The organism is Pseudomonas sp. S1(2024), from assembly GCF_046557535.1.
The window spans coordinates 1-55,763 of the sequence record NZ_JBKGFP010000103.1 but is presented as its reverse complement, the minus strand read 5'-3'; the positions used below and the strand labels follow the sequence as shown (position 1 = coordinate 55,763).

General features: G+C 59.8%; 57 protein-coding genes and 1 tRNA gene (1 of these 58 running past the window's edge). 51 read left to right on the top strand and 7 right to left on the bottom strand.

All coding sequences use genetic code 11. The features are described from left to right. From rpoB to bfr, 36 genes are all read left to right on the top strand, one after another. Positions 1-3,274 carry the 3' portion of a DNA-directed RNA polymerase subunit beta gene (rpoB, locus tag ACLCGK_RS28255; RefSeq protein WP_013970631.1) on the top strand. It extends 800 nt beyond the left edge of the window, so only the last 3,274 of its 4,074 coding nucleotides appear in the window; its start codon lies off the left edge, out of view; it ends in the stop codon at positions 3,272-3,274. Between the two features lie 64 nt (positions 3,275-3,338). Next, positions 3,339-7,538: a DNA-directed RNA polymerase subunit beta' gene (rpoC, locus tag ACLCGK_RS28250; RefSeq protein ID WP_410953387.1), complete on the top strand. Its 4,200-nt coding sequence runs from the start codon at positions 3,339-3,341 to the stop codon at positions 7,536-7,538. Positions 7,539-7,749: 211 nt separating this feature from the next. After that, complete coding sequence (gene rpsL / locus ACLCGK_RS28245; protein ID WP_003257088.1) at positions 7,750-8,121, top strand: 30S ribosomal protein S12; 372 nt, start codon at positions 7,750-7,752, stop codon at positions 8,119-8,121. 106 nt (positions 8,122-8,227) lie between these two features. After that, entirely contained in the window at positions 8,228-8,698 is a 471-nt protein-coding gene (gene rpsG / locus ACLCGK_RS28240; RefSeq protein ID WP_003246741.1) for a 30S ribosomal protein S7, read from the top strand. Positions 8,699-8,728: 30 nt separating this feature from the next. After that, positions 8,729-10,876, top strand: coding sequence for an elongation factor G (gene fusA / locus ACLCGK_RS28235; RefSeq protein ID WP_410953386.1), 2,148 nt, complete (start codon positions 8,729-8,731; stop codon positions 10,874-10,876). Between the two features lie 27 nt (positions 10,877-10,903). Further along, positions 10,904-12,097, top strand: a complete 1,194-nt coding sequence (tuf, locus tag ACLCGK_RS28230) for an elongation factor Tu (protein ID WP_013970626.1) — start codon at positions 10,904-10,906, stop codon at positions 12,095-12,097. Positions 12,098-12,238: 141 nt separating this feature from the next. Beyond that, the gene (gene rpsJ / locus ACLCGK_RS28225) at positions 12,239-12,550 is read left to right on the top strand and encodes a 30S ribosomal protein S10 (RefSeq protein WP_003186070.1); all 312 of its coding nucleotides are present in this window, start codon (positions 12,239-12,241) and stop codon (positions 12,548-12,550) included. 80 nt (positions 12,551-12,630) lie between these two features. After that, positions 12,631-13,266 (top strand): 50S ribosomal protein L3, encoded by a 636-nt coding sequence (gene rplC / locus ACLCGK_RS28220; protein WP_003257089.1) that lies wholly within the window; start codon positions 12,631-12,633, stop codon positions 13,264-13,266. Between the two features lie 12 nt (positions 13,267-13,278). Next, positions 13,279-13,881, top strand: coding sequence for a 50S ribosomal protein L4 (gene rplD, locus ACLCGK_RS28215; protein WP_008089819.1), 603 nt, complete (start codon positions 13,279-13,281; stop codon positions 13,879-13,881). Further along, the gene (gene rplW / locus ACLCGK_RS28210) at positions 13,878-14,177 is read left to right on the top strand and encodes a 50S ribosomal protein L23 (protein WP_003255484.1); all 300 of its coding nucleotides are present in this window, start codon (positions 13,878-13,880) and stop codon (positions 14,175-14,177) included. The genes rplD and rplW overlap by 4 nt, the downstream gene beginning before the upstream one ends. A gap of 14 nt (positions 14,178-14,191) precedes the next feature. Further along, positions 14,192-15,016 (top strand): 50S ribosomal protein L2, encoded by an 825-nt coding sequence (rplB, locus tag ACLCGK_RS28205; protein ID WP_015268750.1) that lies wholly within the window; start codon positions 14,192-14,194, stop codon positions 15,014-15,016. 16 nt (positions 15,017-15,032) lie between these two features. Then, a complete protein-coding gene (gene rpsS, locus ACLCGK_RS28200; protein ID WP_003255482.1) occupies positions 15,033-15,308 on the top strand; it encodes a 30S ribosomal protein S19 in 276 nt (91 codons plus the stop codon). A gap of 11 nt (positions 15,309-15,319) precedes the next feature. Next, positions 15,320-15,652, top strand: a complete 333-nt coding sequence (rplV, locus tag ACLCGK_RS28195; RefSeq protein WP_003103908.1) for a 50S ribosomal protein L22 — start codon at positions 15,320-15,322, stop codon at positions 15,650-15,652. Between the two features lie 13 nt (positions 15,653-15,665). After that, positions 15,666-16,352, top strand: coding sequence for a 30S ribosomal protein S3 (rpsC, locus tag ACLCGK_RS28190; RefSeq protein WP_003255481.1), 687 nt, complete (start codon positions 15,666-15,668; stop codon positions 16,350-16,352). Between the two features lie 12 nt (positions 16,353-16,364). Beyond that, a complete protein-coding gene (rplP, locus tag ACLCGK_RS28185) occupies positions 16,365-16,778 on the top strand; it encodes a 50S ribosomal protein L16 (RefSeq protein WP_003255479.1) in 414 nt (137 codons plus the stop codon). Next, positions 16,778-16,969, top strand: a complete 192-nt coding sequence (rpmC, locus tag ACLCGK_RS28180; RefSeq protein WP_002555481.1) for a 50S ribosomal protein L29 — start codon at positions 16,778-16,780, stop codon at positions 16,967-16,969. The genes rplP and rpmC overlap by 1 nt, the downstream gene beginning before the upstream one ends. Before the next feature lie 2 nt (positions 16,970-16,971). Then, entirely contained in the window at positions 16,972-17,238 is a 267-nt protein-coding gene (gene rpsQ, locus ACLCGK_RS28175; protein WP_003255478.1) for a 30S ribosomal protein S17, read from the top strand. 23 nt (positions 17,239-17,261) lie between these two features. Further along, on the top strand, positions 17,262-17,630 hold the full coding sequence (rplN, locus tag ACLCGK_RS28170) for a 50S ribosomal protein L14 (protein ID WP_002555479.1): 369 nt from the start codon (positions 17,262-17,264) through the stop codon (positions 17,628-17,630). An 11-nt stretch (positions 17,631-17,641) separates the two neighbouring features. Beyond that, positions 17,642-17,956, top strand: coding sequence for a 50S ribosomal protein L24 (rplX, locus tag ACLCGK_RS28165; RefSeq protein ID WP_013970637.1), 315 nt, complete (start codon positions 17,642-17,644; stop codon positions 17,954-17,956). 20 nt (positions 17,957-17,976) lie between these two features. Continuing rightward, positions 17,977-18,516: a 50S ribosomal protein L5 gene (gene rplE / locus ACLCGK_RS28160; protein ID WP_003257095.1), complete on the top strand. Its 540-nt coding sequence runs from the start codon at positions 17,977-17,979 to the stop codon at positions 18,514-18,516. A 13-nt stretch (positions 18,517-18,529) separates the two neighbouring features. Then, positions 18,530-18,835, top strand: a complete 306-nt coding sequence (rpsN, locus tag ACLCGK_RS28155; RefSeq protein ID WP_013970638.1) for a 30S ribosomal protein S14 — start codon at positions 18,530-18,532, stop codon at positions 18,833-18,835. Between the two features lie 209 nt (positions 18,836-19,044). Further along, positions 19,045-19,437: a 30S ribosomal protein S8 gene (rpsH, locus tag ACLCGK_RS28150; protein WP_009681971.1), complete on the top strand. Its 393-nt coding sequence runs from the start codon at positions 19,045-19,047 to the stop codon at positions 19,435-19,437. Positions 19,438-19,449: 12 nt separating this feature from the next. Continuing rightward, the gene (rplF, locus tag ACLCGK_RS28145) at positions 19,450-19,983 is read left to right on the top strand and encodes a 50S ribosomal protein L6 (protein WP_009681972.1); all 534 of its coding nucleotides are present in this window, start codon (positions 19,450-19,452) and stop codon (positions 19,981-19,983) included. 10 nt (positions 19,984-19,993) lie between these two features. Next, positions 19,994-20,344 (top strand): 50S ribosomal protein L18, encoded by a 351-nt coding sequence (rplR, locus tag ACLCGK_RS28140; protein WP_009397496.1) that lies wholly within the window; start codon positions 19,994-19,996, stop codon positions 20,342-20,344. Positions 20,345-20,347: 3 nt separating this feature from the next. After that, a complete protein-coding gene (gene rpsE, locus ACLCGK_RS28135) occupies positions 20,348-20,848 on the top strand; it encodes a 30S ribosomal protein S5 (RefSeq protein WP_003255465.1) in 501 nt (166 codons plus the stop codon). A gap of 2 nt (positions 20,849-20,850) precedes the next feature. Beyond that, entirely contained in the window at positions 20,851-21,027 is a 177-nt protein-coding gene (rpmD, locus tag ACLCGK_RS28130) for a 50S ribosomal protein L30 (protein WP_003255463.1), read from the top strand. Between the two features lie 3 nt (positions 21,028-21,030). Then, positions 21,031-21,465 (top strand): 50S ribosomal protein L15, encoded by a 435-nt coding sequence (rplO, locus tag ACLCGK_RS28125; protein WP_003257107.1) that lies wholly within the window; start codon positions 21,031-21,033, stop codon positions 21,463-21,465. Continuing rightward, complete coding sequence (gene secY, locus ACLCGK_RS28120) at positions 21,466-22,797, top strand: preprotein translocase subunit SecY (RefSeq protein WP_003257108.1); 1,332 nt, start codon at positions 21,466-21,468, stop codon at positions 22,795-22,797. Between the two features lie 28 nt (positions 22,798-22,825). Further along, complete coding sequence (gene rpmJ, locus ACLCGK_RS28115) at positions 22,826-22,942, top strand: 50S ribosomal protein L36 (protein WP_002555468.1); 117 nt, start codon at positions 22,826-22,828, stop codon at positions 22,940-22,942. A 131-nt stretch (positions 22,943-23,073) separates the two neighbouring features. After that, the gene (gene rpsM, locus ACLCGK_RS28110) at positions 23,074-23,430 is read left to right on the top strand and encodes a 30S ribosomal protein S13 (RefSeq protein WP_003257112.1); all 357 of its coding nucleotides are present in this window, start codon (positions 23,074-23,076) and stop codon (positions 23,428-23,430) included. Between the two features lie 18 nt (positions 23,431-23,448). Further along, positions 23,449-23,838 carry a 30S ribosomal protein S11 gene (gene rpsK, locus ACLCGK_RS28105; protein ID WP_003255454.1) on the top strand — a complete coding sequence of 130 codons (390 nt, stop codon included), beginning with the start codon at positions 23,449-23,451 and terminating at the stop codon, positions 23,836-23,838. Between the two features lie 15 nt (positions 23,839-23,853). Further along, positions 23,854-24,474, top strand: coding sequence for a 30S ribosomal protein S4 (gene rpsD, locus ACLCGK_RS28100; protein ID WP_003257114.1), 621 nt, complete (start codon positions 23,854-23,856; stop codon positions 24,472-24,474). 22 nt (positions 24,475-24,496) lie between these two features. Continuing rightward, entirely contained in the window at positions 24,497-25,498 is a 1,002-nt protein-coding gene (locus tag ACLCGK_RS28095) for a DNA-directed RNA polymerase subunit alpha (RefSeq protein WP_003255452.1), read from the top strand. 42 nt (positions 25,499-25,540) lie between these two features. Beyond that, a complete protein-coding gene (gene rplQ / locus ACLCGK_RS28090; RefSeq protein ID WP_003255451.1) occupies positions 25,541-25,927 on the top strand; it encodes a 50S ribosomal protein L17 in 387 nt (128 codons plus the stop codon). 172 nt (positions 25,928-26,099) lie between these two features. Beyond that, positions 26,100-27,539 carry a catalase gene (locus tag ACLCGK_RS28085; RefSeq protein ID WP_410953385.1) on the top strand — a complete coding sequence of 480 codons (1,440 nt, stop codon included), beginning with the start codon at positions 26,100-26,102 and terminating at the stop codon, positions 27,537-27,539. A 163-nt stretch (positions 27,540-27,702) separates the two neighbouring features. After that, positions 27,703-28,167, top strand: a complete 465-nt coding sequence (gene bfr / locus ACLCGK_RS28080) for a bacterioferritin (RefSeq protein ID WP_003257116.1) — start codon at positions 27,703-27,705, stop codon at positions 28,165-28,167. A gap of 136 nt (positions 28,168-28,303) precedes the next feature. On the opposite strand, the gene uvrA is transcribed toward bfr, so the two are convergent. Then, positions 28,304-31,138, bottom strand: coding sequence for an excinuclease ABC subunit UvrA (gene uvrA, locus ACLCGK_RS28075; RefSeq protein WP_410953384.1), 2,835 nt, complete (start codon positions 31,136-31,138; stop codon positions 28,304-28,306). A gap of 129 nt (positions 31,139-31,267) precedes the next feature. Between uvrA and ACLCGK_RS28070 the strand changes: the two genes are divergently transcribed. From ACLCGK_RS28070 to ACLCGK_RS28060, 3 genes are all read left to right on the top strand, one after another. Further along, positions 31,268-32,662 (top strand): MFS transporter, encoded by a 1,395-nt coding sequence (locus tag ACLCGK_RS28070; RefSeq protein WP_061551338.1) that lies wholly within the window; start codon positions 31,268-31,270, stop codon positions 32,660-32,662. Between the two features lie 9 nt (positions 32,663-32,671). Further along, entirely contained in the window at positions 32,672-33,214 is a 543-nt protein-coding gene (locus ACLCGK_RS28065; RefSeq protein ID WP_013970644.1) for a single-stranded DNA-binding protein, read from the top strand. 311 nt (positions 33,215-33,525) lie between these two features. Beyond that, on the top strand, positions 33,526-33,984 hold the full coding sequence (locus tag ACLCGK_RS28060) for a hypothetical protein (protein WP_039614600.1): 459 nt from the start codon (positions 33,526-33,528) through the stop codon (positions 33,982-33,984). A gap of 232 nt (positions 33,985-34,216) precedes the next feature. On the opposite strand, the gene ACLCGK_RS28055 is transcribed toward ACLCGK_RS28060, so the two are convergent. Next, positions 34,217-35,599 carry a PLP-dependent aminotransferase family protein gene (locus tag ACLCGK_RS28055; RefSeq protein WP_061551339.1) on the bottom strand — a complete coding sequence of 461 codons (1,383 nt, stop codon included), beginning with the start codon at positions 35,597-35,599 and terminating at the stop codon, positions 34,217-34,219. 199 nt (positions 35,600-35,798) lie between these two features. On the opposite strand from ACLCGK_RS28055, the gene ACLCGK_RS28050 reads away from it, so the two are divergent. The 9 genes from ACLCGK_RS28050 to ACLCGK_RS28010 all read left to right on the top strand — a co-directional run bounded on the left by ACLCGK_RS28050 (position 35,799) and on the right by ACLCGK_RS28010 (position 46,843). Beyond that, entirely contained in the window at positions 35,799-36,584 is a 786-nt protein-coding gene (locus ACLCGK_RS28050) for a TSUP family transporter (RefSeq protein ID WP_367245341.1), read from the top strand. A 21-nt stretch (positions 36,585-36,605) separates the two neighbouring features. After that, positions 36,606-37,367 (top strand): SDR family NAD(P)-dependent oxidoreductase, encoded by a 762-nt coding sequence (locus tag ACLCGK_RS28045; protein WP_015268755.1) that lies wholly within the window; start codon positions 36,606-36,608, stop codon positions 37,365-37,367. A 271-nt stretch (positions 37,368-37,638) separates the two neighbouring features. Continuing rightward, on the top strand, positions 37,639-40,707 hold the full coding sequence (fdnG, locus tag ACLCGK_RS28040; RefSeq protein ID WP_137108957.1) for a formate dehydrogenase-N subunit alpha: 3,069 nt from the start codon (positions 37,639-37,641) through the stop codon (positions 40,705-40,707). Beyond that, positions 40,707-41,657: a formate dehydrogenase subunit beta gene (gene fdxH, locus ACLCGK_RS28035; RefSeq protein ID WP_039614605.1), complete on the top strand. Its 951-nt coding sequence runs from the start codon at positions 40,707-40,709 to the stop codon at positions 41,655-41,657. The genes fdnG and fdxH overlap by 1 nt, the downstream gene beginning before the upstream one ends. Beyond that, complete coding sequence (locus tag ACLCGK_RS28030) at positions 41,654-42,310, top strand: formate dehydrogenase subunit gamma (RefSeq protein WP_013970651.1); 657 nt, start codon at positions 41,654-41,656, stop codon at positions 42,308-42,310. The genes fdxH and ACLCGK_RS28030 overlap by 4 nt, the downstream gene beginning before the upstream one ends. A gap of 4 nt (positions 42,311-42,314) precedes the next feature. Then, positions 42,315-43,235 carry a formate dehydrogenase accessory protein FdhE gene (fdhE, locus tag ACLCGK_RS28025; RefSeq protein ID WP_410953383.1) on the top strand — a complete coding sequence of 307 codons (921 nt, stop codon included), beginning with the start codon at positions 42,315-42,317 and terminating at the stop codon, positions 43,233-43,235. 159 nt (positions 43,236-43,394) lie between these two features. After that, positions 43,395-44,822: an L-seryl-tRNA(Sec) selenium transferase gene (gene selA, locus ACLCGK_RS28020; RefSeq protein WP_410953382.1), complete on the top strand. Its 1,428-nt coding sequence runs from the start codon at positions 43,395-43,397 to the stop codon at positions 44,820-44,822. Beyond that, complete coding sequence (selB, locus tag ACLCGK_RS28015; RefSeq protein ID WP_410953381.1) at positions 44,819-46,741, top strand: selenocysteine-specific translation elongation factor; 1,923 nt, start codon at positions 44,819-44,821, stop codon at positions 46,739-46,741. Before selA ends, selB begins: the two co-directional genes overlap by 4 nt. A 6-nt stretch (positions 46,742-46,747) precedes the next feature. Beyond that, a tRNA-Sec gene (locus ACLCGK_RS28010) sits at positions 46,748-46,843 on the top strand. Between the two features lie 126 nt (positions 46,844-46,969). Here the strand turns inward: ACLCGK_RS28010 and ACLCGK_RS28005 are convergent. Together ACLCGK_RS28005 and ACLCGK_RS28000 are read right to left on the bottom strand one after the other, a co-directional pair. Beyond that, a complete protein-coding gene (locus tag ACLCGK_RS28005) occupies positions 46,970-47,959 on the bottom strand; it encodes an asparaginase (protein ID WP_410953380.1) in 990 nt (329 codons plus the stop codon). Positions 47,960-48,030: 71 nt separating this feature from the next. Further along, a complete protein-coding gene (locus ACLCGK_RS28000) occupies positions 48,031-49,473 on the bottom strand; it encodes an alanine/glycine:cation symporter family protein (RefSeq protein ID WP_013970656.1) in 1,443 nt (480 codons plus the stop codon). Between the two features lie 178 nt (positions 49,474-49,651). Between ACLCGK_RS28000 and ACLCGK_RS27995 the strand changes: the two genes are divergently transcribed. After that, positions 49,652-50,461: a helix-turn-helix domain-containing protein gene (locus ACLCGK_RS27995; RefSeq protein ID WP_025337507.1), complete on the top strand. Its 810-nt coding sequence runs from the start codon at positions 49,652-49,654 to the stop codon at positions 50,459-50,461. A 7-nt stretch (positions 50,462-50,468) separates the two neighbouring features. On the opposite strand, the gene ACLCGK_RS27990 is transcribed toward ACLCGK_RS27995, so the two are convergent. After that, entirely contained in the window at positions 50,469-51,263 is a 795-nt protein-coding gene (locus ACLCGK_RS27990) for a TSUP family transporter (protein WP_410953379.1), read from the bottom strand. 17 nt (positions 51,264-51,280) lie between these two features. Next, the gene (locus ACLCGK_RS27985; protein WP_322265204.1) at positions 51,281-52,321 is read right to left on the bottom strand and encodes a hypothetical protein; all 1,041 of its coding nucleotides are present in this window, start codon (positions 52,319-52,321) and stop codon (positions 51,281-51,283) included. 264 nt (positions 52,322-52,585) lie between these two features. Here ACLCGK_RS27985 and ACLCGK_RS27980 point away from each other — a divergent pair, with 264 nt between their 5' ends. Both ACLCGK_RS27980 and ACLCGK_RS27975 read left to right on the top strand, forming a co-directional pair. Next, the gene (locus ACLCGK_RS27980; protein WP_024086179.1) at positions 52,586-53,470 is read left to right on the top strand and encodes a sugar nucleotide-binding protein; all 885 of its coding nucleotides are present in this window, start codon (positions 52,586-52,588) and stop codon (positions 53,468-53,470) included. Further along, the gene (locus tag ACLCGK_RS27975) at positions 53,463-54,395 is read left to right on the top strand and encodes an NAD-dependent epimerase/dehydratase family protein (protein WP_410953378.1); all 933 of its coding nucleotides are present in this window, start codon (positions 53,463-53,465) and stop codon (positions 54,393-54,395) included. Before ACLCGK_RS27980 ends, ACLCGK_RS27975 begins: the two co-directional genes overlap by 8 nt. Positions 54,396-54,588: 193 nt before the next feature. Here ACLCGK_RS27975 and ACLCGK_RS27970 read toward each other — a convergent pair whose 3' ends face one another. Further along, positions 54,589-55,539, bottom strand: a complete 951-nt coding sequence (locus tag ACLCGK_RS27970) for an IS110 family transposase (protein WP_410951390.1) — start codon at positions 55,537-55,539, stop codon at positions 54,589-54,591. Positions 55,540-55,763 lie beyond the last annotated feature (224 nt).

The window sequence follows — 55,763 nt, the reverse complement described above, 5'->3', positions numbered from 1 at the left end:
CGTCGAGCAGGGCCGCCGTATTACCGCGCGCCACATCAACCAGCTCGAGAAGGCCGGCGTCAAGCAGCTGGACGTTCCTATGGAATACGTCCTGGGCCGCACTACCGCCAAGGCCATCGTGCATCCGGCTACCGGCGAGATCCTGGCCGAATGCAACACCGAGATGACCACCGAACTGCTGATCAAGGTCGCCAAGGCACAGGTCGTCCGTATCGAGACCCTGTACACCAACGACATCGATTGCGGTCCGTTCATCTCCGATACCCTGAAGATCGACACCACCAGCAACCAGCTGGAAGCCCTGGTCGAGATCTACCGCATGATGCGTCCTGGCGAGCCGCCAACCAAGGATGCTGCCGAGACCCTGTTCAACAACCTGTTCTTCAGCGCCGAGCGTTACGACCTGTCCGCCGTTGGCCGCATGAAGTTCAACCGTCGTATCGGTCGTACCGAGATCGAAGGTTCGGGCGTGCTGAGCAAGGAAGATATCGTCGAGGTTCTGAAGACCCTGGTCGACATCCGTAACGGCAAAGGCATCGTCGACGACATCGACCACCTGGGTAACCGTCGTGTACGTTGCGTTGGTGAGATGGCCGAGAACCAGTTCCGCGTTGGCCTGGTGCGTGTTGAGCGCGCGGTCAAGGAACGCCTGTCGATGGCGGAAAGCGAAGGCTTGATGCCGCAAGACCTGATCAACGCCAAGCCGGTTGCGGCAGCGGTGAAAGAGTTCTTCGGTTCCAGCCAGCTGTCCCAGTTCATGGACCAGAACAACCCGCTCTCCGAGATCACCCACAAGCGCCGCGTCTCCGCACTCGGCCCAGGCGGTCTGACCCGTGAGCGTGCCGGCTTCGAAGTCCGTGACGTACACCCGACCCACTACGGCCGTGTGTGCCCGATCGAGACCCCAGAAGGTCCGAACATCGGTCTGATCAACTCCCTGGCAGCCTATGCCCGCACCAACCAGTACGGCTTCCTGGAAAGCCCGTACCGCGTGGTGAAGGAAGGCGTGGTCAGCGACGACATCGTGTTCCTGTCGGCCATTGAAGAAGCGGATCACGTCATCGCCCAGGCTTCGGCCGCGATGAACGAGAAGAAGCAACTGATCGATGAGCTGGTAGCTGTTCGTCACCTGAACGAATTCACCGTCAAGGCACCGGAAGACGTCACCCTGATGGACGTTTCGCCGAAGCAGGTTGTTTCCGTCGCTGCGTCGTTGATTCCGTTCCTCGAGCACGACGACGCCAACCGTGCATTGATGGGTTCCAACATGCAGCGTCAGGCTGTACCGACCCTGCGCGCCGACAAGCCGCTGGTAGGTACCGGCATGGAGCGCAACGTTGCCCGTGACTCCGGTGTCTGCGTGGTTGCTCGCCGCGGTGGTGTGATCGACTCGGTCGACGCCAGCCGTATCGTTGTTCGCGTTGCCGACGACGAAGTGGAAACCGGCGAAGCAGGTGTGGATATCTACAACCTGACCAAGTACACCCGTTCGAACCAGAACACCTGCATCAACCAGCGTCCGCTGGTGAGCAAGGGTGACAAGGTTCAGCGTGGCGACATCATGGCCGACGGCCCGTCCACCGACATGGGTGAACTGGCACTGGGTCAGAACATGCGCATCGCGTTCATGGCGTGGAACGGCTTCAACTTCGAAGACTCCATCTGCCTGTCCGAGCGTGTGGTTCAGGAAGACCGCTTCACCACCATCCACATCCAGGAACTGACCTGTGTGGCGCGTGACACCAAGCTTGGCCCAGAGGAAATCACTGCGGACATCCCGAACGTGGGTGAAGCCGCACTGAACAAGCTGGACGAAGCCGGTATCGTCTACGTGGGTGCCGAAGTCGGCGCTGGCGACATCCTGGTCGGCAAGGTAACGCCAAAAGGCGAAACCCAGCTGACTCCGGAAGAAAAACTGCTGCGCGCAATCTTCGGTGAGAAGGCCAGCGACGTTAAGGACACCTCCCTGCGCGTGCCAACCGGCACCAAGGGTACCGTCATCGACGTACAGGTCTTCACCCGTGATGGCGTCGAGCGCGACAGTCGCGCCCTGGCCATCGAGAAGATGCAGCTGGACGAGATCCGCAAGGACCTCAATGAAGAGTTCCGCATCGTCGAAGGTGCAACCTTCGAGCGTCTGCGTTCTGCTCTGAACGGCCAGGTGGTCGACGGTGGCGCGGGCCTGAAGAAAGGCACCGTGATCACTGACGAAGTGCTGGATGGTCTGGAGCACGGGCAGTGGTTCAAACTGCGCATGGCCGAAGATGCACTGAACGAGCAGCTGGAAAAGGCTCAGCAGTACATCGTCGATCGTCGCCGTCTGCTGGACGACAAGTTCGAAGACAAGAAGCGCAAGCTGCAGCAGGGTGATGACCTGGCACCGGGCGTACTGAAGATCGTTAAGGTTTACCTGGCAATCCGCCGTCGCATCCAGCCGGGTGACAAGATGGCCGGTCGTCACGGTAACAAGGGTGTGGTCTCGGTAATCATGCCGGTCGAAGACATGCCGCACGACGCCAACGGTACTCCGGTCGATGTCGTACTGAACCCGCTGGGTGTACCTTCGCGTATGAACGTCGGTCAGATCCTCGAAACCCACCTGGGCCTGGCGGCCAAGGGTCTGGGCGAGAAGATCGACCGCATGATCGAAGAGCAGCGCAAGGCCGCTGAACTGCGCGTGTTCCTGACCGAGGTCTACAACGAGATCGGCGGTCGCCAGGAAAACCTGGACGAGTTCACCGACGAAGAGATCCTGGCCCTGGCCCACAACCTGAAGAAGGGCGTGCCAATGGCTACCCCGGTCTTCGATGGTGCCAAGGAGCGCGAGATCAAGGCCATGCTGAAGCTGGCCGACCTGCCAGAGAGCGGCCAGATGGTGCTGTTCGATGGCCGTACCGGCAACAAGTTCGAGCGTCCTGTGACCGTTGGTTACATGTACATGCTCAAGCTGAACCACTTGGTGGACGACAAGATGCACGCGCGTTCCACTGGTTCCTACAGCCTGGTTACCCAGCAGCCGCTGGGTGGTAAGGCGCAGTTCGGTGGTCAGCGTTTCGGGGAGATGGAAGTGTGGGCGCTGGAAGCATACGGCGCGGCATACACCCTGCAAGAAATGCTCACAGTGAAGTCGGACGACGTGAACGGCCGTACCAAGATGTACAAGAACATCGTGGATGGCGATCACCGTATGGAGCCGGGCATGCCCGAGTCCTTCAACGTGTTGATCAAAGAGATCCGTTCGCTCGGTATCGATATCGATCTGGAAACCGAATAACACGTGACGCGAAGGGGAGTGGGGCAGGTAATGCCCGCTCCCTGCTCCGCCAGGAGGAAAGGCCTTGAAAGACCTACTGAATTTGCTGAAAAACCAGGGTCAAGTCGAAGAGTTCGACGCCATCCGCATCGGTCTGGCGTCGCCTGAAATGATCCGTTCGTGGTCGTTCGGTGAAGTTAAGAAGCCGGAAACCATCAACTACCGTACGTTCAAACCTGAGCGTGACGGCCTGTTCTGCGCCAAGATCTTTGGCCCAGTCAAGGACTACGAGTGCCTGTGCGGCAAGTACAAGCGCCTCAAGCATCGCGGCGTGATCTGCGAGAAGTGCGGCGTTGAAGTTGCCCTGGCAAAAGTTCGTCGTGAGCGCATGGCGCACATCGAACTGGCCTCTCCGGTTGCCCACATCTGGTTCCTGAAGTCGCTGCCGTCCCGTATCGGCCTGCTGATGGACATGACCCTGCGTGACATCGAGCGCGTGCTCTACTTCGAGAGCTACGTCGTTATCGACCCGGGCATGACCACCCTGGAAAAAGGCCAGCTGCTGAACGACGAGCAGTACTTCGAAGCGCTGGAAGAGTTCGGTGATGACTTCGACGCCCGCATGGGTGCCGAGGCTGTCCGCGAGCTGCTGCACGCTATCGACCTGGAGCACGAGATCGGTCGCCTGCGCGAAGAGATTCCGCAGACCAACTCGGAAACCAAGATCAAGAAGCTGTCCAAGCGCCTGAAGCTGATGGAAGCGTTCCAGGGTTCGGGCAACCTGCCTGAGTGGATGGTCCTGACCGTCCTGCCAGTGCTGCCGCCGGATCTGCGTCCGCTGGTACCGCTGGATGGCGGCCGCTTCGCGACCTCCGACCTGAACGACCTGTATCGTCGGGTGATCAACCGTAACAACCGTCTGAAGCGCCTGCTGGATCTGTCGGCGCCGGACATCATCGTGCGCAACGAAAAGCGCATGCTGCAGGAAGCGGTCGACGCCCTGCTGGACAACGGCCGTCGCGGTCGCGCCATCACTGGCTCGAACAAGCGTCCGCTGAAGTCCCTGGCCGACATGATCAAAGGTAAGCAAGGTCGCTTCCGTCAGAACCTGCTCGGTAAGCGTGTGGACTACTCTGGCCGTTCGGTAATTACCGTAGGCCCGACCCTGCGTCTGCACCAGTGCGGTCTGCCGAAGAAGATGGCCCTCGAGCTGTTCAAACCGTTCATTTTCGGCAAGCTGGAAATGCGTGGTCTGGCGACCACCATCAAGGCTGCCAAGAAGATGGTCGAGCGCGAGCTGCCAGAGGTGTGGGACGTACTCGCCGAGGTGATCCGCGAACACCCCGTGCTGCTCAACCGTGCACCGACCCTGCACCGTCTGGGTATCCAGGCATTTGAACCGGTTCTGATCGAAGGTAAGGCTATCCAGCTGCACCCGCTGGTCTGCGCCGCGTACAACGCCGACTTCGACGGTGACCAGATGGCCGTTCACGTGCCGCTGACCCTGGAAGCCCAGCTCGAAGCGCGCGCGCTGATGATGTCGACCAACAACATCCTGTCGCCAGCCAACGGTGAGCCAATCATCGTTCCGTCGCAGGACGTGGTACTGGGTCTGTACTACATGACCCGTGAGGCCATCAACGCCAAGGGCGAAGGTCGCGTGTTCGCCGACCTGCAGGAAGTCGACCGCGTATTCCGCGCCGGCGAGGCTGCCCTGCACGCGAAAATCAAGGTTCGTATCAACGAAACCGTGAAAGAGCGTGACGGTTCCGTGGTCAAGAACACCCGCATCGTCGACACCACCGTCGGCCGTGCGCTGCTGTTCCAGGTTGTACCGGCAGGTCTGCCCTACGACGTGGTCAACCAGCCGATGAAGAAGAAGGCGATCTCCAAGCTGATCAACCAGTGCTACCGCGTGGTTGGTCTGAAAGAGACCGTAATCTTTGCTGACCAGCTGATGTACACCGGTTTCGCTTACTCGACCATTTCCGGCGTTTCGATTGGTGTTAACGACTTCGTTATCCCGGACGAGAAAGCTCGCATCATCGGTACCGCTACCGACGAAGTGAAGGAAATCGAGAGCCAGTACGCCTCCGGCCTGGTAACCCAGGGCGAGAAGTACAACAAGGTCATCGACTTGTGGTCGAAGGCGAACGACGAAGTGTCCAAGGCGATGATGGCCAACCTCTCGAAAGAGAAGGTCATCGATCGCGAAGGCAAGGAAGTCGAGCAAGAGTCCTTCAACTCGATGTACATGATGGCTGACTCCGGTGCGCGGGGTTCCGCAGCCCAGATCCGTCAGCTGGCCGGTATGCGTGGCCTGATGGCCAAGCCGGACGGCTCCATCATCGAGACGCCGATCACTGCGAACTTCCGTGAAGGTCTGAGCGTTTTGCAGTACTTCATTTCGACCCACGGTGCTCGTAAGGGTCTGGCGGATACCGCACTGAAGACTGCGAACTCCGGTTACCTGACTCGTCGTCTGGTAGACGTTGCCCAGGATCTGGTGGTTACCGAGATCGACTGCGGTACCGACCAGGGTCTGCTGATGACTCCGCACATCGAAGGCGGCGACGTTGTAGAGCCGCTGGGTGAGCGCGTACTGGGTCGTGTGATCGCCCGTGACGTGTTCAAGCCAGGCACCGAGGACGTCATCGTTCCGGCCGGTACCTTGGTCGACGAGAAGTGGGTCGAGTTCATCGAGCTGAACAGCATCGACGAAGTGATCGTGCGTTCGCCGATCAACTGCGAAACCCGCTACGGCATTTGCGCCAAGTGCTACGGCCGTGACCTGGCTCGCGGTCACCAGGTGAACATCGGTGAAGCTGTCGGCGTTATCGCCGCCCAGTCGATCGGTGAGCCGGGTACCCAGCTGACCATGCGTACGTTCCACATCGGTGGTGCTGCAAGCCGTACCTCGGCTGCCGACAGCGTCCAGGTGAAGAACGGCGGTATGGTGCGTCTGCACAACCTGAAGCAGGTAGAACGTGCCGATGGCAACCTGGTTGCCGTATCGCGTTCGGGCGAGTTGGCCATTGCCGACGAGTTCGGTCGTGAGCGTGAGCGCTACAAGCTGCCTTATGGTGCGGTAATTTCGGTCAAGGAAGGTGAAAAGGTCGAAGCTGGCGCCATCGTCGCCAAGTGGGACCCGCACACCCACCCGATCGTTACCGAGCTGAAAGGTACCGTGACCTTCGTGGGCATGGAAGAAAACATCACCATCAAGCGTCAGACCGATGAGCTGACCGGCTTGACCAACATTGAAGTACTGGACGTCAAGGATCGCCCTGCGGCAGGCAAGGAAATCCGTCCGGCAATCAAGATGGTCGACGCCGCTGGCAAGGACCTGTACCTGCCAGGTACCGACGTACCTGCCCAGTACTTCCTGCCGGCCAACGCCCTCGTCGGCGTGGCTGACGGTGCCCAGATCGGTGTTGGTGACGTTATCGCGCGTATCCCGCAAGAAACGTCGAAGACCCGTGACATCACCGGTGGTCTGCCGCGCGTTGCCGACCTGTTCGAAGCGCGCCGTCCGAAAGAGGCCTCGATTCTGGCTGAAGTCAGTGGCACCATCGCGTTCGGCAAGGAGACCAAGGGCAAGCGTCGTCTGGTCATCACCCCGACCGACGGTAGCGATCCGTACGAAGAGCTGATTCCGAAGTGGCGCCACCTGAACGTCTTCGAAGGCGAACAGGTAAACCGCGGCGAAGTTATCTCCGACGGCCCGAGCGATCCGCACGACATCCTGCGTCTGCTGGGTGTGAGCGCGCTGGCTAAGTACATCGTCAACGAGATCCAGGACGTTTACCGTCTGCAAGGCGTTAAGATCAACGACAAGCACATCGAGACCATCCTGCGTCAGATGCTGCGCAAGGTCGAGATCACCGAGTCGGGTGACTCCAGCTTCATCAAGGGCGACCAGATGGAACTGACCCAGGTACTGGTAGAGAACGAGCGTCTCGCCAGCGAGGACAAGTTCATCTCCAAGTTCTCCCGCGTGCTGCTGGGTATCACCAAGGCCTCGCTGTCGACCGAGTCGTTCATCTCCGCGGCTTCCTTCCAGGAAACCACCCGCGTACTGACCGAAGCGGCGGTAACCGGCAAGCGCGACTATCTGCGCGGCCTGAAAGAGAACGTGGTCGTGGGTCGTCTGATTCCGGCCGGTACTGGTCTGGCCTACCACAGCGAACGTAAGCGTCGCCGTGATGCCGACAAGCCGCTGCGTGTGAGCGCTAGTGAGGTGGAAGCCGCACTGACCGAAGCGCTGAACTCCAGCGGTAACTAAGTACAGGGCAGGGCCCCGGCAAGCCCCGAGCGATCATCGGCGACATGAAATGTTGCCGATGATCGGGCGGGGAGGGCCGGGGCCTCGTCTTGACTGGGTGCAAGATCCTCTTTAGACTTTTGTACCCTTAAATTTGGTGAGGCTCCGTCTCGCCAATTTTTGGCTTTCTTGCAAGACAATAGCGTCGCAAGACAATCAGTGGAGCTAGTAGATGGCAACTATCAACCAGCTGGTACGTCAGCCGCGTAAGCGTACCGTCGAGAAATCCGACGTACCTGCGCTGCAGAACTGCCCGCAGCGTCGTGGCGTGTGCACCCGCGTGTACACCACCACGCCGAAAAAACCTAACTCGGCACTGCGTAAAGTATGCCGTGTGCGTCTGACCAACGGTTTCGAGGTTTCCTCGTACATCGGTGGTGAAGGCCACAACCTGCAAGAGCACAGCGTCGTCCTGATCCGTGGCGGCCGTGTAAAAGACTTGCCAGGTGTTCGTTACCACACCGTTCGCGGCTCTCTGGATACTTCGGGCGTTAAAGGCCGTAACCAGGGTCGTTCGAAGTACGGTACCAAGCGTCCGAAGTAATCGGCCGTTTGCAGACATCCATTTATTTGAGTCGATAAGAGTAAGGTCGGGCAGGGGTCGAAAGACCTGGTCCCGGGCTAACCTGAAGACCGTTTGAGGGCTTATCATGCCAAGACGTCGTGTAGCAGCAAAACGTGAGATCCTTGACGATCCGAAGTACGGATCCCAGATTCTCGCCAAGTTCATGAACCACGTGATGGAAAGCGGCAAGAAGGCCGTAGCCGAGCGCATCGTTTACGGTGCCCTGGATACCGTCAAAGCACGCAAGAACAGCGACCCCCTGGAAATCTTCGAGAAAGCTCTCGACGCCATCGCTCCGCTGGTCGAAGTTAAGTCCCGCCGTGTTGGCGGTGCCACTTACCAGGTTCCGGTTGAAGTTCGTCCGTCCCGTCGTAACGCTCTGGCAATGCGCTGGCTCGTAGACTACGCCCGCAAGCGCGGCGAGAAGTCGATGGCCCTGCGCCTGGCCGGCGAACTGCTGGATGCTGCTGAAGGCAAGGGTGCTGCAGTCAAGAAGCGTGAAGACGTGCACCGTATGGCCGAGGCCAACAAAGCGTTCTCGCACTACCGCTTCTAATTCAAGCATCAATCATTTTGCGAGGGCTTTATGGCTCGTACTACAGCAATTAACCGCTACCGTAACATCGGTATCTGCGCCCACGTTGACGCGGGCAAGACTACCACTACCGAGCGGATCCTGTTCTACACAGGTCTGAGCCACAAAATGGGCGAGGTGCACGACGGCGCCGCGACCACCGACTGGATGGTGCAGGAGCAGGAGCGCGGTATCACCATTACCTCCGCTGCCGTTACCACCTTCTGGAAAGGTTCCCGTGGTCAGTACGACAACTACCGCGTAAACGTCATCGATACCCCCGGCCACGTTGACTTCACCATTGAAGTAGAGCGTTCGCTGCGTGTACTCGACGGCGCGGTCGTTGTGTTCTGCGGTACCTCCGGCGTTGAGCCACAGTCCGAAACCGTATGGCGTCAGGCCAACAAGTACGGCGTTCCACGTGTTGTCTACGTGAACAAGATGGACCGTGCTGGTGCCAACTTCCTGCGCGTTGTCGGTCAGATCAAGAACCGCCTGGGTCACACCCCGGTTCCGGTCCAGCTGGCTATCGGTGCAGAAGACGACTTCCAGGGTCAGGTCGACCTGATCAAGATGAAAGCCATCTACTGGAACGAAGACGACAAGGGCACCACCTACCGCGAAGAAGAAATTCCAGCGGACATGGTCGACCTGGCTAACGAATGGCGCAACAACATGGTTGAAGCCGCCGCCGAAGCCAGCGAAGAGCTGATGAACAAGTACCTTGAAGAAGGTGAGCTGACCGTCGAAGAAATCAAGGCAGGCCTGCGCGCGCGCACCCTGGCCAGCGAGATCGTTCCGGCTGTCTGCGGTTCGTCGTTCAAGAACAAGGGCGTTCCCCTGGTTCTCGACGCCGTTATCGACTACCTGCCTGCTCCGACCGAAATTCCTGCGATCAAGGGTATCCACCCTGATCTGGCCGAAGTGCCGAAGGATGAAGTCACCCCAGAGCAGTACGACGAGCGTCATGCTGACGACGATGAGCCGTTCTCGGCTCTGGCGTTCAAGATTGCCACCGACCCGTTCGTTGGTACTCTGACCTTCGTTCGCGTTTACTCGGGCTTCCTGACCTCCGGTGACTCCGTCATCAACTCGGTCAAGGGCAAGAAAGAGCGCGTTGGTCGTATGGTGCAGATGCACGCCAACCAGCGTGAAGAGATCAAGGAAGTGCGTGCGGGCGATATCGCCGCTCTGATCGGCATGAAGGACGTCACCACTGGTGACACCCTGTGCAACGCCGACAAGCCGATCATCCTCGAGCGTATGGACTTCCCGGAGCCTGTGATTTCGCTCTCCGTAGAGCCGAAAACCAAGGCTGACCAGGAGAAGATGGGTATCGCACTGGGCAAGCTGGCCCAGGAAGACCCGTCGTTCCGCGTCAAGACCGACGAAGAAACTGGTCAGACCATCATCTCCGGTATGGGTGAGCTGCACCTGGACATCCTCGTTGACCGCATGAAGCGCGAGTTCAACGTCGAAGCCAACATCGGCAAGCCGCAGGTTTCGTACCGCGAGAAGATCACCAAGTCCAACGTCGAGATCGAAGGCAAGTTCGTTCGTCAGTCGGGCGGTCGTGGTCAGTTCGGTCACTGCTGGATCCGTTTCTCGGAGCCGGATCAGGACGAGAAGGGCAACATCACCGAAGGTCTGGTGTTTGCCAACGAAGTCGTTGGTGGTGTGATTCCTAAGGAATACATCCCTGCGATCCAGAAGGGTATCGAAGAGCAGATGAAGAACGGCGTTGTTGCCGGCTATCCTCTGATCGGCCTGAAGGCCGCGGTATTTGACGGTTCGTACCACGACGTCGACTCCAACGAAATGGCGTTCAAGATCGCTGCTTCGATGGCAACCAAGCAACTGGCCCAGAAGGGCGGTGGCGTGGTTCTCGAGCCGATCATGAAGGTCGAAGTTGTAACCCCGGAAGACTACCTGGGTGACGTGATGGGTGACCTGAACCGTCGTCGTGGTCTGGTCCAGGGTATGGATGAGTCGGTCTCTGGCCGTGTCGTCCGCGCTGAAGTTCCGCTCGGAGAAATGTTCGGTTACGCAACCGACGTTCGTTCCATGTCTCAGGGTCGCGCAAGCTACTCCATGGAATTCTCCAAATACGCCGAAGCTCCGTCGAACATCGTCGAAGCACTCGTTAAAAAACAAGGCTAATCCCCTTTAGGCAAGAGGTTCACTGTCGTGGCTAAAGAAAAATTTGATCGTTCCCTTCCCCACGTTAACGTCGGCACCATCGGCCACGTTGACCACGGTAAGACCACTCTGACCGCAGCTCTGACTCGCGTCTGCTCCGAAGTTTTCGGTTCGGCAGTCGTTGAGTTCGACAAGATCGACTCGGCTCCGGAAGAAAAAGCGCGCGGTATCACCATCAACACCGCTCACGTCGAGTACAACTCGAACATTCGTCACTACGCTCACGTTGACTGCCCAGGTCACGCTGACTACGTGAAGAACATGATCACCGGTGCTGCCCAGATGGATGGCGCGATCCTGGTTTGCTCGGCCGCCGATGGTCCGATGCCACAAACCCGTGAGCACATCCTGCTGTCCCGTCAGGTAGGCGTACCTTACATCGTGGTCTTCCTGAACAAGGCTGACCTGGTAGACGACGCCGAGCTGCTGGAACTGGTCGAGATGGAAGTTCGCGACCTGCTGTCCACCTACGACTTCCCAGGCGACGATACCCCGATCATCATCGGTTCGGCTCGTATGGCCCTGGAAGGTAAAGACGACAACGAAATGGGTACTACCGCTGTCAAGAAGCTGGTAGAAACTCTGGATGCCTACATCCCTGAGCCAGTTCGTGCCGTTGACCAGCCGTTCCTGATGCCGATCGAAGACGTATTCTCGATCTCGGGTCGTGGTACCGTTGTTACCGGTCGTATCGAGCGTGGTATCGTCCGCGTTCAGGATCCGCTGGAAATCGTTGGTCTGCGTGACACCACCACCACCACCTGCACCGGTGTTGAGATGTTCCGCAAGCTGCTGGACGAAGGCCGTGCTGGCGAGAACTGCGGCGTTCTGCTGCGTGGTACCAAGCGTGACGACGTTGAGCGTGGCCAGGTTCTGGTCAAGCCAGGTTCGGTCAAGCCGCACACCAAGTTCACCGCAGAAGTCTACGTTCTGTCGAAGGAAGAAGGCGGTCGTCACACTCCGTTCTTCAAAGGCTACCGTCCTCAGTTCTACTTCCGTACCACTGACGTGACCGGTAACTGCGAACTGCCGGAAGGCGTTGAAATGGTAATGCCAGGTGACAACATTCAGATGACTGTCACCCTGATCAAGACCATCGCAATGGAAGACGGTCTGCGCTTCGCTATCCGTGAAGGCGGTCGTACCGTCGGCGCCGGCGTCGTAGCAAAAATCATCGAGTAATCACTCGACCGATTGAAAAAACCCCCGCTCAGCGGGGGTTTTTTTTATTGGGTTGACACTAAATGGGGGCGTCTATAGAATCACGCCTCCTTTTAGCGGGCGTAGTGCGCCCGTTGGGAACAGCCTGGAGTCTGAAATCCAATGCAAAATCAGCAAATCCGTATCAGGTTGAAGGCTTTCGACCATCGCCTGATCGACCAATCCACCCAGGAAATCGTGGAAACCGCGAAACGTACTGGTGCACAAGTGCGTGGTCCAATTCCACTGCCTACCCGCAAAGAGCGTTTCACCGTTCTGGTTTCCCCGCACGTCAACAAAGACGCGCGTGACCAGTACGAGATCCGCACTCATAAGCGTGTTCTGGACATCGTCCAGCCAACGGATAAAACCGTTGATGCGCTGATGAAGCTTGATCTGGCGGCAGGTGTGGAAGTACAGATCAGCCTCGGCTAAGACTTCGGTCTGGTCGTGTAACGCTCTGAAATGGGCGGCCATAGCGGGTGAAAGCCCCGTACACTCATGAGGTTTACAACATGACTATTGGTGTAATCGGTCGCAAGTGCGGTATGACCCGCATTTTCACCGAAGAAGGTGTCTCCATTCCGGTCACGGTCATCGAGATCGAGCCGAATCGCGTCACCCAGTTCAAAACTGAAGAAACCGATGGCTACCGTGCAGTGCAAGTCACTGTCGGCGAGCGTCGTGCTTCGCGCGTGACTGCCGCTCAGGCAGGCCACTTCGCCAAGGCCAACGTTGCCGCTGGTCGCGGTGTCTGGGAGTTCCGTCTTGAAGAAGGCGATTTCCAGGCTGGCGATCTGATCAAAGCTGAACTCTTCACTGCAGGCCAGCTGGTAGACGTTACTGGTCAGTCCAAAGGTAAAGGCTTCGCCGGTACCATCAAGCGCTGGAACTTCCGTGGCCAGGACAACACCCACGGTAACTCCGTGTCGCACCGTGTCCCAGGTTCCATCGGCCAGTGCCAGACTCCTGGTCGTGTGTTCAAGGGCAAGAAAATGTCCGGTCACATGGGCGCCGAGCGCGTGACTGTTCAGTCCCTGGAAGTAGTTCGCGTAGACGCTGAACGCAACCTGCTGCTGGTCAAGGGTGCCGTTCCAGGCGCTACTGGCGGCGACGTGGTTGTACGTCCAGCTGTCAAGGCTCGCGGTTAAGGGGAAACTGACATGCAACTCAATGTAAATGACGCTCAGGCGATCGAAGTTTCCGAACTGACTTTCGGTGGCGAATTCAACGAGACGCTGGTACACCAAGCAGTCGTGGCCTACATGGCCGGCGGCCGTCAGGGCACCAAGCAGCAGAAGACCCGTTCCGACGTGGCTGGTGGCGGTAAGCGCCCATGGCGTCAGAAGGGTACTGGCCGTGCTCGTGCTGGTACCACTCGTGGTCCGATCTGGCGTGGCGGTGGTGTAACCTTCGCAGCTCGCCCTCAAGATCACTCGCAGAAGCTCAACAAGAAGATGTACCGCGCAGCCCTGCGCTCCATCCTCGCTGAGCTGGTGCGTAGCGACCGTCTGGTCGTGGTTCAGGACTTTGCTGTTGAAGCACCGAAAACCAAAGATCTGCTGAACAAGCTGAACGGCATGGGTCTGAACGACGTACTGATCGTTTCCGACGCTGTTGATCAGAACCTGTACCTGGCTGCTCGCAACCTGCCGCACGTCGATGTACGTGACGTACAAGGTTCCGACCCGGTCAGTCTGATCGCATACGAGAAAGTGTTGATCACTGTCTCGGCCGTGAAGAAATTCGAGGAGCTGCTGGGATGAACCAGGAACGCGTATTCAAAGTCCTCCTTGGCCCGCACGTTTCCGAGAAGGCTACCGTTCTGGCTGAGAAAAAAGGCCAGTTCGTATTCAAGGTTGCTACTGACGCAACCAAGCTGGAAATCAAGAAAGCTGTCGAAGGCCTGTTCAACGTAAAAGTTGAAAACGTGTCGACTGTTAACGTTCTGGGTAAAACCAAGCGTACCGCACGTGGTCTGGGCAAGCGTAATGACTGGAAGAAGGCGATCGTCTCCCTTCAGCCAGGCCAAGATCTCGATTTCAGCAGCAGTGCTGAGTAAGGAAGGGGTGCATCATGGCAATCGTTAAATGCAAACCGACTTCCCCTGGCCGCCGTTTCGTGGTCAAGGTGGTCAACCAGGAGCTGCACAAAGGCGCTCCTCACGCACCGCTGATCGAGAAAAAATCGAAGTCTGGTGGTCGTAACAACAATGGCCGCATCACCACTCGTCACGTTGGTGGTGGTCATAAGCAGCATTACCGTCTGGTCGACTTCCGTCGCAACGACAAAGATGGCATTCCAGCCACTGTCGAGCGTATCGAATACGACCCGAACCGTACTGCTCACATCGCCCTGCTGTGCTACGCAGACGGTGAGCGTCGCTACATCATCGCCCCTAAAGGCGTGAGCGCTGGCGACCAGCTGATCGCAGGTGCCCTGGCCCCAATCAAGGCCGGTAACTCCCTGCAGCTGCGCAATATCCCAGTAGGTAGCACCATTCACGGCATCGAACTGAAGCCGGGTAAAGGTGCTCAGATCGCTCGTTCCGCTGGTGCTTCGGCTCAGCTGATCGCTCGTGAAGGCGTCTACGTGACTCTGCGTCTGCGTTCCGGTGAGATGCGTAAAGTACTGGCTGAGTGCCGTGCGACCCTGGGCGAAGTCTCGAACTCCGAGCACAGCCTGCGTTCGCTGGGTAAAGCTGGTGCCAAACGCTGGCGCGGCGTTCGCCCAACCGTTCGTGGTGTTGCCATGAACCCGGTTGACCACCCACATGGTGGTGGTGAAGGTCGTACCTCCGGTGGTCGTCATCCGGTATCGCCATGGGGCTTCCCAACCAAGGGTGCGAAGACCCGTGGTAATAAGCGTACCGACAACATGATCGTCCGTCGTCGCAAGTAACTAGAGGGATACGACAGTGCCACGTTCTCTGAAAAAAGGTCCTTTTATCGATCTTCACCTGCTGAAGAAGGTCGAAGTGGCGGTGGAGAAGAACGATCGCAAGCCAGTTAAAACCTGGTCGCGCCGTTCGATGATCCTGCCACAAATGGTCGGTCTGACCATCGCGGTACACAACGGTCGTCAACATGTCCCAGTTCTGGTGAACGAAGACATGGTCGGCCACAAACTGGGCGAGTTCGCCGGTACCCGCACCTATCGCGGGCACGTGGCTGACAAGAAAGCCAAGCGTTAAGGGGTAAGGAAATGGAAGTAGCCGCTAAGTTGTCGGGCGCTCGCATCTCCGCCCAGAAAGCCCGCTTGGTCGCCGACCAGATCCGCGGGAAGAAGGTGGGCGAAGCGCTCAACCTGTTGGCCTTCAGCAGCAAAAAAGCCGCTGAAATCATGAAGAAAGTCCTCGAGTCGGCCGTTGCCAACGCCGAACACAACGAAGGCGCAGACGTTGATGACCTGAAGGTCTCCACCGTCTTCGTCAACGAAGGGCGTTCGCTGAAGCGCATCATGCCACGTGCCAAAGGCCGTGCTGATCGCATCGTCAAGCGGTCTTGCCATATCACTGTCAAGGTTGCGGACAAGTAACGGAGTCGATCAGATGGGTCAGAAAGTACATCCCACTGGCATTCGCCTGGGAATCGTCAAGGAGCACACCTCCGTCTGGTACGCAGACGGTGCTACTTACGCAGATTACCTGTTGAAGGATCTGAAAACGCGTGAGTACCTCCAAGACAAACTAAAAAGCGCGTCCGTAAGCCGTATCGATATTCATCGTCCGGCTCAAACTGCACGCATCACCATCCACACCGCTCGTCCCGGTATCGTTATCGGTAAGAAAGGTGAAGATGTCGAGAAGCTGCGTCAGGACCTGACCAAGCAGATGGGTGTGCCTGTGCACATCAACATCGAAGAGATCCGCAAGCCGGAACTCGACGCTATGCTGGTTGCGCAGAGCGTAGCTCAGCAGCTGGAACGCCGCGTAATGTTCCGTCGCGCCATGAAGCGCGCCGTACAGAACGCCATGCGTATTGGTGCCAAGGGCATCAAGATCCAGGTGAGCGGTCGTCTCGGCGGTGCTGAGATTGCTCGTACCGAGTGGTATCGCGAAGGTCGTGTGCCTCTGCACACCCTGCGTGCCGATATCGACTACAACACCTACGAAGCTCACACCACTTACGGTGTGATCGGTGTGAAGGTTTGGATCTTCAAAGGCGAAGTTATTGGTGGTCGCCAAGAAGAACTGAAACCACAAGCACCAGCGCCTCGTAAAAAAGCTGCTAAGTAAGGGGTACGCCAAATGTTGCAACCAAAGCGTACAAAATTCCGCAAGCAGATGACTGGCCACAACCGTGGTCTGGCACTGCGCGGTAGCAAAGTCAGCTTCGGCGAATTCGCCCTGAAAGCTGTTGCTCGCGGTCGCCTCACCGCTCGCCAGATCGAGTCCGCACGTCGTGCGCTGACCCGTCACGTAAAACGTGGCGGTAAGATCTGGATCCGTGTGTTCCCGGACAAGCCGATCTCCAAGAAGCCTCTCGAGGTTCGTATGGGTAAAGGTAAGGGTTCCGTGGAATACTGGGTTGCCCAGATTCAGCCAGGCAAAGTCCTGTATGAGATCGAGGGTGTTTCTGAAGAGCTGGCGCGCGAAGCTTTCGCCCTGGCTGCTGCAAAGCTGCCTCTCGCCACCTCCTTTGTTAAGCGGACGGTGATGTGATGAAAGCGAATGAACTTCGTGAAAAATCGGCACAGCAACTGAATGAGCAACTGCTCGGCTTGCTGCGCGACCAGTTCAATCTGCGTATGCAGAAAGCAACTGGCCAGTTGGGGCAGTCGCACCTGCTCTCGCAAGTTAAGCGTGACATCGCTCGCGTGAAAACTGTGCTCAACCAGCAGGCAGGTAAGTGATCATGGCTGAAGCTGAAAAAACCGTCCGTACGCTGACTGGCCGTGTCGTCAGCGACAAAATGGACAAGACCATCACCGTTCTGATCGAGCGTCGCGTAAAGCACCCGATCTACGGTAAATACGTTAAGCGTTCGACTAAGCTGCACGCGCACGACGAAGCCAACCAGTGCAAGATCGGCGACAAGGTTTCCATCCGTGAAACCCGTCCGCTGGCCAAGACCAAGTCCTGGGCACTGGTTGAAGTCCTCGAACGCGCTGTTGAAGTCTAAGGGCTAGGGGTCGGAGAAATTTTATGATTCAGACTCAATCCATGCTCGATGTGGCCGATAACAGCGGCGCTCGTCGCGTCATGTGCATCAAGGTGCTCGGCGGTTCGCACCGCCGTTACGCCGGCATCGGTGACATCATCAAGGTAACCGTCAAGGAAGCAATTCCGCGCGGTAAGGTCAAGAAAGGCCAAGTGATGACTGCTGTTGTCGTGCGCACCCGTCACGGTGTTCGTCGCGCTGACGGTTCCATCATTCGTTTCGACGGCAACGCTGCTGTTCTGCTGAACAACAAGCAAGAGCCGATCGGCACTCGCATCTTCGGGCCAGTGACCCGTGAACTTCGTACTGAGAAGTTCATGAAGATCGTCTCGCTCGCCCCTGAAGTGCTGTAAGGAGATCCGACATGCAAAAGATTCGTCGTGACGACGAGATCATCGTGATCGCCGGCAAAGACAAAGGTAAGCGCGGTAAGGTGCTGAAGGTTCTGGCTGACAACCGTCTGGTTGTTGGTGGTGTGAACCTGGTCAAGCGTCATACCAAGCCTAACCCGATGGCGGGCGTACAGGGCGGTATCGTCGAAAAAGAAGCGCCTCTGCACGCTTCCAACGTTGCCATCTTCAACGGCGAAACCAACAAGGCTGACCGCGTTGGTTTCAAAGTAGAAGACGGTAAAAAAATTCGTGTCTTCAAGTCGACCCAAAAAGCGGTTGATGCTTGAACACTGCTAGGTAGAAGACCATGGCACGACTGAAAGAGATTTACCGGAACGAAATCGCTCCTAAGCTTAAGGAAGAACTTAAGCTGTCGAACGTGATGGAAGTTCCGCGCGTTACCAAGATCACCCTGAACATGGGTCTGGGCGAAGCGATCGGCGACAAGAAAGTCATCGAGCACGCTGTTGCCGACCTGGAAAAGATCACCGGTCAAAAGCCGGTAGTGACTTTCGCTCGTAAATCCATCGCGGGCTTCAAAGTCCGTGAAGGCTGGCCGATCGGTGTCAAGGTGACCCTGCGTCGCGACAAGATGTACGAATTCCTGGACCGCCTGCTGGCGATCTCCCTGCCTCGGGTTCGCGACTTCCGCGGCCTGAATGCCAAGTCCTTCGATGGCCGTGGCAACTACAGCATGGGCGTGAAAGAGCAGATCATCTTCCCGGAAATCGACTACGACAAGATCGATGCTCTGCGCGGTTTGGACATCACCCTGACCACCACTGCTCGTTCGGACGACGAAGGCCGCGCTCTGCTGCGTGCTTTCAAGTTCCCGTTCCGCAACTGATTGGAGTAGGAAAATGGCCAAGAAGAGCATGAAAAACCGCGAGCTGAAGCGTCAGCTCACGGTAGCCAAGTACGCCAAAAAGCGTGCCGAGCTGAAAGCGACCATCGTCAACCTGAACGCCTCTCCTGAAGAGCGTTTCGCTGCCGTTGTCGCCCTGCAGAAGCAGCCACGTGATGCCAGCGCTTCGCGTCTGCGCAACCGTTGCCGCCTGACCGGTCGTCCTCACGGTGTATACCGTAAGTTCGGCCTGGGCCGTAACATGCTGCGTCAAGCTGCAATGCGCGGTGACGTACCAGGTCTGGTCAAGGCCTCCTGGTAATCGCAGCAGGCTGGATCCCGGCGGAAGGGGAGCAATCTTCCGACCGCCGGTGACCTCGCCAACAAACAAGCCCCTATATGGGGCTTGTTTCGTTTCTACCTTGTGTCTAGAATGACCGGCTCACCTGAGCCTGGGTTTTTTGCCCTGTCCGCTCGGGTGGTTGTGATAGCCGCAAGGCTAATAATTCTTGTATCAGGAGCATCTAGCCCATGAGTATGCAGGACCCGTTAGCGGACATGCTAACTCGCATCCGTAATGCCCAGATGGCTGAAAAGTCCGTCGTAAGCATGCCTTCCTCCACCCTGAAGGTCGCGGTTGCCAAAGTTCTGAAAGACGAAGGTTACATCGCCGGCTACCAGGTAACTGGTGAGGCCAAGCCTTCCCTGTCGATCGAACTGAAGTACTTCGAAGGCCGTCCGGTCATCGAGGAGCTGAAGCGCTCCAGCCGTCCAGGCCTGCGCCAGTACAAGTCCGTCGCAGAACTGCCGAAAGTACGTGGCGGTCTGGGCGTGTCTATCGTCTCCACCAACAAAGGTGTGATGACTGATCGCGCTGCGCGCGCTGCCGGTGTCGGCGGCGAAGTTCTGTGCACAGTGTTCTAAGGGGAGATAGGCATGTCTCGCGTCGCTAAGAACCCCGTTAAGCTGCCAGCAGGCGTCGAAGTCAAATTCGCCGGCCAGCAGCTTTCGGTGAAGGGTGCCAAAGGCACTCTCGAACTGAACGTTCACTCGTCTGTTGAAGTTACCGAAGAGTCTGGCGAGCTGCGTTTCGTCGCTCGTAACGGTGACCAGCAAGCTCGCGCCATGGCCGGTACCACCCGCGCTCTGGTGAACAACATGGTCCAGGGCGTAAGCCAAGGCTTCGAGCGCAAGCTCCAGCTGGTCGGTGTTGGTTACAAGGCACAGGCCAAGGGCACCGTCCTGAACCTGGCCCTGGGCTTCTCGCACCCAGTGGACTACGAACTGCCAGCCGGTATCACCGCTGAAACCCCAAGCCAGACCGACATCCTGATCAAGGGTATCGACAAGCAGCTGGTGGGTCAGGTGGCCGCTGAAATCCGCGACTTCCGTCCGCCAGAGCCTTACAAAGGCAAGGGTGTGCGTTACGCGGACGAAGTAGTCCGTCGTAAAGAAGCCAAGAAGAAGTAGGGCCTAGCAAATGACCGACAAAAAAGTTACTCGACTGCGTCGCGCTCGCAAAGCACGTCTCAAGATGCACGAACTCGAAGTCGTGCGCCTGTGCGTGTTCCGCTCCTCGCAGCACATCTACGCCCAGGTCATTTCGGCCGACGGCAGCAAGGTTCTGGCAAGCGCCTCGACCTTGGACAAAGAACTGCGTGATGGCGCCACTGGCAACATCGACGCGGCCACTAAGGTTGGCAAGCTGGTAGCTGAGCGTGCGAAAGCCGCCGGTGTATCTCAAGTTGCCTTTGACCGTTCCGGCTTCAAGTACCACGGCCGCGTCAAAGCGCTGGCTGATGCTGCTCGTGAAGGCGGGCTGGAGTTCTAAGTTATGGCAAATAACGATCAAAAGCGCGACGAAGGCTACATCGAGAAGCTGGTTCAAGTTAACCGCGTTGCCAAAACCGTAAAAGGCGGCCGTATCTTCACCTTCACCGCACTGACCGTGGTAGGTGATGGTAAGGGCCGTGTTGGCTTCGGCCGTGGCAAATCGCGCGAAGTACCTGCCGCGATCCAGAAAGCCATGGAAGCTGCTCGCCGCAACATGATCCAGGTTGATCTGAAGGGCACCACCCTGCAGTACGCCACCAAGGCTGCCCACGGCGCCTCGAAGGTTTACATGCAGCCTGCCTCGGAAGGTACCGGTATCATCGCCGGTGGCGCAATGCGTGCTGTCCTGGAAGTTGCTGGTGTTCAGAACGTTCTGGCCAAGTGCTACGGTTCGACCAACCCAGTGAACGTGGTTTACGCCACCTTCAAGGGTCTGAAAGCCATGCAATCTCCTGAATCCATTGCTGCCAAGCGCGGCAAGAGCGTCGAGGAGATCTTCTGATCATGGCAACCGTAAAAGTAACGCTGATCAAGAGCGTCTCGGGCCGTCTGCCTAACCACAAGCTGTGCGTTAAGGGTCTGGGTCTGCGTCGCATCGGTCACACTGTAGAAGTCCAGGATACTCCCGAAAACCGCGGGATGATCAACAAGGCTTACTACATGCTGAAGGTCGAGGGTTAATCGATGAAACTCAATGATCTGAGTCCAGCGCCGGGTTCCCGTCGCGAGAAGCATCGTCCAGGTCGTGGTATCGGTAGCGGTCTGGGTAAGACCGGCGGCCGTGGCCACAAAGGTCAGACTTCCCGTTCGGGTGGTTCGATCGCTCCTGGCTTCGAAGGCGGTCAACAGCCGCTGCACCGTCGTCTGCCGAAGTTCGGCTTCGTTTCCCTGAAAGCCATGGATCGCGCCGAAGTGCGTCTGTCCGAGCTGGCCAAGGTGGAAGGCGACGTGATCTCCGTGCAATCCCTGAAGGATGCCAACGTGATCGGCCAGAACGTACAGCGCGTGAAAATCATGCTGTCTGGCGAAGTCACTCGCGCAGTCACCATCAAGGGTATCGCAGCCACCAAGGGTGCGCGTGCGGCTATCGAAGCAGCTGGCGGCAAGTTCGAGGAATAAATGGCTAAGCAAGGTGCTCTCTCTTCGCTCGGTAAGGGCGGGATGTCGGAACTCTGGGCTCGTCTGCGCTTTCTGTTCATGGCGATCATCGTCTATCGGATAGGTGCGCATATCCCGGTTCCTGGCATCAATCCAGACCGTCTGGCGGATCTGTTTCGGCAGAATGAGGGGACCATTCTTAGCTTGTTCAACATGTTTTCCGGTGGCGCGCTTGAGCGCATGAGCATCTTTGCACTGGGGATCATGCCGTACATCTCGGCATCGATCATCATGCAGTTGATGACGGCGGTCAGCCCGCAACTGGAACAGTTGAAGAAGGAAGGTGAAGCTGGCCGTCGCAAGATCAGCCAGTACACCCGCTACGGCACCGTTATCCTGGCACTGGTTCAAGCCATTGGCATGTCCATTGGCCTGGCCAACCAGGGCGTGGCGTTTTCTGTAGGCCTGGGCTTCCATGTCGTTGCCGTCTCCACCTTCGTGGCAGGCGCGATGTTCATGATGTGGCTGGGCGAGCAGATCACCGAGCGCGGTGTGGGCAACGGTATCTCGATGTTGATCTTCGCGGGTATCGTTGCCGGTCTTCCGAGAGCAATCGGGCAGTCTTTCGAGTCTGCGCGCACAGGCGATATCAACATTTTCGCCCTGGTCGCTATCGGTTTGCTGGCAGTAGCGATTATCGGTTTTGTGGTGTTCATTGAGCGTGGTCAGCGTCGTATCGCCGTTCACTACGCCAAGCGTCAGCAGGGCCGCAAGGTCTTCGCTGCGCAGACCAGCCACTTGCCGCTGAAGGTGAACATGGCGGGGGTTATCCCGGCCATTTTCGCGAGCAGCATTCTGCTGTTCCCGGCTTCGCTGGGTGCCTGGTTCGGTCAGTCCGAAGGTATGGGCTGGCTGCAGGACATCTCGCAGTCGATCGCTCCTGGTCAGCCGTTGAACATTCTGCTGTTTAGTGCAGGGATCATTTTCTTCTGCTTCTTCTACACAGCGCTGATGTTCAACCCGAAAGACGTAGCGGAAAACCTGAAGAAGTCCGGTGCCTTTATTCCGGGTATCCGTCCTGGTGAGCAGTCGGCACGCTACATTGATGGCGTTCTGACCCGTCTGACCATGTTCGGTGCTCTTTACATGATGGCCGTCTGCCTTCTGCCCCAGTTCCTGGTGGTGGCAGCAAATGTGCCGTTCTACCTTGGCGGGACCTCGTTGCTGATTGTGGTAGTGGTTGTGATGGACTTCATGTCCCAAGTACAATCGCACCTCGTTTCGCACCAGTACGAATCCCTGATGAAGAAAGCCAACCTGAAAGGCTACGGTGGCAGCGGTCTGCTGCGCTGATACGCCCCTAAGGTTCGAGGAGTCGGTAATGAAAGTTCGTGCATCGGTGAAAAAGCTGTGCCGTAACTGCAAGATCATCCGTCGCGAAGGCGTCGTACGAGTGATCTGCAGCGCGGAACCGCGTCACAAACAGCGCCAAGGCTGAGTGTGATCTGCGCTTCAAACCCAGCAGCTAGTGTGCTGCTGGGTTGATTATTCGTTTCTACAGCGATATTATCTCGCGCCCTATTTCTTGGCTTCCGGGGCGTAGGTAGCTGTCAATTGGAGTCCCACTGAATGGCCCGTATTGCAGGCGTCAACATTCCAGATAACAAGCATGCTGTTATCTCGCTGACCTACATCTATGGTGTCGGTCGCACTACTGCACAGAAGATCTGTGCAGACGCTGGTGTAAACCCAGCCGCTAAGATCAAGGATCTGAGCGACGAGCAAATCGAAACCCTGCGTGGCGAAGTCGCGAAGTTCACCACCGAAGGTGACCTGCGTCGTGACATCAACATGAAGATCAAGCGCTTGATGGACCTGGGTTGCTACCGCGGCCTGCGTCATCGTAAAGGTCTGCCGGTTCGCGGTCAGCGCACCAAGACCAACGCACGCACCCGTAAGGGCCCGCGTAAGCCGATCCGCAAGTAATCGCCCAGGAATATAGACATGGCAAAACCTGCTGCTCGTCCTCGTAAGAAAGTCAAAAAGACAGTGGTTGATGGCATCGCCCACATCCATGCCTCTTTCAACAACACCATCGTGACCATCACCGACCGTCAGGGCAACGCTTTGTCCTGGGCGACCTCCGGTGGTTCGGGTTTCCGTGGTTCGCGCAAATCCACCCCGTTCGCAGCCCAGATCGCTGCTGAGCGTGCTGGTCAAGCTGCGCTGGAATACGGTCTGAAGAACCTCGACGTAAACGTCAAGGGTCCAGGTCCAGGTCGTGAGTCCGCCGTTCGTGCACTGAACAGCTGCGGCTACAAGATCGCCAGCATCACCGACGTGACGCCAATCCCGCACAACGGGTGCCGTCCGCCGAAGAAGCGTCGCGTGTAATCAGGAGACAGATAAATGGCACGTTACATTGGTCCAAAATGCAAACTGTCTCGTCGTGAAGGCACTGACCTGTTCCTGAAGAGCGGCGTTCGCGCTCTGGAATCGAAGTGCAACATCGAAGCAGCCCCAGGTATCCACGGCCAGCGCCGTGGCCGTCAGTCCGACTACGGTACCCAGCTGCGCGAGAAGCAAAAAGTTCGTCGTATCTACGGTGTTCTGGAGCGTCAGTTCCGCGGTTACTACCAGGCTGCAGCCTCGAAAAAAGGCGCAACCGGTGAGAACCTGCTGCAACTGCTCGAGTGCCGTCTGGATAACGTCGTCTACCGTATGGGCTTCGGCTCGACTCGTTCCGAGTCCCGTCAGCTGGTTTCGCACAAAGCGATCAGCGTCAACGGTAAGACTGTAAACATTCCATCCTACCAAGTTCGTCCGGGTGACGTGGTCGCGGTTCGCGAGAAGTCGCTGAACCAGCTGCGCATTGTTCAAGCCCTTGAACTGTGCGCCCAGCGTGGCCGCGTTGAGTGGGTTGACGTGGATGCTGCTAAAAAGTCGGGCGTTTTCAAGAACGTTCCTGCTCGCAGCGACCTGTCTGCCGACATCAACGAGAACCTGATTGTCGAGCTCTACTCCAAGTAAGGGCTAGAAAATAGGTGCATCCATGCAGATTTCGGTAAATGAGTTCCTGACTCCCCGCCACATTGATGTGCAGGTAGTCAGTCCGACCCGCGCCAAGATTACGCTCGAGCCTCTCGAGCGTGGTTTCGGCCATACCCTGGGCAACGCGCTGCGCCGCATCCTGTTGTCCTCCATGCCTGGCTGTGCAGTAGTCGAGGCCGAGATCGACGGCGTACTCCACGAGTACTCCGCGATCGAAGGTGTTCAGGAAGACGTCATTGAAATCCTGTTGAACCTGAAAGGCCTGGCTATCAAACTGCACGGTCGTGACGAAGTTACGCTGACCTTGTCGAAAAAGGGTTCGGGGGTGGTTACCGCTGCCGATATTCAGCTGGATCACGATGTCGAGATCGTCAACCCCGATCACGTAATCGCGAACCTGGCGTCGAACGGCGCCCTGAACATGAAGCTCACTGTAGCTCGTGGTCGTGGTTACGAGCCGGCCGACTCCCGTCAAACCGACGAAGACGAAAGCCGTAGCATTGGCCGTCTGCAGTTGGACGCTTCGTTCAGCCCGGTGCGTCGTATCGCCTATGTGGTCGAGAACGCCCGTGTTGAACAGCGTACCAACCTGGACAAGCTGGTCATTGATCTGGAAACCAACGGCACCCTGGATCCTGAAGAGGCTATCCGCCGCGCTGCGACCATCCTGCAACAGCAGCTGGCCGCGTTCGTCGACCTCAAAGGTGACAGCGAGCCTGTCGTAGTCGAGCAGGAAGACGAGATCGATCCGATCCTGCTGCGTCCGGTTGACGACCTGGAACTGACTGTACGTTCGGCCAACTGCCTCAAGGCGGAGAACATCTACTACATCGGCGACCTGATTCAGCGTACCGAAGTAGAGCTGTTGAAGACTCCTAACCTGGGCAAGAAGTCCCTGACTGAAATCAAGGACGTCCTGGCCTCTCGTGGTCTGTCTCTCGGCATGCGCCTCGACAACTGGCCGCCTGCAAGTCTTAAGAAAGACGACAAGGCGACCGCCTGATCGTCGTAATCACCGAACGTAGTGTTTGGTAAGGAATGAATCATGCGTCATCGTAAAAGTGGACGTCACCTGAGCCGTACCAGCTCTCACCGCAAGGCTATGTTCCAGAACATGGCAGTGTCGCTGATCGAGCACGAGCTGATCAAAACCACCCTGCCGAAAGCCAAGGAACTGCGCCGCGTTGCCGAGCCGCTGATCACCCTGGCCAAGGAAGACAGCGTAGCTAACCGCCGTCTGGCCTTCGATCGTACCCGTTCGAAGTCCGCTGTTGGCAAGCTGTTCAACGACCTGGGCAAGCGTTACGCCACCCGTCAGGGCGGCTACCTGCGCATCCTGAAGTGCGGTTTCCGCGCTGGCGACAACGCTCCTATGGCGTACGTCGAGCTGGTTGATCGTCCGGTCGGCGGTGCTGTAGAAGCTGCTGAGTAAGACGTTCTGTCTGCTACAAAGAACCGGGCCTAGTGCCCGGTTTTTTGTTTCAAGATGTATTGTTTATTTCTATTGATTCAAGTCACGTAATGCATTTGTTCTTGTAACCTTGCTCGTCAATACTCTCTCCAGAGCCGATTAGCCGGCGCTTGAAGACCGATAAGGAGAGCCCATGAGCAAGATTCTCACCACCGCCAGCGGTGCACCTGTAGCAGACAACCAGAATTCCCGTTCCGCCGGCCCGCGCGGCCCGCTGCTGCTCGACGACTTCCACCTGATCGAGAAGCTCGCCCACTTCAACCGCGAGAACATTCCTGAGCGCCGCGTACACGCAAAAGGCTCGGGCGCCTACGGCACCTTTACCGTCACCCGCGATATCACCGATTACACCAGTGCCAAGTTGTTTGAACAGGTTGGCAAGCAGACCGAAACCTTCCTGCGCTTCTCCACCGTTGGTGGTGAGCGTGGCTCCGCTGATACCGAGCGCGATCCCCGTGGTTTTGCCGTCAAGTTCTACACCGAGGAAGGCAACTGGGACATCGTCGGCAACAACACGCCGGTGTTCTTCATCCGCGACCCACTGAAGTTCCCGGACTTTATTCACACCCAGAAGCGTCACCCACAATCCAACCTGAAGAACGCCCAGATGATGTGGGACTTCTGGTCGCACTCTCCCGAGGCGCTGCATCAGGTCACCATTCTGTTCTCCGATCGCGGCATTCCGGACGGCTACCGCCACATGCACGGTTTCGGTAGCCATACCTACAGCCTGATCAATGCCAAGGGTGAACGCACCTGGGTCAAATGGCACTTCAAGACCCAGCAAGGCATCAAGAACCTCACACCGGCAGATGCCGCGCGCCTGGCAGGTACTGACCCGGACTACGCCCAGCGCGACCTGTTCGAGGCCATCGAGCGAGGCGATTACCCACGCTGGACCGTATGCATCCAGGTGATGAGCGAGGCCGAGGCTGCCAGCCGCGACGAAAACCCCTTCGACGTGACCAAGACCTGGTCGCAGAAGGTCTACCCGCTGATTGAAGTGGGCGTGCTGGAGCTCAACCGTAACCCGCTCAACTACTTTGCCGAGGTCGAGCAGGCTGCGTTTGGCCCGAGCAACATGGTGCCGGGTGTTGGCCTGTCGCCGGACCGCATGCTGCAAGGGCGGGTATTCGCCTACGCCGACGCGCACCGCTACCGGGTGGGCACCAACCATCAGCAACTGCCGGTGAACGCACCACGCTGCCCGGTCAACAGCTACCAGCGTGATGGTTCCATGGCCACTGCCACTTACGGCAGCGCGCCGAACTATGAGCCCAACAGCTACAGCGATGCGCCAAAGCAGTCACCAAGCCACGCCGAGCCTGCACTGGCCCTGAATGGTTCGGCAGACCGCTACGACCACCGCGAGGACACCGACTACTACAGCCACGCCGGCGCGCTGTTCCGCCTGATGAACGATGAGCAGAAAGCCCTGCTGATAAACAACATTGCCGGCACCATGGCAGGCGTCAGCGAAGACGTGATCCAGCGTCAGCTGCAATACTTCTTCAAGGCCGATCCGGCCTACGGCGAAGGGGTTGCCAAGGCCTTGGGCATCAATCTCGCCTAAGTCGAAGTGATAAGAAGAACCGCCCTCATTTGGGCGGTTTTTCAATGAATATCACTACTGTTTAACCGATTTTTTGCTTCTAATTGCGCGGTTTTCAGTGACCGCAGGCAAAAGCTGGTTCACACTGTGTGACATAGACGTTTTCACATGGAGAAGCAGGGCGATGCAAGGTCACCCGGACGTAATCAACTACCTCGTTACGCTGCTGAAGGGCGAACTGGCGGCGCGTGACCAGTACTTCATTCACTCGCGTATGTACGAAGACTGGGGCCTGTCCAAGCTCTACGAGCGCATCAACCACGAAATGGAAGAAGAGACGCAGCACGCCGATGCCCTGATGCGTCGCATCCTCATGCTCGAAGGCACCCCTGACATGCGCGCGGATGACCTGGAGGTGGGCAGCACCGTGCCGGAAATGATCGAGGCCGACCTCAAGCTCGAGTACAAGGTACGCGGCGCGCTGTGCAAAGGCATCGAACTGTGCGAATTGCACAAGGACTACATCAGCCGCGATATCCTGCGTGCACAGTTGGCTGATACCGAAGAAGATCACACCTACTGGCTGGAGAAGCAGCAGGGGCTGATCAAGGCCATTGGCCTGGAGAATTACCTGCAGTCGCAGATGTAAAAGCCTGGGGCTGTTTGGCGGCCCTGTTACGACACAAGGCTGCTCCTAAGTTGGAATACGCCAATCCAGAGATTACGCGATCGCCTGTAGGAGCGGCCTTGTGTCGCGAAAGGGGCGCAAAGCGCCCCCCAAGGCCTTATGCCCGATCCCGCTCCAGCAACGGTTTCAGGTAGTGCCCGGTATACGACTGCTTCATCGTACTCAGTTCTTCCGGCGTACCGCAGGCAATGATCTGCCCGCCTTTCGAACCACCCTCCGGCCCCAGATCCACCAGCCAATCCGCGGTCTTGATCACATCCAGGTTGTGCTCGATCACCACCACGGTATTGCCGTGGTCGCGCAGGCGATGCAGGACGTCCAGCAACTGCTGAATATCGGCAAAGTGCAGGCCCGTGGTCGGCTCGTCGAGGATGTACAGGGTCTTGCCGGTGTCACGCTTGGACAGTTCGCGCGACAGCTTCACTCGCTGTGCCTCACCGCCCGACAGCGTGGTCGCCGACTGGCCCAGCTTGATGTATGACAGCCCCACATCCATCAACGTCTGCAGCTTGCGCGCCAGCGCCGGCACTGCGTCGAAGAACTCGCGGGCATCCTCGATGGTCATTTCCAGCACCTCGTGGATGTTCTTGCCCTTGTACTTGATCTCCAGGGTTTCGCGGTTGTAGCGCTTGCTCTTGCACACGTCGCACGGCACATAGATGTCCGGCAGGAAGTGCATCTCCACCTTGATCAGGCCATCGCCCTGGCAGGCCTCGCAACGGCCTCCCTTGACGTTGAACGAGAAACGCCCCGGACCATAGCCGCGCGAACGCGATTCCGGCACACCGGAGAACAGCTCGCGGATCGGCGTGAAGATGCCGGTGTAGGTCGCCGGGTTCGAGCGAGGGGTGCGGCCGATCGGGCTCTGGTCGATGTCCACTACCTTGTCCAGGTGCTGCAGGCCATCCATGCTGGCATGCGGCGCCGCTTCCAGGCTGCTTGAGCCATTCAGGGCGGTCGCGGCCAGTGGGAACAGGGTGTTGTTGATCAGTGTCGACTTGCCCGAACCGGACACCCCCGTCACGCAGGTCAGCAGGCCGATCGGGATTTCAAGGTCGACGTTTTGCAGGTTGTTGCCACGCGCGCCCTTGAGCTTGAGTTGCAGCTTCTTGTTGCGCGGCGTGCGCTTGGCCGGCACTACGATCTTCTTGCGCCCTGACAGGTACTTGCCGGTCAGCGAGTCGGGGTGCTCCATGACCTCCTGCGGCGACCCCTCGGCGACGATCTGACCGCCGTGCACGCCGGCCCCAGGGCCGATGTCCACCACGTAGTCGGCCAGGCGGATGGCGTCCTCGTCGTGTTCCACCACGATTACCGTGTTGCCCAGGTCGCGCAGGTGGTTGAGGGTGGCCAGCAGGCGGTCATTGTCACGTTGATGAAGGCCGATGGACGGCTCATCGAGGATGTACATCACTCCCACCAGGCCAGCACCGATCTGGCTGGCCAGGCGGATACGCTGCGCTTCGCCACCGGACAGGGTATCAGCGCTGCGGTCCAGGGTGAGATAGTCGAGACCGACGTTCACCAGGAACTGCAGGCGCTCGCAGATTTCCTTGAGGATCTTCGCCGCAATCTCGCCACGGCGTCCGGTCAGAGTCAGCTCGCCGAAGTAGTTGCTGGCTTCACCGATCGGCAGGTTGGTCACTGCCGGTAGCGTTTTTTCGCCCACCCACACATGCCTTGCCTCACGGCGCAGGCGGGTGCCGCGGCAATCGGGGCACGGCTGGGTGCCGAGGAACTTGGCCAGTTCTTCGCGCACGGTGGCCGACTCGGTCTCGCGGTAGCGACGCTCCAGGTTCGGCACGATGCCTTCGAACGGGTGCGAGCGCTTGACGATGTCGCCACGGTCGTTGAGGTACTTGAAGTCGACGCTCTGCTTGCCGCTGCCCTGCAGGATCACCTTCTGGTGCTCGACCGAAAGCTGGCCGAATGGTTCCTCCAGGCTGAAGCCGTAATGCGCGGCCAGCGAGCCGAGCATCTGGAAGTAGTACACGTTGCGCCGGTCCCAGCCGCGGATTGCGCCTTCGGCCAAGGTGAGCTCGGCATTGACCAGGCGCTTGGTGTCGAAGAACTGCTTCACCCCCAGGCCATCGCAGGTCGGGCAGGCGCCGGCGGGGTTGTTGAAGGAGAACAGCTTCGGCTCCAGCTCGCTGATGGCATGGCCACAGACCGGGCAGGCGAAACGCGCGGAGAAGATCGTCTCTTCGCCGGGCTCGTCATCCATCGGCGCTACCAGGGCTATGCCGTCGGCCAGCTTGAGCGCTGTCTCGAACGACTCGGCCAGGCGCTGTTGCAGGTCGGCGCGGACCTTGAAACGGTCCACCACCACATCGATGCTGTGTTTTTTCTGCTTGTCCAGCTTGGGCAGTTCGTCGAGCTCGTAGAGCTTGCCGTTGACCCGGGCGCGCACAAAGCCCTGGGCCCGCAGCTCGTCGAACACCGCCAGGTGCTCGCCCTTGCGCTCGCGCACCACCGGCGCCAGCAGCATCAGCTTGCTGCCTTCCGGTCGCTCCAGCACCAGGTCGACCATCTGGCTGATCGTTTGCGCTTCCAGCGGGATATCGTGATCCGGGCAGCGTGGGGTACCCACGCGAGCGTACAGCAGGCGCAGATAGTCGTAGATTTCGGTGATGGTGCCGACCGTGGAGCGGGGGTTGTGCGAGGTCGACTTCTGCTCGATGGAAATGGCTGGCGACAGTCCTTCGATGGTATCGACGTCGGGCTTTTCCATCATCGACAGGAACTGCCGGGCGTAGGCCGACAGCGATTCCACATAGCGGCGCTGGCCTTCGGCGTACAGGGTGTCGAACGCCAGGGACGACTTGCCGGAACCGGACAGGCCGGTGATCACGATCAGCTTGTCCCGGGGCAGGGTCAGGTCAATGTTCTTCAGGTTGTGGGTACGTGCCCCACGAATCAGGATCTTGTCCACTGCGGCCTCGCTCGGCGGGCATAAACAAGGAAGTATACGGCGCCCTGCCATTACGCGGCAAAGCGTCGCGTAGATGCCGTCAAGCTGTCGGACTGATAGAATCGCCGCCGGTTCACACGAGGTTAATCCATGCACGACACCCACAACGAGCGTATGAGTGGCGGCGAAACCCGCGCCGCTGGCGGCCTGGCCCTGGTCTTTGCCTTTCGTATGCTGGGCATGTTCATGGTCTTGCCGGTGCTGGCCACCTACGGCATGGACCTGGCCGGTGCCACGCCTGCGCTGATCGGCCTGGCCATTGGTGCCTATGGCCTGACCCAGGCCGTATTGCAGATCCCGTTCGGGATCATTTCCGATCGCATCGGCCGCCGGCCTGTGATTTACCTGGGGCTGGTCATCTTTGCCCTGGGCAGTGTATTGGCGGCCCAGGCCGACTCTATCTGGGGGGTGATTGCCGGGCGTATCCTGCAGGGGGCCGGGGCGATTTCCGCTGCGGTCATGGCGCTGCTGTCCGACCTCACCCGCGAGCAGCATCGGACCAAGGCCATGGCCATGATCGGCATGAGCATCGGCCTTTCGTTTGCCGTCGCCATGGTCGTCGGCCCATTGCTGACTCGTGCCTTTGGCTTGTCAGGATTGTTCCTCGCCACGGCAGGACTTGCCCTGGTCGGCATCCTGCTGATCGCCTTTGTGGTGCCCAATACCCACAGCATCCTGCAGCACCGTGAGTCGGGTGTGGCGCGCCAGGCCATCGGCCCGACCCTGCGCCATCCGGACCTTCTGCGCCTGGATGTGGGCATCTTCATCCTCCACGCCATCCTCATGGCCAGCTTCGTCGCATTGCCACTGGCCTTTGTCGAGCGCGGCGGCCTGCCGAAGGAGCAGCACTGGTGGGTATACCTGACCGCATTGTTCATCTCATTTTTTGCAATGGTCCCGTTCATCATCTATGGCGAAAAAAAGCGCAAGATGAAACGCGTGCTGGCCGGGGCGGTCAGTGTGTTGCTGCTGGTGGAGGTGTTCTTCTGGCAGTGGGCTGACGGTTTGCGCGGACTGGTGATCGGCACCGTGGTATTCTTTACTGCATTCAACCTGCTGGAGGCATCGCTGCCTTCGCTGGTGAGCAAGGTGTCGCCTGCAGGTGGCAAGGGGACGGCAATGGGGGTTTACTCCACCAGCCAGTTCCTCGGTGCTGCCCTGGGAGGAATCCTCGGTGGCTGGTTGTTCCAGCACGGCGGGCTGAACATGGTGTTCCTCGGTTGTGCGGTACTGTGTGCCATCTGGTTGGTCGTCGCCTTGCGCATGAACGAGCCGCCCTATGTGACCAGCCTGCGCATGCCGCTGACGCCAGAGGCAGTCCGGGAAGCCGGCCTGACCGAGCGCCTGATGGCTGTACCGGGTGTGACCGACGCCGTCGTGGTGGCGGAAGAAGCCGCCATCTATATCAAACTGGATACGAAAATTTTGGACCGTACGACCCTCGAGCGCCTGGTGAACCCGGCCTCTTCGGCGTGCGAAGCCTAGGAGAACGTTATGGCCCGTGGGGTTAACAAAGTCATTCTGGTCGGCACCTGTGGCCAGGATCCCGAAGTCCGCTACCTGCCCAACGGTAACGCCGTGACCAACCTGAGCCTGGCTACCAGCGAGCAGTGGACCGACAAGCAGTCGGGCCAGAAGGTCGAGCGTACCGAGTGGCACCGTGTGTCGCTGTTCGGCAAGGTTGCCGAAATCGCCGGCGAATATCTACGCAAAGGTTCGCAGTGCTACATCGAAGGCAAGCTGCAGACCCGCGAGTGGGAAAAAGACGGCATCAAGCGCTACACCACCGAGATCATCGTCGACATCAACGGCACCATGCAGCTGCTCGGCGGTCGCCCGCAGAACCAGCAGCAGGGCGGTGACCCGTACAACCAAGGTGGCGGCAACTACGGTGGCGGCCAGCCGCAGCAGTACAACCAGGCCCCACGCCAGCAGGCCCCGCGCCCGCAACAGGCTCCTCAGCGCCCGGCCCCGCAGCAGCCAGCCCCGCAGCCGGCGGCTGACTTCGACAGCTTCGATGACGATATTCCGTTCTGATCCAAGCCGTTAAGCAGCTGGCAAAAAACCAAAAACCCAAGGCAGATGTCTTGGGTTTTTTTATGAGCAAACAGTGGTAGTGCTGTGCGGGCTTTCCTCTAGAAAGAAAGCGGCGAGGATAGGGCGCCAGCTTCGCGATATTGCGGGAATCTCGGCAGCCCATTGAGTAGGAAAAATGCCTATAAGATATTGCCAATTTTATATGGTTATAGGAAACGCTGACCGTAAATGTCAGAGACTTCTGAAGTTTTAGTGGAGCGCACTTTTTCTTTCCCTGATCGCTTAGTATTCACTTTTTAAAGGAGTGGATCATGCAAAGTGCTGAGAAGGAATGCCTGTTAGGTCAAATAAACCTGAAATCAGACGCGCGAAACTACGATGTCTCCGGTTTTTCCGAGATGTATGCGGCTCATCTTGAGGGGCCTGCTGGGGACGCTGCGTTTTACGGTCGAGTACTAATAGGCATTGGTTTCGCAATTTCCGCACTGGGCCTTGGCATCTTCCTGTTTGGGCCTGAGGTTATTTATTATGACCGGTTTTCAGGCCCAACTCTGATTCAACACATACAAGCGAATTCCGGCCTCGTTGCAATGGCCGGCGGGTTGATAATGGCGTGGGGCGGGAAGCAGCGGGATGAAGGCATTGTTTATCGGGAGGATTTTCTCCTGTCCCATTACAAGTTTGTAACGGAAGATGGGCAAGATGTTAGCGGTCAGGTTTCTGTCCGATATCTGGAAGGAGATAATTTCAGTGTATTCATCGACTTGTAGTCGAGCGAGTATGTTCGGGCTTTGTTAGAGTCACATTCGTCATTGATTCAAGTTATGCCTCTTGCTTGACAGTCTGCCCTCAGATCTTTTGGCTGGTGCCGTTCTGCTGTACCTGTTTGGTTGACGGCTACAAATCGAGCCCTGTGACACCGAGTGCCTGTTGGAGTGGTCTCGCGTCGCGAAACGGGCGCATAGTGCCCCAATGGCACGACTACACCAATACCAGTCCAGTTCAATAAAACAACCGCGGCTCCGGCGAGTCCAGCAAGCTGACCAGCTTGGTCAGGGCAAAGCCCAACTCCTGACGGCTGGGGGCCATCAAGGCGATGCGCACGCCGCAGCTGGCGTGGCTGCGCTCTGGCAGGAACTGGCTGCCACTGACTACAGTGACGCCGTTGTTACGCGCCAGGTTGGCGAATTCGTCGCTGGTCCACGGCTCGGGCAACTCCAGCCAGATGTGGAAGCTGTTGGGCTGGCTGCGGATCTTGTACTTGCCAAGGATCTCCTGGGCCATTTGCTGGCGCGCGGCAGCCTCTTCCTGTTGTTCTCGCACCAACTGGTCGGCCATGCCGCTGTTGATCAGGTTGCTGGCCAGTTGTGCCATCAACGGCGATGGCATCCAGACGCTGCTGCGTACCATCGACGATAGCCGCGAGAGGGTTTGCGGTGGGGCGTACAGGTAACCGATACGCAGCGCCGGCAGCACACTTTTGGACAGGCTGGTGAGATACACCGAACGTTCTGGCGCGTACGCCGCCAGTGGCTGGTAATCCGGTGCGGGTTCAAGGAAGCCGTAGATATCGTCATCGACGATGAACAGGTCGAACTCGCGGGCGATCTCTGCGATGGCCTGGCGCCGTGCGTGGGGCATGATCGAGTTGGTGGGGTTCTGGTGGGTGGTGACACACACCAACAGGGAAGGGCGATGCTCCAGGCAGGCCGCGCGCAATGCCTCGGGAATAAGGCCATGCTCGTCCATGGCCACGCCACGCAGGCGGCGGCCCATGCTGTGGGCCAGGGAGATGATGCCTGGGTAGCAGAACGATTCGCACAGCACCACATCGTCGCTCTTCGACAGGCTGCTTATGGCCACCAATAGTCCATGCTGGGCGCCAGAGGTCAGTACAACTTGTTGCCAGCGCGCGCCAGGCAGCCAGCGCCGAATCCAGTCTGCACCTGCTTGTTTGTGGGAGGTGTGACCACCTTCTGTCACATAGTCGAGTACCTGTCCCAGGTCCGCAGAGGTGGCCAGCTCGCTGATCGCCGCACCCAGCCACTCACTCATGTGGGCGTCGTTGGGTTTGATGATCGAGAGATCGATCTGGCTGCTTTCGCCAGTAACTGGTGTAGGCACCGACGGGGCGGATAACCGCTGTCGCAACTGCCTGACAAATGTGCCACGGCCTACCTCTCCAACCACCAGGCCGCGCTTGGCGGCTTCGTCGTAGGCTCTTCCAACGGTGCCGGGGGTTACATTCAGTGCCTCGGCAAGGTCTTTGAGGGTGGGCAAACGATCGCCTGCTGCAAGCCGACCACTTTCGATGTCCTGTTCAAGGGCATTAGCGATCATCAGGTAAACCGGCTGGGTTTGATCGCCGTATTGAGGGACCCACATGGAAATGGCACCAGATTCTGCAATTGCGCGCAGCCTAGCATGAAAGCCAAGATGCGGGTAATGATGGCAATCTTCGCCATTGAGTCGATTTAATTCTATATTGCATCGATTCAATTTTTGTAATTACAATCATCGCGCTGATTGGGACATGCACACTTGCGTTGTGCTTGGCAGGACACTCCACTGGATGGACTTCGCTATGGAAATTCTGGGCGCTTTCTGGGCGGAACACTGGTTGCTGGCGGTGCTCATGCTTGGGGCTATCGCTTTCGTTGCCGGCTTCGTAGACAGCATTGCCGGTGGCGGCGGGTTGTTCCTGGTGCCGGGCTTTCTGCTGGTCGGCATGCCACCGCAGGTTGCCCTCGGCCAGGAAAAACTGGTCAGTACCCTTGGCACACTGGCAGCCATTCGCAACTTCCTGGCCAACAGCAAGATGGTCTGGCAGGTGGCGCTGGTCGGCGTGCCATTCTCGTTGCTCGGTGCCTACCTGGGAGCGCACCTGATCGTCTCGATCTCCCAGGAAGCCGTGGGCAAGATCATCCTGGCGCTGATCCCCTTCGGCATCCTCATCTTCCTCACCCCCAAGGACCGCTTGGTCGAGGAGCGTGAACTGTCATCGCGCATGCTCTTCACCGTGGTACCGCTGACCTGCCTGGCCATCGGCTTCTACGACGGCTTCTTCGGCCCGGGTACCGGCAGCATGTTCATCATCGCGTTCCACTACCTGCTGCGCATGGACCTGGTCTCCAGCTCGGCCAATTCAAAAACCTTCAACTTCGCATCCAACATCGGCGCTTTGGTGGCCTTCGTCATTGCCGGCAAGGTCGTCTACCTGTTGGCGGTGCCGCTGGTGGCCTGCAACATCCTCGGTAACCACCTTGGCAGTGCACTGGCCCTGCGCAAGGGCAACGAAGTGGTGCGCAAGGCGCTGGTGTTCTCGATGCTCTGCCTGTTCACCAGCCTGGGCGTTAAGTACCTGGCCTGACCCTTCCATAGGAGACAACTGATGAAAACTGCATTCGTAACCGGCGCCTCCTCGGGCTTTGGCCGCGCCATCTGCCGTACCTTGATCGGCAAAGGCTACCGCGTGATCGGTGGCGCCCGGCGCATGGACAAGCTGCAAGCGCTGGCCGCCGAGCTAGGCGTCAATTTCATTCCGCTGGCGCTGGATGTCACCGACCCGGTGTCGCTCGAGAAGGCGGTCGAGCAGATTAGTGATGCGTCACTGCAGGTCGACCTGCTGGTCAATAATGCCGGGCTGGCGCTGGGCGTGGACCGTGCCCAGGCCAGTAGTGCGGAAAACTGGCAGCGGATGATCGACACCAACATCACTGGCCTGGCCATGGTCACCCACAAGATCCTGCCGCAGATGGTGGAAGCTGACAGCGGCATGATCATCAATATCGGCTCGATCGCCGGCACCTATCCCTACCCGGGCGGTAACGTGTATGGCGCCAGCAAGGCCTTCGTTCGCCAGTTCAGCCTCAACTTGCGCGCCGATCTGGCGGGCACCCGCGTGCGAGTGAGCAACATCGAGCCTGGGCTGTGCTCGGGGACCGATTTCTCGGTGGTGCGCCTGAACGGTGATCTGGATGCCGTGCAGGCGCTGTATCGGGACGTGGAGGCCATCCTGCCCGAGGACATCGCGGCCACGGTGGCCTGGATTGCCGAGCAGCCGGCGCATGTGAACATCAATACCATCGAGATCATGCCGGTGGCCCAGAGCAGTGCGGCGCTGAACGTGGTGCGCAACCTGCCGCTTTGCTGATCGGCCGGTGGTGGATGGCCGGGCGTTGCCGGTGTTCGCGGGCACGCCCGCTCCAACAGGAATAGCGCCCTGCTTCGGGCATGTGCAGTAACTGTGGGAGCGGGTTCACCCGCGAATCAGGCAACACAGCGCCTTCAGCTGACCCATGTCATCGCACCTTCTCGATTCTTGGCTAGTCTTAACGGTTGACGGCCATCAATTGGCCGCCACCGTGACTACCAAGAGGCGCCGGCCATGTTCCGTGCGTCCACCACCTGATCAGGAGTGCACGATGGACCTGAACCGTCGGCAGTTCTTCAAGGTCGCCGCCGTCGGCCTTGGAGGCTCGAGCCTTGCGGCGTTGGGCATGGCCCCGACACCCGCATTCGCCGAGCAGGTGCGTCACTTCAAGCTGGCGCATACCAAGGAAACCCGTAACACCTGCCCTTACTGCTCGGTCGGCTGCGGCCTGATCATGTACAGCCAGGGCGATGCGGGCAAGAACGTCAAACAGAACATCATCCATATCGAAGGTGACGCCGACCACCCGGTCAACCGCGGCACCCTCTGTCCGAAAGGCGCTGGCCTGCTGGACTTCATCCACAGCCCGAGCCGCCTGCAGTACCCCGAGGTACGCAAGCCGGGCAGCAAGGAGTGGGTGCGGGTCAGCTGGGACGAGGCGCTCGATCGCGTCGCCGACCTGATGAAGCAGGACCGCGACGCCAACTTCATCGAAAAGAACGCCCAGGGGCAAACGGTCAACCGCTGGCTCACCACCGGTTTTCTTGCTGCTTCCGCCGCCTCCAGCGAGGCCGGCTACCTGACCCACAAGGTCATCCGCGCAACAGGCATGCTGGGGTTCGATAACCAGGCTCGTGTCTGACATGGCCCGACGGTGGCAAGTCTTGCCCCGACGTACGGCCGTGGCGCCATGACCAACCACTGGTCCGATATCGCCAATGCGAATCTGGTCCTGGTGATGGGTGGCAATGCAGCAGAAGCGCATCCGTGCGGCTTCAAGTGGGTGACCGAGGCCAAGGCGCACAACAAGGCGCGGCTGATCGTGGTCGACCCGCGGTTTACCCGTACCGCTTCGGTGGCCGACTACTACGCACCGATTCGTACCGGTACCGACATCGCCTTCATGGGCGGGTTGATCAATTACTTGCTGAGCAATGACAAGATCCAGCACGAGTACGTGCGCAACTACACCGATGTATCGTTCATCGTCAAAGAGAACTATGGCTTCGAGGATGGCCTGTTCAGCGGGTACGACGAGGCCAAGCGCGTATATTCCGACAAGTCCGGCTGGGGTTACGAGCTGGGTGAAGACGGCTTTGCCAAGGTCGACCCGACGCTGCAGCACCCGCGCTGCGTGTTCCAGCTGATGAAGCAGCACTACAGCCGCTATACACCGGAACTGGCAAGCATGACCTGTGGCATGCCGCAGGACGCCATGTTGAAGATCTGGGAAGAGATCGCCACCTGCTCGGTACCGGGCAAGACCATGACGATCCTCTATGCGCTGGGCTGGACGCAGCACTCGATCGGTGCGCAGATCATCCGCAGTGCGGCCATGGTGCAGTTGCTGCTGGGCAACGTCGGCATGCCGGGTGGCGGGGTCAACGCCTTGCGCGGGCACTCCAACATCCAGGGCCTGACCGACCTCGGCCTGCTGTCCAACTCGTTGCCGGGTTACTTGACCCTTGCCGGCGATGCCGAGCAGGACTATGCCGCCTATATCGACAAGCGCGCCTCCAAGCCACTGCGTCCTGGCCAACTGTCGTACTGGCAGAACTACGGCAAGTTCCATGTCAGCCTGATGAAGGCATGGTACGGCGCCAATGCCACGGCGGAGAACAACTGGGGCTACGACTGGCTGCCCAAGCTCGATGTGCCGGCCTACGACGTGCTGCGCATGTTCGAGATGATGGGCCAGGGCAAGGTAAACGGCTACATGTGCCAAGGTTTCAACCCGATTGCCGCGCTGCCGGACAAGAACCGTGTCACTGCCGCCCTGAGCAAACTCAAGTGGCTGGTGATCATGGACCCGCTGGCCACCGAGACCTCGGAGTTCTGGCGCAACGCCGGGCCGTTCAACGATGTCGACACGGCCAACATCCAGACCGAAGTGATCCGCCTGCCCACTACCTGCTTTGCCGAGGAAGACGGCTCGCTGGTCAACAGCAGCCGCTGGCTGCAGTGGCACTGGAAGGGCGCCGACGGCCCGGGCGAGACCCGCACCGACGTTCACATCATGAGCGAGCTGTTCCTGCGCCTGCGCCGACGCTACCAGGCCGAAGGCGGCGCCTATCCTGACGCGCTGATGAACATCAACTGGCCATACAAGGTCCCTGAAGAGCCATCCCCGGAGGAGCTGGCCAAGGAAATGAACGGCTGGGCGGTGACGGACGTCACCGATCCGACTGGCGCAGTGCTCAAGGCCGGCCAGCAACTGGCGGGCTTTGGCCAGCTCAAGGACGACGGCAGCACTGCGTCCGGTTGCTGGATCTTCTCCGGCAGCTGGACCGAGCAGGGTAACCAGATGGCTCGCCGTGACAACAGCGACCCGTACGGCATGCACCAAGTGCAGAACTGGGCCTGGGCCTGGCCGGCCAACCGCCGCATCCTCTACAACCGTGCCTCCAGCGACCCGCAAGGCAAGCCGTGGGACCCGGAGAAGAAGCGCCTGGTGTGGTGGAACGGCAAGGCCTGGACCGGCACCGACGTGCCCGACTTCAAGGTCGACTCGCCGCCCGAGGCGGGGATGAACCCGTTCATCATGAACCCCGAAGGCGTGGCGCGGTTCTTCGCCATCGACAAGATGGCCGAAGGCCCGTTCCCCGAGCACTACGAGCCGTTCGAGACGCCGATTGGCATCAACCCGCTGCACCCGCAGAACAAGAAGGCCACCAGCAACCCGGCCGGGCGGGTATTCGACTCGGTGTGGGACACCCTCGGCAAGCACGACGAGTTCCCGTACGCGGCGACCACGTACAGGCTGACCGAGCACTTCCACTTCTGGAGCAAGCATTGCCGGCTCAACGCCATTGCCCAGCCCGAGCAGTTCGTCGAAATCGGCGAGGTGCTGGCCAACGAGAAAGGTATCAAGGCTGGTGACCGGGTGCGGGTATCGAGCAAGCGCGGGCATATCGATGCGGTGGCGGTAGTGACCAAGCGGATTCGCCCGCTCCAGGTCAACAACCAGACCGTGCACCAGATCGGCATCCCGCTGCACTGGGGCTTCACCGGGGCTACGCGGCATGGCTACCTGACCAACACCCTGGTGCCTTTCCTGGGTGACGGCAATACCCAGACGCCAGAGTCCAAGTCGTTCCTCGTCAAAGTGGAGAAACTCTGATGGCCAGCCAAGACATCATCGCCCGCTCGGCCACCACCACCGTACCGCCTTCGGTACGCCAGCAGCAGGAAGTCGCCAAGCTGATCGACACCACCAAATGCATCGGCTGCAAGGCTTGCCAGGTGGCGTGTTCGGAGTGGAACGAACTGCGTGACGAGGTCGGCCACAACCACGGCACCTACGACAACCCCCAGGACCTCACTGCCGAGACCTGGACCCTGATGCGCTTTACCGAGCACGAGCGCGACGACGGCAATCTGGAGTGGCTGATTCGCAAGGATGGCTGCATGCACTGCGCCGAGCCAGGTTGCCTGAAGGCGTGCCCGAGCCCGGGAGCGATCATCAAGCACGCCAACGGCATCGTCGACTTCAACCAGGACCACTGCATCGGTTGTGGGTACTGCATCACCGGTTGCCCGTTCAATATCCCGCGTATTTCGCAGAAGGACCACAAGGCGTACAAGTGCACCCTGTGTTCCGACCGCGTGACCGTGGGCCTGGAGCCGGCCTGCGTGAAAACCTGCCCGACCGGGGCGATCGTGTTCGGCACGAAGGATGAGATGAAGGTGCACGCAGCCGAGCGCATCGTTGATCTCAAGTCGCGAGGCTACGACAAGGCTGGGCTATACGACCCGGACGGCGTCGGTGGCACCCACGTGATGTATGTGCTGCACCATGCCGACACGCCGAAGCTGTACGCCGGCCTGCCGGACCAGCCGGTGATCAGCCCGCTGGTGGGGCTGTGGAAGGGCTTTACCAAGCCGCTGGCGCTGCTGGCCATGGGGGCTGCGGTGCTGGCCGGGTTCTTCCACTATGTGCGGGTAGGGCCACAACGGGTGGAGGAGGACGAACACCCGACACCCGCGGATGAAAGCGTGCACCAGGTGGACCCGTCGGTCCATGTCTATGATCCGACCAAGCCCGGTGGGCAAGGGGAGCAGCGACCATGAACGACAACAAACCCATCCTGCGCTACAACGCCAACGAGCGCAGTAACCACTGGGTCGTCGCGATCCTGTTCATCCTGGCTGGCCTGTCGGGGCTGGCGCTGTTCCATCCGGCGCTGTTCTGGCTCAGCAACCTGTTCGGCGGTGGGCCCTGGACACGCATCCTGCACCCCTTCCTCGGGGTGGCGATGTTCGTGTTCTTCCTCGGCCTGGTGCTGCGTTTCTGGCGCGCCAATTTCATCACTGCCAATGACCGACTGTGGCTGCGCCGGGTGGACCGGGTGATGCTCAACAAGGAGGAGGGTGTGCCACCGATCGGCAAGTACAACGCCGGGCAGAAGCTGTTGTTCTGGACCCTGCTGGTGTGCATGCTGGTTCTGCTGGTCAGCGGCGTGGTGATCTGGCGCGCATACTTCAGCCATTTGTTCGGCATCGAGGTCATTCGCCTGTCTGCGCTGCTCCACGCCCTGGCGGCGTTCGTGCTGATCCTCAGCATCATCGTGCACATCTACGCCGGTATCTGGATCAAGGGCTCGATCGGCGCCATGCTGCATGGCTGGGTCAGCCGCGCCTGGGCGCGCAAGCACCATGAGTTGTGGTACCGCGAAGTGACTGGTGACAAGACGCCGGGCAATCACGGACGAAAAGAAGGATGAGCGCTTGAGCACGATACTCGAACCCGGGCAGATCGAAGCGTCGGCAGTGATGCCGCCGTTTCTGTACCTGCCCCCCGCCAACCTGTTCGAACTGCGCGCCGCGCGCCTGGAGCAGCTGGCCGAGGGCAATGCCCTTGGCGAATATCTGAAGCTGGTGGCTCGTTTGTGCCGTATCCAGCAGCAGCTTGTGGATAACCCCCCCGCTGGCATGCCGGTGGCCGAGGAGCGTCAGCGCCTGTGCATAAGTCATGGTTTGCCGCCACTGGCGGCGGACAGCCTGGTGCGTGAAGGGCCGTGGCTGGTCTGGCTGCAGGCCTTGCTTGAGCACCTCGACGCGGACACCAGCGGTCCGTTGGGGGAGGCGCTGCAAACCCTGCGCAGCAGTGACGACCATCAACGCAAGGGTTGGGGCATCGCCTTGCTCGCCGGCCAGTACGACGCAGTGCCCGCAGCACTGGTGCCGTTCATTGGGGCGGCCTTGCAGGCGGCCTGGTCCAGCTGGTTGCTGGCGCTGCCCGCGCCAGAGCTCAAGCCCGCCGACAGCCTGGCCCAGTGCCCGGCCTGCGGTTCGCCGGCGATGGCCGGGGTGGTGCGCAACCGCGGCAAGCACAATGGCCTGCGCTACCTGGCTTGTTCGCTGTGTGCCTGCGAATGGCACGTGGTACGGGTCAAATGCGTGTACTGCGAGTCGAGCAAGGACCTGCGCTATACCAGCCTTGACGATGACCGCCATGCGCCGGGCAAGGCGCCGCTACGGGCGGAGTGCTGCCCGGAGTGCGAGAGCTACCTGAAGCAGAACTACCTGGAAAACGATGCGGCGGCCGAGCCGCTGGCCGATGACCTGGCCAGCCTGGCACTGGACATTCGCCTGGACGAGGAGGGCTTCCATCGGTTGGCACCGAACCTGATGCTCGCACCCGGGTAATGGAGAGTGTCTACACTGTAAGACCGAGTCGCCTTCTTCGCGGGTAAACCCGCTCCCACAGGGCCCGCGCAGCTTTTGAGGCTTGCGCGGCCCTTGTAGGAGCGGGTTTACCCGCGAAGAGGCCAGTACAGACAACGGATCAGTCCAAGGTAGTACCGCATGTCCTCCAGCCTAGCCAGCGACACCCCACGCCTGCCCTCCATCGACACCCTTTTGCGCCACCCTGCCTGCCTCCCGCTGATCGACCGCCACGGTCGCGACGCGGTCCTCGCCACCCTGCGGCAACTGCTCGACGACCTGCGCGACCCCGCCCGCACCGGCCAGCTCAGCACCGCCGAACTGGCCGCTGAAGTCCTGCTGGGCCGCACTGGCGAACGCTTGGCCACCCAGCAACGCAGCCAGGTCCGCCGAGTGTTCAACCTCACCGGCACCGTGTTGCACACCAACCTCGGCCGCGCCCTGTTGCCAGAGGAGGCCATCGAGGCCATGCAGACCGCCGCCCGCTACCCGCTCAACCTGGAGTTCGACCTGGCCACCGGCAAGCGCGGCGACCGTGACGACCTGATCGAGGGCCTGATCCGCGAGCTGACAGGCGCCGAAGCCGTCACCGTGGTCAACAACAACGCCGCCGCCGTGCTGCTGGCGCTCAACAGCCTGGGTGCGCGCAAGGAGGGGATCATCTCACGCGGTGAACTGATCGAGATCGGCGGTGCCTTCCGCATCCCCGACATCATGGCCCGCGCCGGCGTGAAGCTGCACGAAGTCGGCACCACCAACCGCACCCACGCCCGTGACTACGAGGCCGCCATCAGCCCGCGTACGGGCCTGCTGATGCGGGTGCATTGCAGCAACTACAGCATTCAGGGCTTCACTACCCAGGTGCCCACCGCCGAGCTGGCGCGTATCGCCCACCAACATGACTTGCCGTTGCTTGAAGACCTTGGCAGCGGCAGCCTGCTTGACCTTACCCGCTGGGGCCTGCCCTCCGAGCCGACAGTGCGCCAGGCCCTGGCTGACGGCGCCGATATCGTCACCTTCAGCGGCGACAAACTGCTGGGCGGGCCGCAAGCCGGAATCATCGTCGGGCGCAAGGAACTGATCGCCAGAATCAAGAAGAACCCGCTCAAGCGCGCGCTGCGGGTCGACAAGATCACCCTTGCCGCACTCGAAGCGGTGCTGGCGTTGTACCGCAACCCCGACCGCCTGGCCGAGCGCCTGCCCAGCCTGCGCCTGCTGACCCGCAGTCAGGCCGAAATCCAGGCCCAGGCCGAGCGCCTGGCCCCTGAAATCAAAGCCCGCCTCGGCGAGCAATGGGCGGTCAGTGTGGAGCCGGCGTTGGGCATGATTGGCAGTGGCAGCCAACCGGTGGCCCGCCTGCCAAGCGCGGCATTGTGCCTGCGCCCGCAGGTGTCGAAGAAGTTGCGCGGGCGCAGCCTGCATGTACTGGAGCGCGCCTTGCGCGGTCTGCCCGTGCCAGTGCTCGGCCGAATCGACGATGACGCCCTGTGGCTGGACCTGCGCCAACTGGATGACGAGGCCCAGTGGCTGGCTCAGTTGCCCACCCTGCAATTGGGGCCGGTACAGTGATCGTTGGTACCGCCGGCCACATCGACCACGGCAAGACCGCACTGCTCCAGGCCCTGACCGGCCAGGCCGGTGACCAGCGCCAGGAGGAGCGCGCCCGTGGCATGACCATCGACCTTGGCTATCGCTATGCGGCGTTGACCGAGGGCGCAGCGCTGACCGGCTTCATCGACGTGCCCGGTCACGAGCGCTTTATCCACAACATGCTGGCCGGCGCCCATGGCATTGATCTGGTACTACTGGTAGTCGCGGCCGACGACGGGGTGATGCCTCAAACCCGCGAGCACCTGGCGATCATCGAGTTGCTGGGCATCCCACAAGCCCTGGTGGCGATCAGCAAATGCGACCGTGTAGAGCCGGCCCGCCTGGCCGAAGTGCAGGCACAGGTCAGCGAACTTCTGGCGCCGGGCCCATATGCCGGTGCGCGGCAGTTTCCGTTGTCCAGTGTGACCGGCGAAGGTATCGATGCCTTGCGCCAGGCCTTGCTGGCCGCGCAACAGCGCGTGTGCCAGCGCAGCGTGCGCGGCGGTTTCCGCCTGGCCGTCGACCGCGCCTTTGCCGTTACCGGTGCGGGTGTGGTGGTCACGGGCACGGCGCTGGCCGGGCGGGTCAGTGCCGGTGACACCTTGTTACTGGGCAAGGCCGGCAAACCGGTGCGGGTGCGTGGCCTGCATGCGCAGAACCAGGCCGCACTGGTGGCCGAAGCGGGCCAGCGGGTGGCACTGAACATTGCTGCCGAACGCCTGGCGGTGGAGCAGGTGCGCCGGGGGGACTGGCTGGTGCCCGAGTGGCTGCATGCGCCTAGCGTGCGGGTGGATATCGAGCTGAACCTGTTGCCGGGCGAGACCCGTACCTTCGAGCATTTCAGCGCTGTGCACGTGCACCTGGGCACCCAGGATGTAACGGCCCGGGTAGCCTTGCTCGAGGGTGAAACCTTGGTGGCAGGCCAGCGCATGTTCGCCCAGTTGCTGCTCAACGCGCCGCTGCAGGCGGTACACGGCGACCGCTTGGTGCTGCGCGATCAGCGTGCCCAGCGCACACTGGGGGGCGGCAAGGTACTCGATCCGTTCGCGCCAAGCCGTCAGCGTCGCAGTGATGAGCGCCTGCGCCAATTGCAGGTGCTGCGTGATGCCGAGGACCTGGAGCAGGCCTTGCCGGCACTGCTTGCCAGCGCACCCGGGGGTATCGACCCGCAACGTGTGGAACGGCAGTTCAATCGCCTGCGCGAAACCTGGCAGTTGCCGGAAGATGTGCTGGTGGTGGCCACGCGGCAGGGCCAACTGCTGTTTGCCAGTGTCCGGTGGCAGGCGCTCAAGCGCCAGGTGCTGGAGCAGTTGGTGCGGTTCCATGAACAGGAGCCCGACCAGCTCGGCCCGGACCGCGACCGCCTGCGCCGCTTTGCTGCCTTGCCGCTGGAGCGGCCCGCTTTTGTCAGCCTGCTGGATGAGTTGCTCGAAGACGGCGCCATTGCCAGCAGCGGGCCTTGGCTGCACCTGCCCGATCACAAGGTGCAGTTGAGCGAAGCCGACAGTGCATTATGGGCGAGTCTGCAACCGAAGTTGCTGGCGGGGCAATACGATCCGCCCTGGGTCCGGACGCTGGCGAGCGAGGAAAATTGTGCCGAAGCCGATGTGCGCCTGTTGCTGCGCAAGCTGGCCCGGTTGGGCCTGGTGCACCAGGTGGTGCGCGATCTGTTCTACCCCGAGGCGACGCTACAGCGCATGGCAGAGCTGCTGCTGGGGCAGGCCAGTGAAACGCCGATAGTGCAGGTTGCCGCGTTTCGCGATATGTTGGGCATCGGTCGCAAGCGCAGTGTGCAGATTCTGGAGTACTTCGACCGCATCGGCCTGACCCGGAGGGTGGCCGATCAGCGTCACATTCGCGCCGACAGCGCCCTGGCCCAGCAGCAGGCCAGGCACTGAGTTCAAGGAAGGCAATCGCGCCCGGTGGCGCGGCCGGGCTTCAAACCCGGTTGGGGACGGCAGCCGTTCCCGGGCAGGTTCGACTCCCGCTGCCTTCCGCCATTTTCTTTTGCCTGTCAGGGCCCTATCGCCGGCAAGCCAGCTCCCACAGGTACTCCACAGGCCTCAGGCCTTGTGTTATCCCTGTGGGAGCTGGCTTGCCGGCGATAGGGCCAGACCAGGCAACACTCAGGCCCGCTCCCCACACAGGTCCAGGGCAAACCACCGCTCCGCCGTGTCCACATCCAGCCCGGCCCCCAGCAACGCAACCATCTTGGCCAGCGCCGCCTCCCGGGTCATGCCCCCGCCACTGACCAGCCCGGCCCCGCGCAAGCGGTTACCCGCCGCATAGGTATCGAACACCACCGACCCCTCAGGGCACTGGCTGATAGCTGCCAGCATTACACCCCGCTGGCGTGCCGCGCTCAGCACATCCAGCAACGCTTGGTCATCCGACGGCCCGGTACCGCTGCCGTAGCACTCCAGCAGCAACCCCTGCACGCCGCTGCCCAGCAGTGCCTGCAGGTGCCCGGCCTGCAGGCCCGGGAACACCGGCACTATCGCCAGGTTGACCGGCTGGCGCGGGTGCTTGTAGCCAAGCTCGGCAGGGATCGCCGTTGCGCGCTCACTGTCACGATGGCGCGGCAGCGCGGCAAAGGCATCGAACGCCTCGCTGCGCAGCTTCGACGCCCGGCAGCCATGCAGCAGCTGCCCATGGAAGTACAGTTGCACGCCATCTTCCAGCCCTTGTTCGAACTGGCGCAGTGCGCCGCACAAGTTGCCCCAGGCGTCGCTGTCCGCGCTACCTGCAGGCAGCATCGAGCCGGTCAGCAGCACTGGCACCGGCAGGCCCAGCAGCAGGAACGACAACGCCGCGGCGCTGTAGGCCAGGCTGTCGGTACCATGCAGTACGAGCACGCCATCATGGCCAGCCACCTCTACCGCTGCGACGATGGCATCGCGCATCGCCAGCCAGTTGTGCTGTTGCATGTTGGCGCTGTCGAGCAGCGGGTTCAGTTCCTGCAAGGTCCATTGCACCTGGGGGGCGTCGGCCAACTGGGCAAAGTGTTCGCGCATGCGTGCTTCGAAGCCACCGGCGGGCGCCAGGCCTTCGGGGGTTTCGAGCATGCCGATGGTGCCCCCGGTATAGAGCACGAGGAGATTCTTTACTGCTCGCATGGGAAGTATCCGTAGCGGTGAGCGGAAGAAGGTAAGCCGCCCACGGACGGGGCGGCTGGCAGGGGAGAATATCAGCGTTGAGTCTGGACTTCGCCGACTGCTTTGTCAGTGGCTGTTTCCGCCTGCGGATTGGCAGGCCAGGCATTGCGATCCAGGTCCAGGTCGGCAAACTTGGCCGAGTCGAACACCGGTTGGTCGACGCCCGCCTTGCGCTGGTCGTCGTAGTCGCGCATCACCCGCAGGCCGACCTTGAACAGCAGGGCCAGGGCCACCAGGTTGACGAAGGCCAGGCAGGTCATGGTGATATCGGCAAAGGCGAACACAGTCGACAGGTCCTGCAACGAGCCCCATACAACCAGCGCCAGTACCAGGCCACGGAATACCATCAGTACCACACGATTGCGGCTGAGGAACTGCAGGCTGTTCTCGCCCAGGTAGTAGTTGTAGAGGATGCAGGTGAACACGAACAGCGACAGTGCCACGCTGACGAACACGCGGCCCCAGTCACCAACCACGGCGGCCAGCGAGTTCTGGGTCAGGACGATGCCGTCACCTTCGAAGCCCGGGGTGTAGAAGCCCGACAGCAGGATCAGCAGCGCGGTGCAGGTGCAGATCACGAAGGTGTCGAGGAACACGCTGAATGCCTGGACAACGCCCTGCGCACCCGGGTGTTTCACGGCGGCCACGGCTGCGACGTTTGGCGCACTGCCCAGGCCCGCTTCGTTGGCGAACACACCACGCTTCACGCCCATGACGATGGCACTGCCGAGCAGGCCGCCGAACGCTGGGTCGAGGCCGAAGGCACTCTTGAAGATGGTTTCCAGCATGGCTGGCACGTGCTCGATCTGGGTGCCGATCACGTACAGGGTCACGCCGATGTACGCCAGGGTCTTGACCGGTACCAGCAGGTCCGACACCGCGGCGATGCGCTTGATGCCGCCGATGAAGGTGATGGCCAGCAGCACGGCGAGGACGATGCCGGTGTGCTTGGGGTCGAAGGCGAAGGCGTTCTGCAGCGAGTGAGTCACGGTGTACGACTGCAGGCCGATGAAGGCGAAGCCGTAGGTGACCAGCAGCAGGACCGAGAACACGATGGCCATGCTTTTCAGCTTCAGGCCGTGCTGGATGTAGTACGCCGGGCCACCACGGTACAGGCCGTCGCCATCGGCGCGCTTGTAGACCTGGGCCAGGGTGCATTCGAAGAAGCTGCTGGACATACCCACCAGTGCGGTGACCCACATCCAGAACACGGCGCCTGGGCCACCCAGGGTCACGGCAATGCCGACACCGGCGATGTTACCGGCACCAACGCGGCCAGCCAGGCTCAGCATCAGGGCCTGGAAGGAGCTCAGCTGGCCTGCCTGGCCACGCAGCGATTCCTTGAACACACCGAACATGTGGCCGAAGTGGCGGAACTGGACGAACCGGGAGCGGATAGTGAAGTAGCTACCCAGCCCTACGATCAGCACAATGAGAAGTTTCCCCGAGAGGAAATCGTTGAGTACTTCGAGCATTGGAAAATGACCTCGATTCTTATTGTTCGTGTGGAAAGATCAGCGGACGGCAGGCGCACCGCTATTCGTGGGGCGCATGGTTGGCTATGACAAGAGCGGTTACAATTTCGCGGGTTGCTCTGATTTGGTGCAACTTGATGCTACAATTGCGCCATTCGCGTCATCTGAGTCCCGAGTCATGAGCGATCATTTCGCTACCAACCTCAAACTGGCCTGCAGCCACTACCGCTCTATCTCCGAAGTTTGCCGCCAGCTGTCGATCAACCGCGCGCAGTTCAACAAGTACCTGAGTGGGCAAAGCCGCCCGACGGCCTACAACCTCAAGCGCATCGGCGATTTCTTCGGGGTAGAAGATTACGAATTGCATTTGCCACCCGAGCAGTTCAGCCGCCTGATCGGTGCTCGCGTGTCGACCCCGGCCGAGCAGCCTGGCGACCCGATCAGTGATCTGTTCCGTCCGTTGCACGCCCATGCGGGGAACCTGTCGCGCTATTGCGGTTACTACCTGGAATATTCCAACTGCATGTCGGTTCCGGGCACGGTCCTGGTGTCATTGGTGCACCTGTGGGAGGAGCGCGGGCAGTTCCTTTTCGAACGCCAGGAACGCCAGGAGCGTTCCAGCGCCACCAACCCCCATGCCGAGGTGCGTTGCCGCTATCTGGGAGCGGCGTTCCAGCTGCAGGACCGGATGTTCCTGGTCGATTACGAGTCGCTGACGTTCAACGAGATGAGCCAGACTATCCTCATCCCCAGTTTCAAAAGCCGCATTACCCGCCTCAACGGCCTGAAGGCCGGCGTATCCAGCGGAGACCGGCGCAACCCGGCCTGCACTCGGGTTGTGTGGGACTACCTGGGAGAGGAGATCAATCGCATCAATGTCTACCGGCAGGTAAAACTGTACCAGCCGGATGATCCACGCATAGATGACGATGTGCGTGAGCGCCTCAGCGTGGGGCCGTTGCGTAACAGTCTGTTCGAAATCGAGTAATGTTTTTTCAGAGAACAAGTTGATGTAACCACTTGCCAACAGGGTTGCCTGGGTCGAGCAGCAACTTGATTGCCATGATGCAGCAAACACAGACCAGCAATGGCTTGATCAGACGGGGGCCAAAGTGTACTGCGCAGCGTGCGCCCAGTTGAGCCCCCACAAAAGCAGCGAATGCCATTGCCAGTGCCAGCGGCCAGATGATCGCCCCGCTCAGTGAAAAGACTGACAACGCGCCCAGGTTACAGGCTGCGTTCAAAAGCTTGCTTGTGCACACGGCTTGTATCAAGTGCTGGCCCAAGAGGATCACGCAGGCCAGCATGAAGAACGAGCCGACGCCAGGGCCGAAGATCCCGTCATAAAAGCCAATGATCGGTGCAACCGTGATGCAGAACAGGCTGGTCGATATCTTTGCCTTGCGCGCTTGTTCATTCGGCTTTGGACTGAAGGCAAAGTAGGCGGCTATCAGGATCAGCAGAGGTGGAACGCACGCCTGCAGAACGCTTTTGGGCACGTAAGTTATCGACAAGGCACCCAACGCCCCTCCGATAAACGACATGACAGCCATTGGACTGCCTTGTCTCCAGTCGATCATGCCTTTGCGGGCGAAGGCGCACGTAGCCGAAACCGTAGCCGAAGCCGCCTGGAACTTGTTGGTGGCAATTGCCGCCAAGGGTTCGATACCGGCAATGAACAACACCGGGAGCGTGATCAGGCCCCCGCCACCGGCGATAGCATCGAAAAAGCCGGCCATCAGTGCCACCAGTGCGAGGGTCAGAACAAGCGTTAAATCTAATTCGATCATTGCGTGTTTTCCTATGATCAGCCACGCACCAGCAGCGGGTCTTCAGCGAGCACCAGCGGTTCGGCGAAGGGGGAATATCCGAATTGACGGATAAGCAGGCGCCGGTTGTCCTGAACCATGTCGCGGCCGTGCAAGGCTCGGCTGTTGTTGATCAGCAGTGCGGTGTCAGGCTGCAGGACAAACGCCAACGGTTGTGTGGTATCCAGTATTTTTTGAAAGGAGTCGAAAGCGCGCGCAGCAGCGCTGCAGGCGCGTTCATTCAGACTGAAGCGATAGCTATTGTAACGAACAGAGAAACCACCATTTGGCTCGAATTGCAGTATTGAAACTGCTTTGCCTGCATTGCCTTGTCCGTGACCGAAGCAGTCACTGCGGGTGAAGTCGAAAGACGCTGAAGTCAGTGCAAGTGTGCCCATGCTACCCAAGCGTTCAATGATTCCCCGGAGCGGGAAGACATGCGTAGGTTCATTGGCGGGGTTCCAGCGCGCAGTCAGAATCAGTGCAGAGGGAGCAGGGGAGTGAGCGTTGCTGGAAATTGTCGAGCAGTTGTAGGGCGCTTCAGTGTGCGGCCCCAAGCGCAAGCCCGCATGCGAGCTGGTTTCAACTTTCAGGCAGGGATCTTCGTCGAGTCGCGGAATGCGGCCACCGCCCTTGAAGTTGCCTACCAGGCGAACCTGCTTACCCTCGTTATCTATATCGAAGGCGAAACTGCGGTGGCGCACGAGCTCCAGCAGCAGTTGATTGCGTGAGGCAAGGTATTGGCAGCGTGGGTTTTGCGCCAGGGCGGAAATGTGGGGCAGATATTCTGGTATTGGCTCGTCGGCACAAGGCATATGCCTATACATCAAGGCAGATAGCTGGCCTTCACTGAAGCGTTGTAGCAACCCACGCTGTTCCACGCTCAAGGCTTGCTCGAGTTGATCGGCGAATATACGAGCCTGAAGTGCTACTCCTTTGGCCTCTGGGCCACCCAGGTCAGCAATGGTCTGGCTTGCAAAGGCTATGGCTTTGCTTTGCTCCGGGCTGAAATCCAGGTATGCAGCTTCCGAATGAGGCATTGAACGTTCCCTGTACTTGTTTTTGTGAAGCTCCCCGGCTGGCAAGTGGGGGAGTCAACTATTCAATGCGGTTGTGCTGTTGCGCGGAAGTCGGCTCGTTCCTGGTATGTCGTAGGAGATTTCTGCGTGTTGCGGTATTGAACGGTGGAACTTTGAAATCACTACCGCCTGTGGCATCGAACGGGTCCGGTGTTGGACTTCCCCGCCCGGAAACCGCAAAATGACCCCTTTCCTTCAATCAACCTCTCCGGATCTGCTGACTCTATGCGTATGCGCCTAATGCTGTTGGGTGGTGGCAATGCCCTCGGGCAAGCGCTGATTCGTCTTGGGGCCGAGGAGGACATCGCATTCCTGGCTCCGCGCCCGCCCGAGAACGGCTGGACGCCGGCCAGCCTCACCCAGCTGCTCGACGATCATCGTCCCGATGCTCTGGTCAACCTGGCCTATTACTTCGACTGGTTCCAAGCCGAGTCGGTCAGCGAGCAGCGCCTGGCCCAGCAGGAGCGGGCTGTGGAGCGGTTGGCAGAGCTGTGCCAGCACCACCAGATCACCCTGGTTCAGCCATCCAGCTACCGGGTGTTCGATGGTTCTCGGGCCACGGCCTACAGCGAAAAGGACGAGCCGGTACCGCTGGGCCTGCGTGGCCAGGCCCTGTGGCGCATCGAGCAGAGCGTTCGCGCGGCTTGCCCGCAACACGTGCTGTTGCGCTTTGGTTGGCTGCTCGACGAAAGCATCGACGGGGCGTTGGGCCGCTTCCTGACCCGCGCCGAGCAACCCCAGGAGCTGCTGCTGGCCGATGACCGGCGTGGCAACCCTACGCCGGTCGACGACGCCGCCCGGGTGATCCTGTCGGTGCTCAAACAACTCGATTGCAGTGCGCCGCTGTGGGGCACCTACCATTACGCCGGCAACGAGGCGACCACGCCGCTGGCGCTGGGCCAGGCGATCCTCGCCGAGGCAGGCCAGTACCGGCAGCTGGCCGTGCAGGCGCCGACGCCGCAGGCACATGCCGCACGGCCGGATGCCAGCGAAGAGCCGCAGCACGCGGTACTGGCCTGCAAGAAAATCCTTCATACCTTCGGCATCAAGCCGCGCGCCTGGCGCGCCGGCTTGCCGCCTCTACTGGACCGGTTCTACCGCCATGGCTGACGCCCCCATCCTGATCACCGGCGGTGCCGGCTTTATTGGCTCCCACCTGTGCGATGCGTTGTTGGAGAAAGGCTACGCCGTACGCATTCTCGACGATTTCTCCACTGGCCAGCGGGGCAACCTGCAGGTTGACCACCCTCGGCTGGAACTGGTTGAAGGCGATGTCGCCGATGCCAAGCTGGTCACGCAGGTTACGGCTGGCTGCAGTGCCGTGGTGCACCTGGCAGCGGTGGCCTCGGTGCAGGCCTCGGTCGAGGATCCGGTGCGGACCCACCAGAGCAATTTCATCGGTACCCTCAACGTGTGCGAAGCCATGCGCGTGCATGGGCTGCGCCGGGTGCTGTTCGCCTCTAGTGCGGCGGTGTATGGCAACAATGGTGAAGGCGAGTCGATTGCCGAAGACACTCCCAAGGCGCCGCTGACCCCCTATGCCGTGGACAAGCTGGCCAGTGAGCAGTACCTGGACTTCTACCGTCGTCAGCATGGCCTGGAGCCGGTGGTGTTCCGCTTCTTCAATATCTTCGGGCCGCGCCAGGACCCGTCCTCGCCGTATTCCGGGGTGATCAGCATCTTCTCCCAACGTGCTGTGCAGGGTTTGCCGATTACCGTGTTCGGTGATGGTGAGCAGACCCGGGACTTCCTTTACGTGGGCGACCTAGTGCAGGTGATGGTGCAGGCGCTGGAGCAGCCGCAGGTCGAGGAGGGAGCGGTGAATATCGGCCTCAACCAGGCCACATCGCTTAACCAGCTGCTGGCAGCGCTTGAGAAGGTGGTGGGTAGCTTGCCGGCGGTCAGCTATGTGGCGGCACGTTCGGGTGACATTCGCCATTCGCGGGCGGATAACCAGCGCTTGTTGGCGCGGTTCGAGTTTCCGCAGGCGACACCGATGGCCGAGGGCTTGTCGCGGCTTCTGGGCAAGGGCTGAATTGCTTGGGGGCGCTTTGCGCCCCTATCGCCGGCAAGCCAGCTCCCCGAGAGCGAGTACGCGGTCCCGGTGGGAGCAACTGTCTTTAGAAATTTATTTTCAAGCGTGCCATTCGGGCAGGGCTTCGCTCGATACCGCGTAGCGGTGTCGTTGGCGAAGCCCGCATTTGTAGAAAATCGATCCTCGTTCGTGATCAGGTTGCGGGTACCTGAGGCTTGAGCTCTTTCCACTCCGTTCCGTCACGCAGCATTGCGTTCAGGCGCACCAGCAACACGCGCATGCACGCCACTGCGGCAACTTTTGCGCACTTGCCTCGGGCTATCAGGTCTTCATAGCGGGTTCTAACTTCTGGGACATGCTGGATCATTGACCAGATCGACATGTAGGCCGCCTTGCGGACTCTGTAACGCCCGCCTTCGATCTTCCTCGGGCCACTCTTCTTGCCGCTGTCTTTGTTGTACGGCGCTAACCCAGCCAAGGCTGCAATTTCGCGCCCCGTCACGCGTCCCAGCTCAGGTAGGTAGGCCATGAAGGTGCCACAACTGATGACGCCAATCCCTTTCACAGACCTTAGCCGCATGGCTGTCGTGCGATCCAGCACGTTCGAGGCGCGCTCAATCGCCTTGTCCAAAGCCTTAATCTGATCATTCAGGTAAGCGACATGCTCGGTATAAACGGTAATGGCCGTAACTGAAGTGGTTTGTTTCATCCGACGCTTGTCATCATCCCGATGCTGGACAAGATTGCCACGGAGTTTGATGAGCTCTCCCAGTTCATCCCGATCTTGATTAGGCTCTATCTGCGGCAAGTCCTCGAAATCCCTGGCAAACCGCGCCAGCATCTGGGCGTCGATCTTGTCAGTCTTGGCAATTTTGCCCATGGCACTCGCATAGTCCCGACAGCGCTTGGGGTTGACCCTGATGACGTTCAAACCCTCCAGTCGCAAGGCTTTGAATACGGCTCGTTCATAGCCACCAGTGGCTTCCAGCAAGACCCGTTCGACCTCAAGCTCGTTCAGGCATGCGATCAGTTGCGCAAAGCCCTCTGGGTCATTCCTGACCTGGAACTGGGGAATACTTTCAGGAAGAAAGCCCACATCCAGAGTCGCTTTCGAAACGTCGAGACCAACGAAGTAGGAAATCATCGCCAAGCCCTCTTACACTCAAGAAGTGAGAGCACTCTGACTTAGCCCTAGCTTGTGACTACGAGTTCGCCACTCATTCAACTGTTCGGGCTTAGGTCAGAGTGAGAGGTGGATGGCGACTAGGCTCCCACTCGTGCTTTAGAGCACATCTGGCTTTCAGTCTGCCATCCACTGCTCTCACCCTTTCGAGTTTAAGAGACCTTGAAGACACAAGCTGGCTTGCC

What these genes read in the sequence shown, in the direction of transcription:
- rplQ (WP_003255451.1), top strand. Translation starts at nt 25,541, where the DNA reads ATGCGTCATCGTAAAAGTGGACGTCACCTGAGCCGTACCAGCTCTCAC.
- ACLCGK_RS27990 (WP_410953379.1), bottom strand. Translation starts at nt 51,263, where the DNA reads ATGATCGAATTAGATTTAACGCTTGTTCTGACCCTCGCACTGGTGGCA.
- rpsM (WP_003257112.1), top strand. Translation starts at nt 23,074, where the DNA reads ATGGCCCGTATTGCAGGCGTCAACATTCCAGATAACAAGCATGCTGTT.
- rpsD (WP_003257114.1), top strand. Translation starts at nt 23,854, where the DNA reads ATGGCACGTTACATTGGTCCAAAATGCAAACTGTCTCGTCGTGAAGGC.
- rpsJ (WP_003186070.1), top strand. Translation starts at nt 12,239, where the DNA reads ATGCAAAATCAGCAAATCCGTATCAGGTTGAAGGCTTTCGACCATCGC.
- rplX (WP_013970637.1), top strand. Translation starts at nt 17,642, where the DNA reads ATGCAAAAGATTCGTCGTGACGACGAGATCATCGTGATCGCCGGCAAA.
- ACLCGK_RS28065 (WP_013970644.1), top strand. Translation starts at nt 32,672, where the DNA reads ATGGCCCGTGGGGTTAACAAAGTCATTCTGGTCGGCACCTGTGGCCAG.
- rplW (WP_003255484.1), top strand. Translation starts at nt 13,878, where the DNA reads ATGAACCAGGAACGCGTATTCAAAGTCCTCCTTGGCCCGCACGTTTCC.
- ACLCGK_RS28055 (WP_061551339.1), bottom strand. Translation starts at nt 35,599, where the DNA reads ATGTGGGTCCCTCAATACGGCGATCAAACCCAGCCGGTTTACCTGATG.
- rplF (WP_009681972.1), top strand. Translation starts at nt 19,450, where the DNA reads ATGTCTCGCGTCGCTAAGAACCCCGTTAAGCTGCCAGCAGGCGTCGAA.
- ACLCGK_RS28030 (WP_013970651.1), top strand. Translation starts at nt 41,654, where the DNA reads ATGAACGACAACAAACCCATCCTGCGCTACAACGCCAACGAGCGCAGT.
- rplP (WP_003255479.1), top strand. Translation starts at nt 16,365, where the DNA reads ATGTTGCAACCAAAGCGTACAAAATTCCGCAAGCAGATGACTGGCCAC.
- rpmD (WP_003255463.1), top strand. Translation starts at nt 20,851, where the DNA reads ATGGCAACCGTAAAAGTAACGCTGATCAAGAGCGTCTCGGGCCGTCTG.
- ACLCGK_RS27985 (WP_322265204.1), bottom strand. Translation starts at nt 52,321, where the DNA reads ATGCCTCATTCGGAAGCTGCATACCTGGATTTCAGCCCGGAGCAAAGC.
- fdxH (WP_039614605.1), top strand. Translation starts at nt 40,707, where the DNA reads ATGGCCAGCCAAGACATCATCGCCCGCTCGGCCACCACCACCGTACCG.
- rplO (WP_003257107.1), top strand. Translation starts at nt 21,031, where the DNA reads ATGAAACTCAATGATCTGAGTCCAGCGCCGGGTTCCCGTCGCGAGAAG.
- ACLCGK_RS28000 (WP_013970656.1), bottom strand. Translation starts at nt 49,473, where the DNA reads ATGCTCGAAGTACTCAACGATTTCCTCTCGGGGAAACTTCTCATTGTG.
- bfr (WP_003257116.1), top strand. Translation starts at nt 27,703, where the DNA reads ATGCAAGGTCACCCGGACGTAATCAACTACCTCGTTACGCTGCTGAAG.
- rpsL (WP_003257088.1), top strand. Translation starts at nt 7,750, where the DNA reads ATGGCAACTATCAACCAGCTGGTACGTCAGCCGCGTAAGCGTACCGTC.
- ACLCGK_RS27975 (WP_410953378.1), top strand. Translation starts at nt 53,463, where the DNA reads ATGGCTGACGCCCCCATCCTGATCACCGGCGGTGCCGGCTTTATTGGC.
- ACLCGK_RS28005 (WP_410953380.1), bottom strand. Translation starts at nt 47,959, where the DNA reads ATGCGAGCAGTAAAGAATCTCCTCGTGCTCTATACCGGGGGCACCATC.
- rplD (WP_008089819.1), top strand. Translation starts at nt 13,279, where the DNA reads ATGCAACTCAATGTAAATGACGCTCAGGCGATCGAAGTTTCCGAACTG.
- rpsQ (WP_003255478.1), top strand. Translation starts at nt 16,972, where the DNA reads ATGGCTGAAGCTGAAAAAACCGTCCGTACGCTGACTGGCCGTGTCGTC.
- ACLCGK_RS28050 (WP_367245341.1), top strand. Translation starts at nt 35,799, where the DNA reads ATGGAAATTCTGGGCGCTTTCTGGGCGGAACACTGGTTGCTGGCGGTG.
- ACLCGK_RS28060 (WP_039614600.1), top strand. Translation starts at nt 33,526, where the DNA reads ATGCAAAGTGCTGAGAAGGAATGCCTGTTAGGTCAAATAAACCTGAAA.
- ACLCGK_RS28095 (WP_003255452.1), top strand. Translation starts at nt 24,497, where the DNA reads ATGCAGATTTCGGTAAATGAGTTCCTGACTCCCCGCCACATTGATGTG.
- ACLCGK_RS27970 (WP_410951390.1), bottom strand. Translation starts at nt 55,539, where the DNA reads ATGATTTCCTACTTCGTTGGTCTCGACGTTTCGAAAGCGACTCTGGAT.
- ACLCGK_RS27980 (WP_024086179.1), top strand. Translation starts at nt 52,586, where the DNA reads ATGCGTATGCGCCTAATGCTGTTGGGTGGTGGCAATGCCCTCGGGCAA.
- rpsE (WP_003255465.1), top strand. Translation starts at nt 20,348, where the DNA reads ATGGCAAATAACGATCAAAAGCGCGACGAAGGCTACATCGAGAAGCTG.
- rpsK (WP_003255454.1), top strand. Translation starts at nt 23,449, where the DNA reads ATGGCAAAACCTGCTGCTCGTCCTCGTAAGAAAGTCAAAAAGACAGTG.
- rpmC (WP_002555481.1), top strand. Translation starts at nt 16,778, where the DNA reads ATGAAAGCGAATGAACTTCGTGAAAAATCGGCACAGCAACTGAATGAG.
- selA (WP_410953382.1), top strand. Translation starts at nt 43,395, where the DNA reads ATGTCCTCCAGCCTAGCCAGCGACACCCCACGCCTGCCCTCCATCGAC.
- ACLCGK_RS28045 (WP_015268755.1), top strand. Translation starts at nt 36,606, where the DNA reads ATGAAAACTGCATTCGTAACCGGCGCCTCCTCGGGCTTTGGCCGCGCC.
- rpsG (WP_003246741.1), top strand. Translation starts at nt 8,228, where the DNA reads ATGCCAAGACGTCGTGTAGCAGCAAAACGTGAGATCCTTGACGATCCG.
- rplB (WP_015268750.1), top strand. Translation starts at nt 14,192, where the DNA reads ATGGCAATCGTTAAATGCAAACCGACTTCCCCTGGCCGCCGTTTCGTG.
- rplR (WP_009397496.1), top strand. Translation starts at nt 19,994, where the DNA reads ATGACCGACAAAAAAGTTACTCGACTGCGTCGCGCTCGCAAAGCACGT.
- rplE (WP_003257095.1), top strand. Translation starts at nt 17,977, where the DNA reads ATGGCACGACTGAAAGAGATTTACCGGAACGAAATCGCTCCTAAGCTT.
- ACLCGK_RS28085 (WP_410953385.1), top strand. Translation starts at nt 26,100, where the DNA reads ATGAGCAAGATTCTCACCACCGCCAGCGGTGCACCTGTAGCAGACAAC.
- rpmJ (WP_002555468.1), top strand. Translation starts at nt 22,826, where the DNA reads ATGAAAGTTCGTGCATCGGTGAAAAAGCTGTGCCGTAACTGCAAGATC.
- fusA (WP_410953386.1), top strand. Translation starts at nt 8,729, where the DNA reads ATGGCTCGTACTACAGCAATTAACCGCTACCGTAACATCGGTATCTGC.
- rplC (WP_003257089.1), top strand. Translation starts at nt 12,631, where the DNA reads ATGACTATTGGTGTAATCGGTCGCAAGTGCGGTATGACCCGCATTTTC.
- rpsN (WP_013970638.1), top strand. Translation starts at nt 18,530, where the DNA reads ATGGCCAAGAAGAGCATGAAAAACCGCGAGCTGAAGCGTCAGCTCACG.
- secY (WP_003257108.1), top strand. Translation starts at nt 21,466, where the DNA reads ATGGCTAAGCAAGGTGCTCTCTCTTCGCTCGGTAAGGGCGGGATGTCG.
- ACLCGK_RS28070 (WP_061551338.1), top strand. Translation starts at nt 31,268, where the DNA reads ATGCACGACACCCACAACGAGCGTATGAGTGGCGGCGAAACCCGCGCC.
- rplN (WP_002555479.1), top strand. Translation starts at nt 17,262, where the DNA reads ATGATTCAGACTCAATCCATGCTCGATGTGGCCGATAACAGCGGCGCT.
- rpsC (WP_003255481.1), top strand. Translation starts at nt 15,666, where the DNA reads ATGGGTCAGAAAGTACATCCCACTGGCATTCGCCTGGGAATCGTCAAG.
- rplV (WP_003103908.1), top strand. Translation starts at nt 15,320, where the DNA reads ATGGAAGTAGCCGCTAAGTTGTCGGGCGCTCGCATCTCCGCCCAGAAA.
- ACLCGK_RS27995 (WP_025337507.1), top strand. Translation starts at nt 49,652, where the DNA reads ATGAGCGATCATTTCGCTACCAACCTCAAACTGGCCTGCAGCCACTAC.
- rpsH (WP_009681971.1), top strand. Translation starts at nt 19,045, where the DNA reads ATGAGTATGCAGGACCCGTTAGCGGACATGCTAACTCGCATCCGTAAT.